The sequence below is a fragment of the Enterobacter cloacae complex sp. ECL72 genome (assembly GCF_019056635.1).
In the GTDB taxonomy this organism is placed as follows: Bacteria; Pseudomonadota; Gammaproteobacteria; order Enterobacterales; family Enterobacteriaceae; genus Enterobacter; species Enterobacter hormaechei_C.
Genome location: NZ_CP077659.1, coordinates 1,486,594 through 1,542,269, shown reverse-complemented (window position 1 = coordinate 1,542,269; position 55,676 = coordinate 1,486,594). Strand labels below are relative to the sequence as shown.

56 protein-coding genes, 2 tRNA genes and 1 other RNA gene (2 of these 59 only partly in view) are annotated in these 55,676 nt (G+C 54.9%); 24 read left to right on the top strand and 35 right to left on the bottom strand.

What is annotated here, in order from left to right:
* Together KTH07_RS07490 and KTH07_RS07485 are read right to left on the bottom strand one after the other, a co-directional pair.
* Positions 1-788 carry the 5' portion of an MFS transporter gene (locus tag KTH07_RS07490; protein WP_023303560.1) on the bottom strand. Its footprint begins 379 nt before the window's first position, so 788 of the gene's 1,167 nt are visible here — the first part of the coding sequence; the start codon lies at positions 786-788; its stop codon lies off the left edge, out of view.
* Positions 789-949: 161 nt separating this feature from the next.
* Positions 950-1,039: a YnhF family membrane protein gene (locus KTH07_RS07485; protein ID WP_003857632.1), complete on the bottom strand. Its 90-nt coding sequence runs from the start codon at positions 1,037-1,039 to the stop codon at positions 950-952.
* 297 nt (positions 1,040-1,336) lie between these two features.
* On the opposite strand from KTH07_RS07485, the gene purR reads away from it, so the two are divergent.
* The gene (purR, locus tag KTH07_RS07480; protein WP_032619790.1) at positions 1,337-2,362 is read left to right on the top strand and encodes an HTH-type transcriptional repressor PurR; all 1,026 of its coding nucleotides are present in this window, start codon (positions 1,337-1,339) and stop codon (positions 2,360-2,362) included.
* Between the two features lie 17 nt (positions 2,363-2,379).
* On the opposite strand, the gene punR is transcribed toward purR, so the two are convergent.
* Positions 2,380-3,291 carry a DNA-binding transcriptional activator PunR gene (punR, locus tag KTH07_RS07475; RefSeq protein WP_003857638.1) on the bottom strand — a complete coding sequence of 304 codons (912 nt, stop codon included), beginning with the start codon at positions 3,289-3,291 and terminating at the stop codon, positions 2,380-2,382.
* 111 nt (positions 3,292-3,402) lie between these two features.
* Between punR and punC the strand changes: the two genes are divergently transcribed.
* Both punC and cfa read left to right on the top strand, forming a co-directional pair.
* Complete coding sequence (gene punC / locus KTH07_RS07470) at positions 3,403-4,602, top strand: purine nucleoside transporter PunC (RefSeq protein WP_063161994.1); 1,200 nt, start codon at positions 3,403-3,405, stop codon at positions 4,600-4,602.
* 298 nt (positions 4,603-4,900) lie between these two features.
* Positions 4,901-6,049 carry a cyclopropane fatty acyl phospholipid synthase gene (gene cfa / locus KTH07_RS07465; RefSeq protein WP_032619791.1) on the top strand — a complete coding sequence of 383 codons (1,149 nt, stop codon included), beginning with the start codon at positions 4,901-4,903 and terminating at the stop codon, positions 6,047-6,049.
* Between the two features lie 31 nt (positions 6,050-6,080).
* Here cfa and KTH07_RS07460 read toward each other — a convergent pair whose 3' ends face one another.
* Positions 6,081-6,722 carry a riboflavin synthase gene (locus KTH07_RS07460; protein ID WP_015570688.1) on the bottom strand — a complete coding sequence of 214 codons (642 nt, stop codon included), beginning with the start codon at positions 6,720-6,722 and terminating at the stop codon, positions 6,081-6,083.
* 225 nt (positions 6,723-6,947) lie between these two features.
* Between KTH07_RS07460 and mdtK the strand changes: the two genes are divergently transcribed.
* From mdtK to KTH07_RS07445, 3 genes are all read left to right on the top strand, one after another.
* Positions 6,948-8,321, top strand: coding sequence for an MdtK family multidrug efflux MATE transporter (gene mdtK / locus KTH07_RS07455; RefSeq protein WP_017384611.1), 1,374 nt, complete (start codon positions 6,948-6,950; stop codon positions 8,319-8,321).
* Between the two features lie 153 nt (positions 8,322-8,474).
* Positions 8,475-8,551: transfer RNA gene (locus tag KTH07_RS07450), tRNA-Val, on the top strand.
* 4 nt (positions 8,552-8,555) lie between these two features.
* A tRNA-Val gene (locus KTH07_RS07445) sits at positions 8,556-8,632 on the top strand.
* Positions 8,633-8,811: 179 nt separating this feature from the next.
* Here the strand turns inward: KTH07_RS07445 and KTH07_RS07440 are convergent.
* The 3 genes from KTH07_RS07440 to KTH07_RS23525 form a co-directional block, all read right to left on the bottom strand.
* Positions 8,812-9,282 (bottom strand): Hsp20 family protein, encoded by a 471-nt coding sequence (locus KTH07_RS07440; protein ID WP_026080712.1) that lies wholly within the window; start codon positions 9,280-9,282, stop codon positions 8,812-8,814.
* Positions 9,283-9,453: 171 nt separating this feature from the next.
* The gene (glgS, locus tag KTH07_RS07435; protein WP_023303558.1) at positions 9,454-9,654 is read right to left on the bottom strand and encodes a cell surface composition regulator GlgS; all 201 of its coding nucleotides are present in this window, start codon (positions 9,652-9,654) and stop codon (positions 9,454-9,456) included.
* Between the two features lie 179 nt (positions 9,655-9,833).
* Positions 9,834-9,956 carry a hypothetical protein gene (locus KTH07_RS23525; protein ID WP_254909560.1) on the bottom strand — a complete coding sequence of 41 codons (123 nt, stop codon included), beginning with the start codon at positions 9,954-9,956 and terminating at the stop codon, positions 9,834-9,836.
* Positions 9,957-10,706: 750 nt separating this feature from the next.
* Here KTH07_RS23525 and KTH07_RS07430 point away from each other — a divergent pair.
* Entirely contained in the window at positions 10,707-12,302 is a 1,596-nt protein-coding gene (locus tag KTH07_RS07430; RefSeq protein ID WP_023303557.1) for an FAD-NAD(P)-binding protein, read from the top strand.
* A 28-nt stretch (positions 12,303-12,330) separates the two neighbouring features.
* Here KTH07_RS07430 and KTH07_RS07425 read toward each other — a convergent pair whose 3' ends face one another.
* Both KTH07_RS07425 and KTH07_RS07420 read right to left on the bottom strand, forming a co-directional pair.
* Complete coding sequence (locus KTH07_RS07425; RefSeq protein WP_015570694.1) at positions 12,331-12,966, bottom strand: carbonic anhydrase; 636 nt, start codon at positions 12,964-12,966, stop codon at positions 12,331-12,333.
* Positions 12,967-13,038: 72 nt separating this feature from the next.
* Positions 13,039-13,821, bottom strand: coding sequence for an MBL fold metallo-hydrolase (locus tag KTH07_RS07420; RefSeq protein WP_032619793.1), 783 nt, complete (start codon positions 13,819-13,821; stop codon positions 13,039-13,041).
* 125 nt (positions 13,822-13,946) lie between these two features.
* Here KTH07_RS07420 and KTH07_RS07415 point away from each other — a divergent pair, with 125 nt between their 5' ends.
* The gene (locus KTH07_RS07415) at positions 13,947-14,087 is read left to right on the top strand and encodes a hypothetical protein (RefSeq protein ID WP_003857665.1); all 141 of its coding nucleotides are present in this window, start codon (positions 13,947-13,949) and stop codon (positions 14,085-14,087) included.
* Positions 14,088-14,146: 59 nt separating this feature from the next.
* Here KTH07_RS07415 and KTH07_RS07410 read toward each other — a convergent pair whose 3' ends face one another.
* Together KTH07_RS07410 and KTH07_RS07405 are read right to left on the bottom strand one after the other, a co-directional pair.
* On the bottom strand, positions 14,147-15,553 hold the full coding sequence (locus tag KTH07_RS07410; protein ID WP_217310904.1) for a DUF1996 domain-containing protein: 1,407 nt from the start codon (positions 15,551-15,553) through the stop codon (positions 14,147-14,149).
* A 144-nt stretch (positions 15,554-15,697) separates the two neighbouring features.
* Complete coding sequence (locus tag KTH07_RS07405; RefSeq protein WP_032619795.1) at positions 15,698-15,865, bottom strand: hypothetical protein; 168 nt, start codon at positions 15,863-15,865, stop codon at positions 15,698-15,700.
* A gap of 245 nt (positions 15,866-16,110) precedes the next feature.
* Between KTH07_RS07405 and KTH07_RS07400 the strand changes: the two genes are divergently transcribed.
* The 4 genes from KTH07_RS07400 to KTH07_RS07385 are packed head-to-tail and all read left to right on the top strand — an operon-like array spanning position 16,111 to position 19,174.
* Positions 16,111-16,941 (top strand): ABC transporter substrate-binding protein, encoded by an 831-nt coding sequence (locus tag KTH07_RS07400; protein WP_044488997.1) that lies wholly within the window; start codon positions 16,111-16,113, stop codon positions 16,939-16,941.
* Between the two features lies 1 nt (position 16,942).
* Positions 16,943-17,758, top strand: a complete 816-nt coding sequence (locus tag KTH07_RS07395) for an amino acid ABC transporter ATP-binding protein (protein ID WP_015570698.1) — start codon at positions 16,943-16,945, stop codon at positions 17,756-17,758.
* Complete coding sequence (locus KTH07_RS07390; RefSeq protein ID WP_023303553.1) at positions 17,758-18,504, top strand: amino acid ABC transporter permease; 747 nt, start codon at positions 17,758-17,760, stop codon at positions 18,502-18,504. The genes KTH07_RS07395 and KTH07_RS07390 overlap by 1 nt, the downstream gene beginning before the upstream one ends.
* On the top strand, positions 18,488-19,174 hold the full coding sequence (locus KTH07_RS07385; protein ID WP_015570700.1) for an amino acid ABC transporter permease: 687 nt from the start codon (positions 18,488-18,490) through the stop codon (positions 19,172-19,174). The genes KTH07_RS07390 and KTH07_RS07385 overlap by 17 nt, the downstream gene beginning before the upstream one ends.
* Here the strand turns inward: KTH07_RS07385 and fumD are convergent.
* From fumD to KTH07_RS07365, 4 genes are all read right to left on the bottom strand, one after another.
* On the bottom strand, positions 19,155-19,364 hold the full coding sequence (fumD, locus tag KTH07_RS07380; protein WP_003857676.1) for a fumarate hydratase FumD: 210 nt from the start codon (positions 19,362-19,364) through the stop codon (positions 19,155-19,157). The two genes, KTH07_RS07385 and fumD, sit on opposite strands and share 20 nt — an antisense overlap.
* A 108-nt stretch (positions 19,365-19,472) precedes the next feature.
* Positions 19,473-20,285 (bottom strand): MetQ/NlpA family ABC transporter substrate-binding protein, encoded by an 813-nt coding sequence (locus KTH07_RS07375; RefSeq protein ID WP_003857677.1) that lies wholly within the window; start codon positions 20,283-20,285, stop codon positions 19,473-19,475.
* Positions 20,286-20,308: 23 nt separating this feature from the next.
* The gene (locus tag KTH07_RS07370) at positions 20,309-20,977 is read right to left on the bottom strand and encodes a methionine ABC transporter permease (RefSeq protein ID WP_017384621.1); all 669 of its coding nucleotides are present in this window, start codon (positions 20,975-20,977) and stop codon (positions 20,309-20,311) included.
* Complete coding sequence (locus KTH07_RS07365) at positions 20,970-21,992, bottom strand: methionine ABC transporter ATP-binding protein (protein WP_017384622.1); 1,023 nt, start codon at positions 21,990-21,992, stop codon at positions 20,970-20,972. The genes KTH07_RS07370 and KTH07_RS07365 overlap by 8 nt, the downstream gene beginning before the upstream one ends.
* 399 nt (positions 21,993-22,391) lie before the next feature.
* Here KTH07_RS07365 and KTH07_RS07360 point away from each other — a divergent pair, with 399 nt between their 5' ends.
* The 4 genes from KTH07_RS07360 to lpp all read left to right on the top strand — a co-directional run bounded on the left by KTH07_RS07360 (position 22,392) and on the right by lpp (position 27,267).
* Complete coding sequence (locus KTH07_RS07360) at positions 22,392-23,762, top strand: cystathionine beta-synthase (RefSeq protein ID WP_032619796.1); 1,371 nt, start codon at positions 22,392-22,394, stop codon at positions 23,760-23,762.
* Positions 23,763-23,774: 12 nt separating this feature from the next.
* Complete coding sequence (locus KTH07_RS07355) at positions 23,775-24,920, top strand: PLP-dependent aspartate aminotransferase family protein (RefSeq protein WP_032619797.1); 1,146 nt, start codon at positions 23,775-23,777, stop codon at positions 24,918-24,920.
* Positions 24,921-25,296: 376 nt separating this feature from the next.
* Entirely contained in the window at positions 25,297-26,718 is a 1,422-nt protein-coding gene (pykF, locus tag KTH07_RS07350; RefSeq protein ID WP_015570703.1) for a pyruvate kinase PykF, read from the top strand.
* A gap of 312 nt (positions 26,719-27,030) precedes the next feature.
* Positions 27,031-27,267 (top strand): murein lipoprotein Lpp, encoded by a 237-nt coding sequence (gene lpp, locus KTH07_RS07345; RefSeq protein WP_001082307.1) that lies wholly within the window; start codon positions 27,031-27,033, stop codon positions 27,265-27,267.
* Positions 27,268-27,327: 60 nt separating this feature from the next.
* On the opposite strand, the gene KTH07_RS07340 is transcribed toward lpp, so the two are convergent.
* The 9 genes from KTH07_RS07340 to KTH07_RS07300 form a co-directional block, all read right to left on the bottom strand.
* Positions 27,328-28,341, bottom strand: coding sequence for a L,D-transpeptidase family protein (locus KTH07_RS07340; RefSeq protein WP_023303549.1), 1,014 nt, complete (start codon positions 28,339-28,341; stop codon positions 27,328-27,330).
* 97 nt (positions 28,342-28,438) lie between these two features.
* A complete protein-coding gene (gene sufE / locus KTH07_RS07335; RefSeq protein WP_017693566.1) occupies positions 28,439-28,855 on the bottom strand; it encodes a cysteine desulfuration protein SufE in 417 nt (138 codons plus the stop codon).
* Between the two features lie 14 nt (positions 28,856-28,869).
* On the bottom strand, positions 28,870-30,090 hold the full coding sequence (sufS, locus tag KTH07_RS07330) for a cysteine desulfurase SufS (protein ID WP_032619799.1): 1,221 nt from the start codon (positions 30,088-30,090) through the stop codon (positions 28,870-28,872).
* The gene (gene sufD / locus KTH07_RS07325; RefSeq protein ID WP_023296367.1) at positions 30,087-31,358 is read right to left on the bottom strand and encodes a Fe-S cluster assembly protein SufD; all 1,272 of its coding nucleotides are present in this window, start codon (positions 31,356-31,358) and stop codon (positions 30,087-30,089) included. Before sufD ends, sufS begins: the two co-directional genes overlap by 4 nt.
* Positions 31,333-32,079: a Fe-S cluster assembly ATPase SufC gene (sufC, locus tag KTH07_RS07320; RefSeq protein WP_032103713.1), complete on the bottom strand. Its 747-nt coding sequence runs from the start codon at positions 32,077-32,079 to the stop codon at positions 31,333-31,335. The genes sufD and sufC overlap by 26 nt, the downstream gene beginning before the upstream one ends.
* Positions 32,080-32,088: 9 nt before the next feature.
* Positions 32,089-33,579 carry a Fe-S cluster assembly protein SufB gene (sufB, locus tag KTH07_RS07315; protein WP_003857739.1) on the bottom strand — a complete coding sequence of 497 codons (1,491 nt, stop codon included), beginning with the start codon at positions 33,577-33,579 and terminating at the stop codon, positions 32,089-32,091.
* Between the two features lie 8 nt (positions 33,580-33,587).
* On the bottom strand, positions 33,588-33,956 hold the full coding sequence (sufA, locus tag KTH07_RS07310) for a Fe-S cluster assembly scaffold SufA (RefSeq protein WP_032634422.1): 369 nt from the start codon (positions 33,954-33,956) through the stop codon (positions 33,588-33,590).
* A gap of 321 nt (positions 33,957-34,277) precedes the next feature.
* A complete protein-coding gene (locus KTH07_RS07305; protein WP_032103714.1) occupies positions 34,278-35,006 on the bottom strand; it encodes a MerR family transcriptional regulator in 729 nt (242 codons plus the stop codon).
* Between the two features lie 188 nt (positions 35,007-35,194).
* A complete protein-coding gene (locus tag KTH07_RS07300; RefSeq protein WP_217310903.1) occupies positions 35,195-36,415 on the bottom strand; it encodes a diguanylate phosphodiesterase in 1,221 nt (406 codons plus the stop codon).
* 339 nt (positions 36,416-36,754) lie between these two features.
* On the opposite strand from KTH07_RS07300, the gene ycgZ reads away from it, so the two are divergent.
* The 4 genes from ycgZ to fdhF all read left to right on the top strand — a co-directional run bounded on the left by ycgZ (position 36,755) and on the right by fdhF (position 39,966).
* Positions 36,755-36,994 (top strand): regulatory protein YcgZ, encoded by a 240-nt coding sequence (gene ycgZ / locus KTH07_RS07295; protein WP_017384632.1) that lies wholly within the window; start codon positions 36,755-36,757, stop codon positions 36,992-36,994.
* A 4-nt stretch (positions 36,995-36,998) separates the two neighbouring features.
* Positions 36,999-37,319 carry a hypothetical protein gene (locus tag KTH07_RS23455; protein WP_032619805.1) on the top strand — a complete coding sequence of 107 codons (321 nt, stop codon included), beginning with the start codon at positions 36,999-37,001 and terminating at the stop codon, positions 37,317-37,319.
* A 29-nt stretch (positions 37,320-37,348) separates the two neighbouring features.
* On the top strand, positions 37,349-37,627 hold the full coding sequence (locus KTH07_RS07290) for a biofilm/acid-resistance regulator YmgB/AriR (protein ID WP_003857748.1): 279 nt from the start codon (positions 37,349-37,351) through the stop codon (positions 37,625-37,627).
* Positions 37,628-37,815: 188 nt separating this feature from the next.
* Complete coding sequence (gene fdhF, locus KTH07_RS07285) at positions 37,816-39,966, top strand: formate dehydrogenase subunit alpha (protein WP_023303541.1); 2,151 nt, start codon at positions 37,816-37,818, stop codon at positions 39,964-39,966.
* Positions 39,967-40,018: 52 nt separating this feature from the next.
* Here the strand turns inward: fdhF and KTH07_RS07280 are convergent, their stop codons facing one another.
* From KTH07_RS07280 to KTH07_RS07255, 6 genes are read right to left on the bottom strand one after another with little or no spacing between them, the layout of a single operon-like run.
* Complete coding sequence (locus tag KTH07_RS07280; protein WP_015570713.1) at positions 40,019-40,672, bottom strand: LuxR C-terminal-related transcriptional regulator; 654 nt, start codon at positions 40,670-40,672, stop codon at positions 40,019-40,021.
* Between the two features lie 41 nt (positions 40,673-40,713).
* Positions 40,714-41,226, bottom strand: a complete 513-nt coding sequence (locus KTH07_RS07275; protein ID WP_026094315.1) for a fimbrial protein — start codon at positions 41,224-41,226, stop codon at positions 40,714-40,716.
* Between the two features lie 11 nt (positions 41,227-41,237).
* A complete protein-coding gene (locus KTH07_RS07270; protein WP_023296361.1) occupies positions 41,238-42,185 on the bottom strand; it encodes a fimbrial protein in 948 nt (315 codons plus the stop codon).
* A gap of 1 nt (position 42,186) precedes the next feature.
* A complete protein-coding gene (locus KTH07_RS07265) occupies positions 42,187-44,730 on the bottom strand; it encodes a fimbria/pilus outer membrane usher protein (RefSeq protein ID WP_075606908.1) in 2,544 nt (847 codons plus the stop codon).
* Between the two features lie 27 nt (positions 44,731-44,757).
* Positions 44,758-45,435: a molecular chaperone gene (locus tag KTH07_RS07260; RefSeq protein ID WP_015570716.1), complete on the bottom strand. Its 678-nt coding sequence runs from the start codon at positions 45,433-45,435 to the stop codon at positions 44,758-44,760.
* Positions 45,436-45,491: 56 nt separating this feature from the next.
* On the bottom strand, positions 45,492-46,022 hold the full coding sequence (locus KTH07_RS07255) for a fimbrial protein (protein ID WP_015570717.1): 531 nt from the start codon (positions 46,020-46,022) through the stop codon (positions 45,492-45,494).
* Positions 46,023-46,376: 354 nt separating this feature from the next.
* On the opposite strand from KTH07_RS07255, the gene KTH07_RS07250 reads away from it, so the two are divergent.
* Together KTH07_RS07250 and KTH07_RS07245 are read left to right on the top strand one after the other, a co-directional pair.
* Positions 46,377-47,036, top strand: a complete 660-nt coding sequence (locus KTH07_RS07250; RefSeq protein WP_015570718.1) for a winged helix-turn-helix transcriptional regulator — start codon at positions 46,377-46,379, stop codon at positions 47,034-47,036.
* 77 nt (positions 47,037-47,113) lie between these two features.
* On the top strand, positions 47,114-47,743 hold the full coding sequence (locus KTH07_RS07245) for a helix-turn-helix domain-containing protein (RefSeq protein ID WP_023296357.1): 630 nt from the start codon (positions 47,114-47,116) through the stop codon (positions 47,741-47,743).
* A gap of 46 nt (positions 47,744-47,789) precedes the next feature.
* Here the strand turns inward: KTH07_RS07245 and KTH07_RS07240 are convergent, their stop codons facing one another.
* From KTH07_RS07240 to KTH07_RS07230, 3 genes are all read right to left on the bottom strand, one after another.
* Positions 47,790-47,984 (bottom strand): YdiH family protein, encoded by a 195-nt coding sequence (locus tag KTH07_RS07240; protein WP_003857766.1) that lies wholly within the window; start codon positions 47,982-47,984, stop codon positions 47,790-47,792.
* Positions 47,985-48,069: 85 nt separating this feature from the next.
* The gene (gene menI / locus KTH07_RS07235) at positions 48,070-48,480 is read right to left on the bottom strand and encodes a 1,4-dihydroxy-2-naphthoyl-CoA hydrolase (RefSeq protein ID WP_023296356.1); all 411 of its coding nucleotides are present in this window, start codon (positions 48,478-48,480) and stop codon (positions 48,070-48,072) included.
* Positions 48,477-51,533: an FAD-binding and (Fe-S)-binding domain-containing protein gene (locus KTH07_RS07230; RefSeq protein ID WP_032670067.1), complete on the bottom strand. Its 3,057-nt coding sequence runs from the start codon at positions 51,531-51,533 to the stop codon at positions 48,477-48,479. Before KTH07_RS07230 ends, menI begins: the two co-directional genes overlap by 4 nt.
* 199 nt (positions 51,534-51,732) lie before the next feature.
* Between KTH07_RS07230 and ydiK the strand changes: the two genes are divergently transcribed.
* On the top strand, positions 51,733-52,848 hold the full coding sequence (ydiK, locus tag KTH07_RS07225) for an AI-2E family transporter YdiK (protein WP_032619812.1): 1,116 nt from the start codon (positions 51,733-51,735) through the stop codon (positions 52,846-52,848).
* Between the two features lie 208 nt (positions 52,849-53,056).
* An RNA gene (gene rprA / locus KTH07_RS07220) (antisense sRNA RprA) lies at positions 53,057-53,164 on the top strand.
* A 5-nt stretch (positions 53,165-53,169) separates the two neighbouring features.
* Here rprA and KTH07_RS07215 read toward each other — a convergent pair.
* Both KTH07_RS07215 and KTH07_RS07210 read right to left on the bottom strand, forming a co-directional pair.
* Complete coding sequence (locus KTH07_RS07215) at positions 53,170-55,545, bottom strand: glycoside hydrolase family 3 N-terminal domain-containing protein (RefSeq protein WP_023303533.1); 2,376 nt, start codon at positions 55,543-55,545, stop codon at positions 53,170-53,172.
* Between the two features lie 3 nt (positions 55,546-55,548).
* A protein-coding gene (locus tag KTH07_RS07210) for an MFS transporter (RefSeq protein ID WP_032634426.1) crosses the window boundary here: on the bottom strand, positions 55,549-55,676 show its final stretch. It continues 1,273 nt past the right edge of the window; the window shows 128 of its 1,401 coding nt (coding positions 1,274-1,401); the start codon falls outside the window, past its right edge — the gene reads right to left on this strand; the stop codon is at positions 55,549-55,551.

Here is a 55,676-nt window from a genome sequence, read left to right as displayed (position 1 = left end):
CGGTCGGCAAATTTCCCGCCGAGATAGTTGCCAATCGAGAACCCGACACCAATCAGCACCAGCATCGCGGTAACAAAGAGTGGCGTTGCGTGGGTAATGTCGTGCAGCACCGGGGAGATATAGGTGTAGAGCGTAAACATCGCCCCCGCCCCCAGTACCGTGGTGAGCAGCGCGGACAACACCTGAGGACGCATCAGCACCGCCAGCTCTTTACGTACTTCCGGACGTTCTCCCGCACTTCCTTTCGGCAGTGAGAAGAACAGCGCAACCATCGCGACCACGCCCAGTCCGGCGGTTACGAGGAAAGACATACGCCAGCCGATGGCTTCTCCCAGCCAGGTGGCAGCGGGAACGCCGCCGATATTAGCGATGGTGAGGCCCATAAACATAGTGGCTACCGCGCTGGCCTGCTTATGTTTTGGCACCACACTGGCGGCGACAACCGAGCCCAGTCCGAAGAAGGCGCCATGATTGAGGCTGGTCAGAATGCGCGAAAGCATCAGAGTGGTATAATCGGGCGAAATCGCGGAAAGCACATTTCCGAGGGTGAAAATCGCCATCAGGAAAATCAGCGCATTGCGGCGAGCGCGGTGCGAAAGCAGCAGCGTCATCAGCGGCGCGCCCACCATCACGCCAATCGCGTAAGCGCTAATTAACATACCAGCCGCAGGGATAGAGACGTCCACACCCCGGGCGATAACAGGCAATAACCCCATAGGGGAGAATTCAGTGGTGCCAATCCCAAAGGCGCCAATCGCCAGGGCCAGCAGGGGAAAATTGATTTTCATGAAGAGACTCCGGATACCGTGCCATAACCCGGCACAGAACTAAGAAGTCAAAAGCATGACATCAATCACAAAAAATGAGAAGTTAACATTTTGGCAAAAGATTTTTGCCGGAGAGGTAACAATAGCGGCAAGAGAGGGAGAAAGTTCTCCCTCTGCCTGAATCAGTGCAGTGCAGCGGTTAAACCACCGGCAACAATCAGAGCAAGAACAACAATGGTGGTAAACAGCGAAAACTTCAGATCGGTACTCATCAATTTTTCTCCTTTTATTCACCCTACGAAAAGTGAGCTTGCTCATTTTTACACAGTTCAGGTCAAAAATCTTCCAGGATTTAAACGGATATCCACTTTACCTCTTCCCCTTTTCATCAAGATAGGACAAAATTCCACGCTAAATTTATTAGCGTACCGGCCACTGACCCCCTCCTGACGTCCTGTGTCGTTTTCCCGGCGTGTCGCAACTCATGTTTGCGTGATAAGGGTGAGAGAAGGCAAACGTTTACCTTCAATTTTTTCAGGAGCTTAGGATATGGTCTGGAGTGACATTTAATGGCAACAATTAAAGACGTAGCAAAACGCGCAAACGTTTCCACTACAACCGTATCACATGTTATTAACAAAACGCGTTTCGTCGCTGAAGAGACGCGTAATGCCGTCTGGGCGGCAATCAAAGAGCTGCACTACTCGCCAAGTGCGGTCGCCCGCAGCCTGAAGGTTAATCACACCAAATCGATTGGTCTGCTGGCCACCAGCAGTGAAGCGGCCTACTTTGCTGAAATCATCGAAGCCGTTGAAAAAAACTGCTTCCAGAAAGGCTATACCCTGATTCTGGGCAACGCGTGGAACAACATTGAAAAACAGCGCGCTTACCTGTCAATGATGGCGCAAAAGCGCGTCGACGGCCTGCTGGTAATGTGTTCTGAATACCCCGAGTCGGTCCTTTCCATGCTGGAAGAGTATCGCCACATTCCGATGGTGGTCATGGACTGGGGCGAAGCGCGCGCAGACTTTACCGACTCCGTTATTGATAACGCCTTTGAAGGCGGCTACATGGCGGGGCGTTATCTGGTAGAACGCGGTCATCGTGAAATTGGCGTGATCCCGGGTCCGCTGGAGCGTAACACCGGGGCTGGCCGTCTGGCCGGTTTCATGAAAGCGATGGAAGAGGCGCTGATCACCGTGCCGGAAAACTGGATTGTTCAGGGCGACTTCGAGCCGGAGTCGGGCTATCGCGCCATGCAGCAGATCGTCACCCAGCCGCATCGCCCTACCGCGGTGTTCTGCGGCGGCGACATCATGGCGATGGGCGCGCTCTGCGCGGCGGATGAACTCGGCCTGCGCGTCCCGCAGGATATCTCGGTGATCGGCTATGACAACGTGCGCAACGCCCGCTTCTTTACCCCGGCGCTGACCACCATTCACCAGCCGAAAGATTCGCTGGGTGAAACGGCCTTCAATATGCTGCTGGACAGGATCGTCAACAAGCGTGAACAGTCCCAGTCCATTGAAGTTCACCCGCGCCTGATTGAACGCCGTTCCGTTGCGGACGGTCCGTTCCGCGACTACCGTCGTTAATCTCATTACGGGGCCAGCTATGCTGGTTCCCGCAACCACTCCCGGTTCAGCGTTTCGCTGTCGCCCAGATAATCCAGCAGCCAGGCCATGGCGGGCGAGACGTCGTTTTGCTGCCACGTCAGACAGCACGCGGCATCCGGGAAGGGGTTTTCCAGCGTCAGAGCCACCCACTCTCCCGCGTCGATGCGCGGGCGCGCAAAATGCACCGGCACCATGCCAACGCACAGCCCCGCGCTCAGACAGGTGGCCGACGACTCCCAGTCCGGTGCGACCACGCGGCGCTGATTATCCAGCAGCCAGGTAATGCGCTTGGGCAACGAGCGGGAGGTATCTTCCAGCACCAGCGAGGGCCAGTTGCGTAAGGTGTCATCGCTCAGCGGACCTTCCAGCGCCGCCAGCGGGTGATCGCGCGCGACCACGCAGGTCCAGCTCAGCATGCCCATGTCGCGAAACGCGTAGCGCCCCCCAACCGGGATCGCCTGGGTTGCACCAATCGCCATCTCCGCCCTGCCGTCCGCCAGCGCATCCCAGACGCCGTTGAACACTTCCTGCGAAACACGCAGTTCGACGTCGGAAAAATGACGATAGAAATCGACGATCATCTGCCGGGTCCGCTCCGGCTTAACGATGTTATCCACCGCGATAGCGAGATGCCCGCGCCAGCCGTTGGCGATCTGCTGGCACTGCTCACGGGTGATCTGCATTTTTTTGATAACAGACCGCCCTTCCTTCAAAAACCACGCTCCGGCAGGCGTGAGCTCCACGTCGCGATGGCGCCGCTCGAACAGCGGGACCGCCAGCCACGCTTCCAGCTGGCGCACCGTATAGCTGATAGCCGAGGGAACGCGATGCAGCTCCTGGGCGGCACCGGTAAAGCTGCCGTTACGCGCCACGGCATCAACCACTTCAAGGGAATAATCTGACCACATCTTTAGCCTGCAAATTTTTTGAACGCACCCGCCAAATATTAGCGTTTCACAAGCCGCTTTGCACTCCCTACACTCTGCGCCAACGTACACCTGCCTCCTCAGGAGAAAAAAGTGCAACCCAGGAAAGGATTTTTAGTCTGGCTCGGCGGCTTAAGCGTGCTGGGCTTTTTGGCGACCGATATGTATCTGCCCGCGTTCGCCGCGATGCAGGAAGATTTGCAAACCCCTGCCGCCGCCATCAGCGCCAGTTTAAGTTTGTTCCTCGCCGGCTTTGCTTTTGCGCAATTGCTGTGGGGGCCGCTCTCGGATCGTTTTGGCCGTAAGCCCGTCCTGTTGTTGGGGCTGGCGATTTTTACCGTAGGCTGTCTGGGCATGCTGTGGGTCCGCGATGCCGCCTGGTTGCTGGCGCTGCGCTTTATTCAGGCGGTCGGTGTCTGCGCCGCAGCGGTGACCTGGCAGGCGCTGGTGACCGATTACTACCCCGCCTCGCGCACTAACCGCATATTCGCCACTATTATGCCGCTGGTCGGCCTGTCGCCGGCGCTTGCCCCGTTACTGGGCAGCTGGATCCTGGCGCATTTCGACTGGCAGGCCATTTTCGCCACGCTCTTTGCTATTACGCTGGTCCTGATGCTGCCTGCTTTCGGGCTTAAACCTGCGCATAAAAAAGAGACGCATCCGGACGCAAAGCCCATCACCTTTACCTCTTTACTGCGGTCGAAAGCCTATCGCGGTAACGTGCTGATTTATGCTGCCTGCTCTGCCAGCTTCTTTGCCTGGCTAACCGGTTCGCCGTTCATTCTGCATGACATGGGCTACAGCCCGGCGGCTATCGGCCTGAGCTATGTACCACAGACCATCGCCTTCCTGGTGGGTGGCTATGGCTGTCGCGCCGCGCTGCAAAAATGGGAAGGCCAACAGATGCTGCCCTGGCTGCTGGTTTTGTATGCGCTAAGCGTGATTGCGACCTGGGCTGTCGGCTTTATTCCCGGCGCCGGGCTTGCAGAAATTTTGATTCCGTTCTGCGTCATGGCGATCGCTAACGGGGCCATCTACCCTATTGTTGTAGCCCAGGCGTTGCGTCCATTTCCGCAGGCGACAGGCCGCGCTGCCGCGCTGCAAAATACCCTGCAACTTGGCCTGTGCTTCCTGGCAAGTCTCGTGGTCTCTGCGTTGATTGCAACCCCGCTGCTCACCACTACCAGCGTGATGCTGGTCACCGTTGCGCTGTCGGGTTTGGGCTATCGCATGCAGTCCTCAGCCCATCGCGAGCAGAGTGAAAACGCGCAGACAGAAACGTCGCACGCCTGATTGCGCGGGAAACTATGTTAAATACCAGTGATTAGGTTGCTAACAATTTTCTGTTGAATCACCAAATTTTGCGGCCTATACTAAATTTGGTTCGATTAAATACGATAAATATTAAGTGTTAACGGGAGCCGGAGCGCTCCCGTTTTACCATGGAAGGCATTTCGGCAAGGGTTATCTCCCTTCCTCTGTTCTACGTCGGATATTAGCCTCGCGGGCATTTACCGTGAGATTTCTCACAAACCAAAAAAGCGTCTACGCTGTTTTAAGGTTCTGATCACAGCAAGGTGATGGAGAAGCTATGAGTTCATCGTGTATAGAAGAAGTCAGCGTTCCGGACGATAACTGGTCCCGGATCGTCAGTGAACTGTTGGGACGTGCGGGCATTACGATTAATGGCTCATCCCCCTCCGATCCCCAGATAAAGCATCCCGATTTTTTCAAACGCGTGTTACAGGAGGGGTCGTTAGGGCTGGGTGAAAGCTATATGGACGGCTGGTGGGAGTGTGAGCGGCTGGATATGTTCTTCTCCAGCGTATTACGCGCCGGTCTTGAAAAACAGCTCCCTCGTCATTTCAAAGATACCTTACGTATTGCCTCCGCCCGCCTGTTCAATCTGCAAAGTAAAAAACGGGCGTGGATCGTCGGTAAAGAGCATTACGACCTGGGCAACGATCTGTTCAGCCGTATGCTCGATCCTTTAATGCAGTACTCCTGCGGATACTGGAAAAAAGCGACGACCCTGGAAGAGGCGCAGCAGGACAAGCTGCAACTGATCTGCGATAAATTGCAGTTACAGCCCGGTATGCGTGTGCTGGACATCGGCTGTGGCTGGGGTGGTCTTGCCTGGTTTATGGCTAAAAATTACGGCGTCAACGTAGTCGGCGTCACGATTTCGGCTGAACAGCAGAAGATGGCGCAGGAACGCTGTCTGGGTCTGGATGTTGATATTCGGCTTCAGGACTACCGCGACCTGAACGAGCAGTTCGATCGCATTGTTTCCGTAGGTATGTTCGAGCACGTGGGGCCGAAGAACTACAAGACTTACTTCGAGGTCGCCGATCGTAACCTGAAGCCTGAGGGAATTTTCCTGCTACACACCATCGGCTCTAAACGCACCGACAACAATGTGGATCCCTGGATCAACAAATATATCTTCCCGAATGGCTGTTTACCCTCTGTTCGCCAGATTGCGAACGCCAGCGAACCGCATTTTATTGTGGAAGACTGGCATAACTTCGGCGCAGATTACGACACCACCCTGATGGCCTGGCATGAACGTTTCCAGGCTGCATGGCCTGAAATCGCCGACAACTATTCGGAACGATTCAAACGGATGTTTAGCTATTATCTGAATGCCTGTGCGGGCGCGTTCCGTGCGCGGGATATACAGCTTTGGCAGGTGGTGTTTAGTCGTGGGATTGAGCACGGTTTGCGTGTGGCTCGCTGAAAAAATAACCCCGGTTAACCGGGGTTATTTTTTATTCTTCTTCCATGGTTTTAATTATCGCCGCCTCTTTCGCCGCCAGTACGCGCTCAACGGTATCCACGACCGCCTGGGTCTGGGGATCAATTTCGATATTTACGCGCTGCCCCAGTTTTTTTGCGCCAAGCGTAGTACGTTGCAGCGTTTCAGGAATTAAATGCACGCAAAAACGCGTTGGCGTCACTTCACCGACGGTCAGACTAATCCCATCGATGCCAATAAATCCTTTATAAAGGATGTATTTCATTAATGACGGATCCTGCACCTTAAACCAGATTTGACGGTTATTTTCCGAGGTCACGATTTTCGCCACTTCTGCGGTGGTCATAATATGGCCCGACATCAGATGCCCGCCAATCTCATCGCTGAATTTCGCCGCGCGTTCAACGTTAACGATATCTCCCACCACCAGCTCACCCAGGTTAGTGATACGCAGCGTCTCTTTCATTAAATCAAAGCTTATCTGGTTACCGTTAATTTCGGTCACCGTCAGGCAGCAGCCGTTATGCGCTATCGACGCCCCGGTTTCAATGCCGTCGAGCATATATTCAGGCAGCTCAACTACGTGAGTGCGGAAATTCGGTTTTTCATCAATGGACACCACTTTGGCAGTGCCCTGCACAATACCAGTAAACATGCTTACAGCTCCTGTTCATTCCGAACGGCGATGACACCGTATAATCCCACCACAATAACAGTTGAAAAAACAGGTTGCCAGTGATGCGCAATTTCTGGCGATTTTTTCACTAGATAATTAGTTAAACCCCGCTACAATAGCTGGCATCCCTCTGTTTTTTCTTCTTGCTGCCAGTAACGGCGGCCTTTTTAGTCTCTCAAATAACTACAATACAAAGGTGTTCACGTGCAGAAGTATATGATCGAAGCGCGTCAGTTATTGGCACTGGCCATACCGGTGATCGTCGCGCAGGTAGCCCAAACCGCAATGGGATTTGTGGATACGGTAATGGCCGGTGGTTACAGCGCCACCGATATGGCCGCCGTGGCGATCGGAACCTCAATCTGGCTTCCGGCCATTCTTTTTGGTCACGGCCTGCTGCTGGCGCTGACGCCCGTTATCGCGCAGCTTAACGGCTCCGGTCGACGCGACCGCGTGGCCCATCAGGTGCGCCAGGGCTTCTGGCTGGCCGGGGGTGTCTCCGTCCTGATTATGATCGTCCTGTGGAACGCCGGGTATATTATTCGCGCCATGCATAATATCGACCCGGCGCTGGCGGATAAGGCGGTCGGTTATCTGCGCGCCCTGCTCTGGGGCGCGCCCGGCTATCTGTTCTTCCAGGTGGCACGTAACCAGTGTGAAGGGCTGGCAAAAACCAAGCCGGGCATGGTGATGGGCTTTATCGGCTTGCTGGTGAACATTCCCGTGAACTATATCTTCATTTACGGTCATTTTGGCATGCCGGAACTCGGCGGCGTGGGCTGCGGCGTGGCAACGGCTGCGGTGTACTGGGTGATGTTCGGCTGTATGCTCACCTACATTAAACATGCGCGATCCATGCGTGACATTCGTAACGACACCTCGTTCAGCGCACCTGACTGGACGCTCATGACCCGTCTCATTCAGCTGGGGTTACCCATTGCGCTGGCGCTGTTCTTCGAAGTGACGCTGTTTGCCGTCGTCGCCCTGCTGGTCTCGCCGTTAGGGATTATTGATGTCGCAGGACACCAGATCGCCCTGAACTTCAGCTCTTTGATGTTCGTCCTGCCGATGTCCCTGGCTGCTGCGGTGACGATTCGCGTGGGCTTCCGTCTGGGGCAAGGCTCGACGCTGGACGCGCAAACGGCAGCCCGCACCGGCCTCGGCGTCGGCGTCTGCATGGCAGTCTGTACCGCGCTCTTTACCGTGCTGTTGCGTGAGCAAATTGCCCTGCTCTATAACGACAACCCGGAGGTAGTGACCCTGGCCTCGCATCTGATGCTGCTGGCGGCCATTTATCAGATCTCTGACTCCATCCAGGTGATTGGCAGCGGCGTGCTGCGTGGGTATAAAGATACGCGTTCCATCTTCTTCATCACCTTTATCGCTTACTGGGTGCTGGGTCTGCCGTGCGGGTACATTCTGGCGCTCACGGATCTGGTGGTGGATCGCATGGGGCCAGCCGGATTCTGGATGGGCTTTATCATCGGCTTAACGTCTGCGGCCATTATGATGATGCTGCGTATGCGCTTCCTGCAACGTCAGCCGTCTGCGGTAATTTTGCAGCGCGCTGCACGTTAATGACACAGTAGCCGCCGGCTGGCGGCTACTTTCTCTTCACTTTGCGCGGTAATGAAGCAATCGCGTGAAATCAGAGAGAAAAATGCATTTTCCCTCTTGCCACCTTGGGGCTGTGCCGCTAATATTCGTCCCCGTTGTCACCGACAACACAATGCGTTCATAGCTCAGTTGGTTAGAGCACCACCTTGACATGGTGGGGGTCGTTGGTTCGAGTCCAATTGAACGCACCATTCTGCGTCTGTAGCTCAGTTGGTTAGAGCACCACCTTGACATGGTGGGGGTCGATGGTTCGAGTCCATTCAGACGCACCAATCTTTTTTCCCGCACATTTCATTCCCGTTCAGCCTCATGCAGAGGCAGCAAACCTTTTAAGCACATCAAAAGTGACCTCCAGCCCGCGCGTGCCGCGAAAGAGCGGAATGGCATAAGCCCCATCAGGTTAGCAAAACGCCCGGCGTTTGCCGGGCGTGAAAACAACGTCAATCAATGATTACGGCTTATGTTCAATCGCCGGGTTGTTGTTGATGGCGATGCGCTGCGGTTTCTCTTCTTCCGGGATATCCTGATGTAATTCAATCGCCAGCAAGCCGTTTTCCAGCGAAGCGCCGGTTACTTTCACATGCTCCGGCAGACTATAGCTGGCCCGGAAGTCGCTGCGGCTGATACCCCGATGGATCCACCCTTCTTCGCCGTTTTCGGTTTTCTCTTCTTCACGTTTACCGCTGATATTCAGCTGACCGCCAACGGTTTCAATTTCCAGTTCGCTCTCTTTCCAGCCCGGCACGCTCAGCGTCAGTTCATAGCGGTTATCACCCACCCGCCGGATATTGTAAGAAGGCGTGGAGGGCAACGGCGTACTGCCGGTTAGCTGGCTAAAAAGGCGATCGATACGGTTAAAACGGTCCGCAAACAGAGAGTCGGAGAGATCGTTCAACATGGGAAAAGCTCTCAGAGTCATCATGTACCTCCTGAACAGTAAAAAAGAATATTCAAAAAGTTCATGTCTTACGGGCAGGTATTCCTTACCCGCTTTCTATATGAGGTTACCGCACAATATTTCAACCTCAGGAGCTGCAAAATGTAGCTGGAACCTAAAAAACGCAACGGGCCGTTAAGCCCGTTATTCGTTACATCATCGCAGTTCTATCACTCTCGCCCGCTCAGCCTGCTTTCGGTAGTGGTCATATCGCTCCCGGAACCATGCCTGCTGTTCATAACTCATATTGCCGGTCACGGCATCGACATCAACTGGCTGGCCCAGGGCGTACATACGGGCAAAACTGCGTGCCAGAAAATCAAAATTCTTTAATGCGTTTATATCTTGTCGCTTCATTAGCATATCCCTCCAGTCAATGTGATTACTGTTCAAGGTCATATGCTTTTCTGATCTCAGTATCCGCCCGAAAAAGATCGTTTTTTGAGCGATGCGTGCGCATCCATCTGCCAGTGTTCACATTTCAGGAACGACAAAACTCTTCAGCCCTGGTCATAATTTTCCCTCCCTTTTATCAATCATGCAGAAAACATAAACGCCAGCCATGCAGTAAGTTCGCCATGTAGCCGGAAGGTGCGAACGGCATGCTTTAATGCCAGACGCTGTAACAGGTCGCCCAGCGCGTTCAGGTGGGTTTCCACCTGCAAGCGTCTTATCAGTTCGAATAACAGACAAAGAACGTTTACACTGGCGGATTAATACTGATTTCCTGAACAAACGGGTAAATGGGTGAATCCGGGCTTGTTGGCCATATAGAGAAGGGCGCATGTAGGTTGCCGCGGTTGTGTATCGAACTGCGCATTGTTTTCTACAACACGCTGCTCCTGGCCTTTCACGGCTGTTTTCTTTTTCGTCTGCGCTTGCCTGGCGGAGGGGAAGGGTTTTACCTGCCGGGGCAGTTCGGAGGCACCATAACCTGAACAGAATCGCTTCGAATGGCTCAGACTTCCGTCATTGCAGACAAAACGACCATCCGATGTACAGTGTGTTATGCCATCTTTTGAGCCCGAGCAGGGCTGTCTTCCACGGGCGGCATCAGCCTGCATGTTAAAAAGTACACTGACCGTAAGATGGAGAATTCTCCTGATAAAATCAGCTGGTTCTCCTCACTGACGCTGTGCAGGTCAAGCCCGCCGGCGAAGTTACCGTACTTTTTAACCCCCATCACATACAGATAATCGTTAAACCTGGGACCAAACAGTCTTTCCTTTCAGAAATCAGGCAGAATCATATCTAATCAGCCAGGGTCAATTGAATTGACCTTCCCATAAGTTCAGGAAGGGGCGCAACATCCCCTCTTCAAAACGTCTTAATTTTTTTCCTTCATTGAATGATTTAACCTTTCTCCTGCTACGCTTATTTTATGGTTCAGAAATGCAGGAACGCTTTCGATGAAAAAAATCGCCATTATCGGCTCAGGTCCAACAGGGATTTATACCTTTTACTCACTTCTTAACAACGCAGCACCGCTTTCGATCACCGTGTTCGAAAAGGCAGACCAACCCGGTGTCGGGATGCCCTACAGCGACGAGGATAATTCCCGGCTGATGCTGGCGAACATCGCCAGTATCGAAATCCCGCCCATTTTTATTACCTATCTCGACTGGCTCAAACAGCAGAGTGCGGCCCATCTTACCCGCTATCACGTCGACAGTGAGAAACTGCACGACCGGCAATTCCTGCCGCGTATTCTGTTGGGTGAATATTTTCACGATCGGTTTCTTGCCGTCGTTGCTGAGGCGAAAAAGTCGGGCTTTCATGTCGAGGTGCACCCCAACGCAGAAGTCACGGATATTAAGGCTGATGCAGACGGTGTGGCCCTTTCAGTGAACGATGCCCCTTTCTCAAGGCGGTTTGATCTTGCGGTTGTTGCCACCGGCCACGTCTGGCCTGATGAAGATGAAACCACCCGCGCATATTTCCCAAGCCCATGGTCAGGGCTGATGGACGCGGAGGTCCGAGCCTGTGAGGTGGGGATCATGGGTACTTCCCTCAGCGGCCTGGACGCTGCAATGGCGGTTGTGATGCAGCATGGCCGGTTTAGCGGGGAGCAGTTCGTTGTCAATAAAGGCAGCGAAGGGCTAAAAATCACGCTGATGTCCCGCACGGGCGTTCTGCCGGAGGCCGACTTTTACTGCCCTATCCCTTATGAACCGCTGTCCGTGTTAACGGAGTCTGTGGCGGAAAGTGAAATCGCCAAAGGCCCGGACGGGCTGCTTGACCGCATCTTTGCGCTGATGGTGAAAGAGCTCGAGCTGGCCGATCCGCGCTGGTGCCAGGCGATATCGCTCGTTACGCTGAATGCCGACACGCTTCGTGATGTCTGGTTTGAGGATCGTAAAAAGCATGGCCCTTTCACCTGGGCCGAAGCGAATCTGAAAGAAGTGGAGCGCAACAAGCGCGAAAAACGCACCGTTGCCTGGCGCTATACCGTGCTTCGTCTGCATGAAGTGGTTCAGGCCATCGTCCCTTCACTCAATGAGCGTGACAGAGAGCGGTTTAAATCCGGGCTGGAGCGTGTGTTTATCGATAATTATGCCGCCATTCCACCGCAGTCTATCCGCCGTTTACTGGCGCTGCGCGAGGCAGGGATCATTAGCGTGGTCGCACTCGGTGATAATTACGACCTGGATATCGGCAGCGATCAGACCGTCATCACCACGGCAGAAAAGCGTTACCGCTTCGACGTGTTTATTGATGCGCGCGGGCAAAAGCCACTCAGAAACAAGGACATTCCCTTCCCCACCCTGCGTAAACAGCTTGCGGAAACCGGCGATGACGTCCCGGACGTGGGGGAAGACTATACGTTGCTGGCGCCTGCATCACTGAGGGGGCGCATCGCTTTTGGGGCGATCCCCTGGCTGATGCACGATCATCCCTTTGTTCAGGGTTTGTCTGAGTGCGCTGAAATTGGTAAAGCGATGGCGAAAGCGGCTGGAAAACCTGCGTCGGGCGTGCGAAGGAAGTTACCATTCATGGAATTTTAACAGAGCTTCCCTGCCCTGCGGGGTCGGGTTACTCGAAGAAGACGTCCGGGTTTTCCGACAGCGACACGAACGATTTAGTGTTCTTGTCCAGGGCAAGGATTTTGCCGCTTTCGATGTCATATACCCAGCCGTGCAGGCGAATGGCGTTGTTGCGCAGGCCTACCGCCACCGACGGATGGGTCTTGATATTGCTCAGCTGCGCAAAGACGTTCTCCTGCACCATCGCATTCACCTTATCGATTGGCTTATCCCATGTTTTCTTCTCAACCACCGCTTTTGCCGCATCAGAATAGCGCAGCCAGTGGGAAACGGCCGGCATCGGCTCCAGATCGGCGTTGTCAGCAATCGCCTTCATTGCGCCGCAGTTGGAGTGGCCGCAAATAACGATATCGGTCACGCCCAGGGCAACAACAGCATATTCGATGGTCGCAGAGACACCGCCAGGCTCCGGCCCGAACGGTGGCACAATGTTGCCCGCGTTTCGAATGACAAAGAGCTGTCCTGGCTCCTGTTGCGTAACCAGTTCCGGAACCAGACGGCTGTCGGAGCAGGAGATGAACAGCGCTTTGGGATTCTGACTGGACGCTAAACTACGAAAAAGCTCTTTACGTTGCGGGAAAATCTCTTTTTGAAAGCTGAGAAAACCTTCAATGATATGTTGCATAGCCATTTCTCTTTTATCTGTTTTAGTTTAGGTATGATCGCGATCACACTCGTAAAATTTAACCACCGCACCTTAGCGGAGACAAGCAATATATTTCTGGCCCGACCGCTGCACGATCTCATCCGCGTTCGCCGGGATGTTCTGCCCTTCAAAGGCCCCGTACAGGCGCTGGTACGTTTTCCCTGTCAGTCGACCGATCATCGACTCAACGGTGCGGGCAGGCAGCGGCAGCATATTCGGATAACTCCACATAAACGACACGGCGTCCTGACCGGGCGTAACCTGCAAAATATCACCGGCCAGCAGCACGCCGTCGCCTGACTGCCAGTGCAGCACCGTGCCGCCTGCAAAATGCCCGCCCAGCCGCAGAAGAGTCACCAAAGGCATAATCTCCAGGGCGTCCTCCTCCCAGAAGCGTATCGCCGGGCTGTCACGCATCACCCACTGCCGATCGCTGGCGTGCAGGTAGATCGGTGCGTTAAACGCCGCGGCCCACTCCTGCATGGTGGTGTAGTAATGCGGGTGCGAAATCGCGATCGCGCTGATCCCCCCGAGCGCGTCAACTAACGCTCTGGTCGCCGGGTCAAGATTGGCGATGCAGTCCCACAGAACATTGCCCTGTGGCGTACGCAGCAGAAGCGCCCGCTGGTTGATGGCAAAAGAGGGAACAGTTTTGATGCTGAACAGCTGCGGCTCCAGCTGTTGCCATTTGTTGGTGTGCGTGGTCGTAAGGCTGTCGAAGTCCGTCCATGCCTGGCCCGTCACCGGGACATACTGGCGCTCATCGTCGCAAATCGGGCAGTTTTTGGGCTGTTCATCGTAAGCGGTACCGCAGGTTTTACAGAGTGTAATCATCGGCTTTCCTCAGCAATAAAGCACTGAGTATGGCAGGGATTATCCATATGTGCTGAGGGGTGCCTGGCCCGCTTTTTTTGACTTATACTGTGCCAGTATCAAAAACTGAATAACGCAGGTGGCACATGGAAATTGATCTCGATAACTTAGTCTTCAACGGGCTGGATGAAGCAGAAGAGCGCAACGCGGAACGTCTCGACGATGCGGATAAAAAGGCCCAGGCGATTGTCGCCGATGACGACTGCGGCGATGCCTGCAAGATCTGAAGAAAAAGCACCGGGCTCCCCGGTGCTTTTTTTTTATGAATGCCTTTTGCTACCCGCTATCAGATCTCCGGCGTTTTGCTAAACCCGGTCAGCATCAGGATCAGGCTTTGGGGAGATGACCCCGTCTCAAACTGATAGTGATTTCCCTGACGATCGCCGCCGATATACCACGAAATGTCGGTTTTCCCTTCTGCCAGCGCCTTGCGCACCGCTTTATCCACGTCCACCATCCGGTATTCGCGGGAGTGGTTCAGGTACAGCACCGCATCCGAGCGATAGTTGCAGGACGGTCGTGACTGCCAGCTCACGGTGGCCGGTTCCCAGTCGTTACTCGCCGGATAGAAGAAGATTTGATCCGCGCCGTCAGTTTCCACTTTCCCGCCATAAATTCTCACGCGGTATTTAAACTGGGCAGGATCCTGTCCGACAGGCAGCGGAGGGATATTGAACTTCACCAGCGACAATGTTTCGCTGTTTTTCGTGCGTCCACCGTTCTTCCAGTTATCCTGCACCAGTAAGACCTGGGGATCGGGCTGTGAAAGTGCCGGTTCCATGCTGCTGAGCCAGACGTTAGCCTTCGCTTTTGAATAACCATACGGCACGGTGGTGCCGCAATCCATTCCCCGGTTCATGCACAGGTCGGTCATAAATCGCGCGGCATCTTCCGTCCAGCCGTTCATGAAGTCAGCATGCGCCGTATACAGGCTCCCCCACCGCTCTTCACGCTCACTACCATGCATGATGGGGTCGAGGGAAAGCTGGACTTTACTGGTATCCAGAGAGCTAATTGTCGGGAGCACGTACGCAATATTCATGTTCACCGTCGGGATCTTCACCGGGAAGGCGGACGGACACTGTCCTTTCGTATCGTAGGTGGCGTTAGCCAGGCCGTGGGCGGGCTTCAGCTTGACCCCGTCCCAGCAGTTCGGGAACTGAATGCCGATATTAAACTGCACGGCATCCTTCGCCTTGCGTAAGCCGCAGACTTCACCCGTTCTGGTGGTGTAGCCCTTGCCATTGGCGCATAAAAAGGTGATATGCGGATTTGGCGCGGTGCCATGATGATCGCCCGCCAGCAGCGACAGCCCCGGCGGAAACGGATGAAGCGGCCAGGCGTCAACGTTCGATGCCTGAGAATAGGTTTTTTGATAGGCGGGTTTGACTACCGTTCCGTCCGGCAATTTTAGCGACGGAGCCCAGTAGGCCGAGCTGTCTGCTTTGTTATCGCAGGTGGTCTTTTCCTGGGTACGCAGAGATTCACGGCTGGAGTAAGCATCCGCGTGCACGTTACCAAAAAAATCGTGCAGCATAGCCTCATTGGGCATGCCGAACATCATAATGGCATCATCGCCGAGGGTGTGGGAATAACTGCATACAACATGCGCCTGTGGACCAGCGTGTACCGCCTGCATGGTAAGCAGAAGTGCAGAGGCAGAAAGCGCGGGGGTTAATACTGTCCGTTTCATTATTATCTCCATCTGTGAAAGGAGATAGTGGTAACAAAACGGCCATCATTTACCGAGGATTTGCCTGGGTATTTTTCCCTTCATCCTCGCTTTACAGACACCACGCACAGCTCATTCCAGTACATTTCGCGCGTCCGGCGCAGTTCAGCGTGACGTTTTATCATGGAACCACTCCGGGTCGATGTTGGCTACGTCCACGCCATACAGGCTGGCGACAGGTAGTATTGACTCAAGAACACGTTGCGCGCTGTTCTCCGCATTCATTGGTCGGGGCGCAAATAACCGCCGTAACGTGCTTATCCATTTTTTCATCGTCATTACCCTTCTCGCTTAACCTGTCCTCAGTTAAACACCCAAATTGCGCCCGGGGGAAATATCAAAATCCACTGTCGATGTGCAGGATCTGCAAATAGCGCCCCGCCGTCTGCTCTCTTCTTTAACACCTTGTTCACTCATGCTTTTTTTCTCATAGCAAAGAACGATTTCTTATTTGGCGATAGCTTTCCCTTATGGGAGCGTAACGGGGTAAAACAAAAACAACGGGATGGCGTATGACTATGGCTGCAAAAATGAAAGGGTTTAAAAAACGGGCGCAGGTTCTGGGATTAGTGGCAGCCTGGGGCCTGGTTTCAGCGCAGGCGCAGGCCGATCGGCTGGCGGATATCAAGGCAGCAGGCGTGGTGAAAGTGGCCACGTTTGATGCCAATCCACCCTTTGGCTCGATTGATGCCAAAACGCATGAGATCGTGGGTTACGACGTGGACTTCGCCAAAGCGCTGGCGAAATCGCTCGGCGTCAAGCTTGAACTGGTCGCCACTAATCCGGCTAACCGTATACCGCTGCTACAGTCCGGAAAAGCGGATCTCATCGTGGCGGATATCACGATCACTCCGGAACGCGCACAGGTCATTGATTTCTCAACGCCTTACTTTGTCACCGGCCAGCAGTTCCTGGTTCCGGCAAAATCACCGGACAAGCTTGATGACTATAGCCGGGCACGCATTGGCGCCGTAAAAGGTACGACGGGTGAACAGGCGCTGCACCAGCGTTTTCCGCAGTCCCGCGTCCTCTCTTACGATGATATCCCGCTGGCGCTGACGGCACTGCGCAATGGCAACGTGCAGGCCATTACCCAGGACAGCACCATTCTGGCCGGTCTGCTGGCGCAGGCGCCGGATAAAGCCGACTTCAAAATCCTGCCCGACCTGCTCAGTAAAGAAGAGATTGGCGTGGGGGTGAAAAAGGGTGAAACGGCGCTGCTGAAAGCCGTTAACGATGAGCTGGTAACCCTGGAGAAAAACGGCCAGGCGGCAAAAATCTATGACGTCTGGTTCGGTCCAGGCACCCCAGCTCCACAGCCTCGTAACTTTAAAATAGAAGCCCGGTAATATGCTCTCAGGTTTATTTTCACGCTCCGCGGCCAATGCCGCGGATTTTTCACGTCTGGAACAGGCCAGCGTTGAGTTTCGCCATGTGGACAAACGCTACGGCGACCATCCGGTTTTAACCGACATTAACCTCACCATCATGCCGGGTGAAGTGGTTGCCATTCTCGGCCCTTCGGGTTCCGGAAAATCGACCCTGATTCGGCTTATCAACCAGCTTGAGAGCCTGAGCGGCGGGGAGATTCTGATCGACCACAAGCCGACCGGACAGCTTTCCGGCAGCAGGCTACGTCAGTTACGCAGCCGCGTCGGGTTTGTGTTCCAGCAGTTCAATCTCTATGCCCACCTTACCGCCAGTCAGAACATCACCCTGGCACTGGAGCACGTTCACGGCTGGAAACCCCTGCCCGCCCAGGAGCGCGCGCTGGCGCTGCTGGAGAAGGTCGGCATGCTGGAGAAGGCGCACCGCTTCCCCGCTGAACTTTCCGGCGGACAGCAGCAGCGCGTGGCGATTGCCCGTGCTCTGGCCTCGTCGCCGCAAATCATTCTCTTTGACGAGCCGACGTCGGCACTCGACCCGGAAATGATTGGCGAAGTGCTGTTTGTGATGAAAACCCTCGCCCACAGCGGGATCACTATGATTGTCGTTACCCATGAGATGCAGTTCGCCCGGGAAATTGCCGATCGAATCGTCTTTATCGACGGCGGAAAAATTCTGGAAACCGCGCCCCCGGCGCAATTTTTCAATCAACCGTCGCATCCCCGTGCGAGGCGTTTCCTGCAAAAAGTGCTGGATCCGCTGCATCAGGAGCAACTGTAATGCCCGCTCTGGACTGGCAGGGGGTGCTGGCCGGACAGCCCCTGCACTGGATCCTTTCCGGATTTCTCACCACTCTGTGGGTGACGCTGGCGGGGATTATGCTGGCCAGCCTGCTCGCCTTGTTCTTTATGCTTTTGCGGCTTTCCGGGGGACGTTTCGGGACATTGATCGTCAGCTGCTGGGTATCGCTGTTTCGCAATACGCCGCTGCTGGTACAGCTGCTGTTCTGGTATTTCGCCGCCTGGAACGGGTTGCCGCAGGGGCTGCGTGACGCGGTGAACGCAGACCACAGCTGGTCCATTTTGCCCGGTGACGTCTGGTGGTTTACGCCCGAGTTTTTATGCTCCGCCTGGGGGTTAGGCGTCTTTACCTCGGCGTTTTTAATCGAAGAAGTGGAATCGGGGCTGCGTTCCGTGCCTGCCGGGCAACGGGAGGCGGCGCTCGCCCAGGGATTTTCCTCATGGCGTCTGTTTCGCTACATTCTTCTGCCTCAGGGGCTTGCTAACGCCTGGCAGCCCGTCGTTGGCCAGTACCTTAACCTGATGAAGCTCTCCTCGCTCGCGAGCGGGATTGGCTTCGCCGAACTGACCTACCAGGTCCGCCAGATAGAAAGTTACAACGCCCATGCACTGGAAGCCTTCACCTTCGGTACGGTGCTCTACTTGCTTACCGGGATGGTGACGGGAAGCGTGCTGGTGCGCCTCGGCCCCCATTCAGGGAGGAAAAATCATGATCCCCGGATTTAACGTTATTGTCGAAAACCTGGATTATCTGCTTTGGGGACGTGCGGCTGCGGGAGAACCCGGCGGCGTACTGCTCTCACTGCTGATGGCCGCAGGCGCCGCCGCGCTTGCCCTGCCCGGCGGGATTGTGCTGGCTTGCGTCGCCTGGCGCTATCCCGGCGTGGTGCGCAGTGCGCTGTTTGCATGGGCAGAGTTGATTCGCGGGATCCCCCTGATCTTCGTGATATTCTGGATGTGGTATCTGCTGCCACTGATAACCGGCAGGGATCTCCCGGGCGCGACGACCGTCACGCTGGCGCTGGCCTGGTTTACCGCGGCTGCGGTGATGCATTCGGTGTTAGCCGGACTGAGAGCCCTGCCGTCGGGCCAGAATGAGGCCGCGCTTTCTCAAGGGTTCAGTACGCAGCAAACGCTGTGGCGCGTGCTGCTGCCGCAGGCGCTGAGAAATATTCTGCCGTCGCTGGTGGGGATTTTTATCAGCCTGCTGAAGGATACGTCGCTGGCGTTTATCGTGAACGTTCCTGAACTGACCACGGTGGCGGGACAGATCAACAACCGGGTGCAAATTTACCCGGCGGCCATTTTTATCTTCACGGGTGTGATCTATTACCTGCTCTGCTGCTCGCTTGAGCTGCTCGCGAAGCGCTGGCGAGTTAGCCGGCCAGCGCTTTAACCACCGTTTCCATCGCTTTGGTGGTCAACTCACTGCGCTTAACGCGCTGGTTCGCCAGCGCGGTACGCAGAACGCCCGCAATGACAATATGTTTCGGCTCCTGCCCTAAATCACGCATTTCGAGAACGACCTTGCCTACCACCCGACACATCTCCTGGTACAGCGCTTCGTCTTTGGTCACATTGCCCATTGCCATCACTCCGTTGCCCTAAACCGTCAGCTTAAATCATTCGTCGGCTGGATACAAAAAAGAAGCCCGGCGTGTAGTTCGCCGGGCTTCGTCTGGAAAATCAGGAGATTAGTTGTTTACCGGGATGACTGCGCCTTTGTATTTGGTGCGGATCCAGTCCTGAATCTCTTTGGAGTGCAGCACGTTCACCAGCGCGACGATATCCTTCTTCTTCTCGTCACCGCGATGAACGGTAATGATGTTGGCGTACGGGTTATTCTCACCGCTTTCAACCGCAATGGGATCGTGCACCGGATCCAGACCGGCATCAATTGCGTAGTTGGCGTTGATCACCACCGCAGCACCTTCGTCGTTGTTGTACATCTGCGGTAGCAGAGATGCCTCAACGTTAGGGGTGAATTGCAGCTTTTTCGGGTTCTCCACGATATCGCTGATGCGCGCGGTCACTTTATCGATGCCTGGCTTCAGCTTGATCACGCCCTCTTTTTCGAAGATGGAGAGAATACGCCCTTCCTCGGACACCGCATCACGCATGATGATTTTGCCGCCTTCCGGCAGATCCTTCAGCGATTTGTATTTTTTCGAATAGATACCGATCGGCTCAATGTGGATTGCGCCCGCACTGACAAAATCATAATCCTTATCGCCCGCGTGATCTTTCAGGACGCTGTTCAGGTAAGGGATGTGCTGGAAATAGTTGGCGTCAATGTCATGCCCCGCCAGCGCCGTGTTTGGCAGAATGTAGTCCTGGAATGGTTTAATCTCCAGATCGATCCCCTGCTTCGCCAGAATCGGCTTAGCCTGCTCCAGAATTTCCGCGTGCGGGGTGTTGGACGCCCCCACGGTGAGCGTGTCCGCCCAGGAGGCAAAGCTCAGGGCACTCAGGGTTGCGGCGGCGATCAGTGTCAGTGTCTTTTTCATGATGTGGTTCCTGTGTGTATTTATTAGCGTTTATCTAACAGTGAAGTAATGGCATCGCCGCAGAACTGGATAATGAACACGATGATCAGAATGGTCACCGTTGCCACCAGCGTGACGTCACCATGGTTGCGCTGGAATCCTTCCAGATAAGCCAGATTTCCCAAACCGCCGGCACCTATCACCCCTGCCATTGCGCTGTAGCTCACCAGCGCAATCAGCGTCACCGTCATACCTGAAACCAGTGCGGGTGAAGATTCCGGCAATAAAACCCGAAACACTAACGTGCTCAGCCGCGCGCCCATCGAACGCGTGGCCTCAATGACTCCTTTGTCTACTTCTCGCAAGGCAATCTCGACCAGACGGGCGTAGAACGGCGCCGCGCCCACAATCAGGGCGGGCAGCGCAGCGTTAGCGCCGAGAATGGTCCCCACAACGGTCTTGGTGAACGGGATCAGCAGAACGATGAGAATGATGAACGGAATCGAGCGGAACACGTTCACCACAATCGACATCACGCTGTAGACCGTGCGGTTGTGGAATAACCCGCCGCGGGCGGTTAAAAACAGCGCCAGACCGAGCGCGATCCCCAGGACAAACGTCGCCACGCCGGAAAGCGCGGTCATGTAAAGCGTCTCCTGGGTTGCAGCCCAAAGCTGATCCCACTTCAGGTGCGGAAAGAGTTCTTCAGCCATGCTTGATTACCTCGCCTTCAATATCGCTTTGCTTCAGGTCGGCGAGGATATTGTTCAGTTGTTCGTCCGATGCCACCACGTGCACCCAGAGCTGCCCGAAAACACCGTGGGCGGTTTGCGTCATTTTGCCGTGCAGGATGTTAAACGGCAGGCCGTAGCGCAGGGTCAGTTCACCGACGATCGGCCTGTGCGTGCTGTGCCCGGTGAAGGTCAGCCTGATCACCGTGCCTTCCAGATCGTTTGCCAGTTCGGTATTGAAGGTCTCTTCCTCCGCGTACTGGCTCACCTGGCGGACAAACTGCCGGGTGATCGGCTGCTGCGGATGCGTAAACACGCTCAGCACGTCCCCCTCTTCCACCACCTTGCCGTTTTCCATCACCGCCACGCGGTCGCAGATTTTGCGCACCACGTGCATCTCATGCGTAATGAGTACGATGGTCAGGTTAAAGCGACGGTTAATGTCCAGGAGCAGATCGAGGATCTGATCGGTGGTCTGCGGATCCAGCGCCGAGGTGGCTTCGTCACACAGCAGTACGTCCGGATGATTGGCCAGCGCGCGGGCAATGCCCACACGTTGTTTTTGCCCGCCGCTCAGCTGGGATGGGTAGGCATTCTCGCGCCCCTTCAGGCCGACCAGCTCCACCAGCTCGGCAACGCGAGCCTGAATTTGCGCTTTTGGCACACCGGCAATTTGCATTGAAAAGGCGATATTTTCCTTCACCGTGCGCGACCAAAGCAGGTTAAAGTGCTGGAACACCATGCTGATTTTCAGGCGTGCCTGACGCAGCGCTTCTCCCTTCGCGGCGGAGATATCCTGACCGTTAATGGTGACGCTGCCGGCGCTGGGCTTTTCCAGACCGTTCAGCAGACGGATCAGCGTACTTTTCCCGGCCCCGCTGTAACCGATGATCCCGTAAATCTGTCCCTGTTCTATCGTCAGGTTGACGTTATCTACGGCTGTCAGCGCCTGTTTCCCGTTGTCAAAAACCTTCGAAATATTGCTGAGTACAATCATTCTTATTCGTTATCCGTTTCGCATATAGCGGTTTAGCAGTATGGATGTCCAAAAGATAGTAAACAGCCGTTATCAGCTTTTAAATGACCAAAAAAGAATTTCTTATAATGCTCAGGAATAAGCAGCGAACTGGCGGGTGAAAAGCATTTAGATGAATATCAGCAATAATTATCTGCCATTTGCATATCAGGTCTTACTCACCCGACGAAATCGGCTAATTTTGCAGCACTTTATGCGGATATAGCCATCCTCACATCCGGACAACTTTACGTCTTGCTGTCTTTCCATCTGAAAACACAAGGATTATTCCTTTCCGTTCTAAAACTCAGTGAAAGGTTCTTTATTGAGAAAATTTCATGGTTCTATCATCCGGTCATCACCCCTTCACAGGACATGACCATGACGCTTTACCACTCCGTCACCGAACTGATTGGCCGTACGCCGCTCATCCAGCTGCACAAGCTGGACACCGGCCCCTGCTCGCTGTTTCTGAAGCTGGAAAACCAGAATCCCGGCGGCTCGATTAAAGACCGCGTCGCGCTGTCGATGATTAATGAAGCCGAGCGTACGGGCCAGCTACGGCCCGGCGGCACCATTATTGAAGCCACGGCGGGGAACACCGGCCTGGGGCTGGCGTTGATTGCGGCGCAGAAGGGCTACTCGCTGATCCTGGTGGTGCCGGACAAAATGAGCCGCGAGAAGATTTTCCACCTGCGCGCGTTAGGGGCGCAGGTCGTGCTGACCCGTTCAGATGTGAATAAAGGGCATCCGGCCTACTACCAGGATTATGCCCGGCGGCTGGCGAACGAACTGCCAGGCGCGTTTTATATTGATCAGTTCAATAACGCGGCCAATCCGCTGGCGCACCGCACCACTACCGCACCGGAACTGTTTGAACAGCTTGACGGCCAGATCGATGCCATCGTCGTCGGCGTGGGGTCCGGCGGTACGCTGGGTGGCTTACAGGCGTGGTTTGCAGAACATTCGCCGCAGACGGAATTTGTGCTTGCCGATCCGGCCGGGTCGGTGCTGGCGGACCAGGTTGAAAACGGACGCCATCACGATGCCGGATCGTGGCTGGTTGAAGGGATTGGCGAAGACTTTATCCCTCCGCTGGCGCACATCGAAGGGGTTAACCGCGCCTGGCGCATTACCGATCGCGAGGCGTTCACCACCGCCCGCGATCTGCTAAAAACGGAAGGGATCCTGGCAGGCTCCTCCACCGGCACGCTGCTGGCGGCGGCGCTGAAATATTGCCAGGCGCAGACTACGCCAAAACGTGTGGTCACCTTCGCCTGCGACAGCGGCAATAAATACCTCTCGAAGATGTTCAACGACGACTGGATGCGCCAGCAGGGGCTGATTTCGCGTCCGCAGGCAGGCGATCTCTCGGACTATATTGCCCTGCGCCACGATGAAGGCGCGACGGTGACTACCGCCCCGGACGACACGCTTTCCACCGTGCTGGCCCGCATGCGCCTGTACGACATCTCCCAGCTGCCGGTGCTCGATAACGACAAGGTCGTCGGCATCATCGACGAGTGGGACCTGCTGCGACACATCGGGGGAGATGCCGATCGCTTCTCTCTCCCCGTGACGGCGGCCATGACGCGTCAGGTCGAATATCTGGATAAGCAGGCCCCGGAGAGCGCCCTGTACGCCATCTTTGACCGTGGCCTGGTGGCGATTATTTATGACGAAGATCGCTTTCTGGGTCTGATCACACGCAGTGACGTACTCACCGCCTGGCGTAACCGCCTGACAAAATAAAAGGAGCAAAAGATGAAAAACCTGGCCACCCTCAGCGTTCACAGCGGTGAGTATCACGACCCGCACGGCGCCGTGATGCCGCCAATTTACGCCACCTCGACGTTTGCGCAACCGGCACCGGGTGAACATACCGGCTACGAATACTCCCGGAGCGGCAATCCAACCCGCCACGCGCTGGAGACCGCCATCGCCGAACTGGAAGGCGGCACGCGCGGGTACGCTTTCGCGTCAGGGCTGGCAGCCATTTCCACCGTGCTCGAACTGCTGGATAAAGACAGCCATATCGTCGCCATTGACGACGTGTATGGCGGTACGTATCGCCTGATCGAAAACGTGCGCAAGCACAGCAGCGGGTTACAGGTGAGCTGGGTTAAGCCGGACGATGTAGCCGGGCTTGAGGCCGCCATTCGCCCGGACACCCGCATGATCTGGGTGGAAACGCCAACGAACCCGCTGCTGAAACTGGCCGACCTGGAGGCCATCGCGGACATTGCCCGGCGCCATAATGCGATCAGCGTGGCGGATAATACCTTCGCCTCCCCGGTCATTCACCGGCCGCTGGAGGCGGGGTTCGATATAGTGGTCCACTCCGCCACTAAATATCTAAACGGTCATTCAGACGTGGTTGCCGGGCTGGCTGTTGTCGGGGCAAATAAGGATCTCGCGGAGCGTCTGGGCTATCTGCAAAACGCGGTTGGCGGCGTTCTGGATCCGTTCAGCAGTTTCCTGACGCTGCGGGGGATTCGCACCCTCTCTCTGCGCGTTGAGAAGCACAGCGCCAACGCGCTGGCAATTGCGCAATGGCTGGAGCAGCATCCGCAGGTAGACCGCGTGTTCTATCCCGGGCTGGCGTCACATCCCCAGTATGCGCTGGCCCGCAGACAAATGGCGCTGGCGGGCGGCATGATCTCCGTTGTGATTAAAGGCGATGCGCAACGCGCGACAGAGGTGATCCGTCATCTTACGCTCTTTACCCTGGCGGAAAGTCTGGGCGGTGTGGAGAGTCTGGTGAGCCAGCCCTACAGCATGACCCACGCCTCCATACCACTGGCGCAGCGTCTTGCAAACGGCATTGTGCCGCAGCTTATCCGCCTGTCGGTGGGGATTGAGGATGCGAAGGATCTGATCGCCGACCTTCAGCAGGCGCTGGAAAAGTGAGCAAAAAACGGCGGGCGTTGCGCCTGCCGTCATAAGATGACATTAGACCTTAACGCCTTGATAACAAACTTATGTGAATCTGCACAGATTGTTTTGAAACGCTGTTTCCATTTTCCTTTTTACTGTAAATCAGCGTATAATGCGCGCCAAATCCCTGGTGAATGGTTTCAGCGCTTGGAATACAAAAAACAACGTACAACTTCTCCTCTCCTTCGTTGGGCTGGCACTCAGGCACACTTTCTTCTGCACGCTCATTTGATGTCACCTATTCTTAGTGCGTGTCATATACTCTTTCGCAACACAGGTTTGACTCCGCGGCGGTGCGCCCCCGGAGCGAGATTTCCATATCCTTCCCAACTTAAAGACTAAGACTGTCATGAAAAAGACGAAAATTGTTTGTACTATCGGCCCGAAAACCGAATCCGAAGAGATGCTGAGCAAAATGCTGGATGCCGGCATGAACGTGATGCGTCTGAACTTCTCCCACGGCGACTATGCTGAACACGGTCAGCGTATCCAGAACTTGCGCAACGTGATGAGCAAGACCGGGAAAAAAGCGGCAATCCTGCTCGACACCAAAGGTCCTGAAATCCGCACCATCAAACTGGAAGGCGGTAACGACGTTTCCCTGAAAGCGGGCCAGACCTTCACCTTCACCACCGACAAATCCGTTGTGGGTAACAACGAAATCGTTGCCGTGACCTACGAAGGCTTCACCAGCGATCTGTCTGTTGGCAACACCGTGCTGGTAGATGACGGCCTGATCGGCATGGAAGTGACGGCGATCGAAGGTAACAAGGTTATCTGTAAAGTGCTGAACAACGGCGATCTGGGCGAAAACAAAGGCGTTAACCTGCCGGGTGTGTCCATTGCTCTGCCAGCGCTGGCTGAAAAAGACAAACAAGACCTGATCTTCGGCTGCGAACAAGGCGTGGACTTCGTTGCTGCCTCCTTTATCCGTAAACGTTCTGACGTGGTTGAGATCCGTGAGCACCTGAAAGCGCACGGCGGCGAGAACATTCAGATCATCTCCAAGATCGAAAACCAGGAAGGCCTGAACAACTTCGACGAAATCCTCGAAGCGTCTGACGGTATCATGGTAGCGCGTGGCGACCTGGGCGTAGAAATCCCGGTTGAAGAAGTGATCTTCGCGCAGAAGATGATGATCGAGAAATGTGTTCGCGCGCGTAAAGTGGTTATCACCGCAACGCAGATGCTGGACTCCATGATCAAAAACCCACGCCCTACCCGCGCTGAAGCAGGCGACGTAGCAAACGCCATCCTCGACGGTACCGATGCCGTTATGCTGTCTGGCGAATCTGCAAAAGGGAAATACCCTCTGGAAGCGGTCGGTATCATGGCGACCATCTGTGAGCGTACCGACCGCGTGATGAAAAGCCGTCTGGATTACAACAACGACAGCCGTAAACTGCGCATCACCGAAGCCGTGTGCCGTGGTGCGGTAGAAACCGCTGAGAAACTGGAAGCCCCACTGATTGTCGTGGCGACCCAGGGCGGTAAATCTGCGCGTGCCGTGCGTAAATACTTCCCGGATGCGACCATTCTGGCGCTGACCACCAACGAAACTACCGCGCGTCAGCTGGTGCTGAGCAAAGGTGTGATCCCACACCTGGTGAAAGAGATTGCCTCTACCGATGATTTCTATCGTCTGGGTAAAGAAGTGGCGCTGGAACTGGTTGATTGTGGCCTGGCTCAGAAAGGCGACGTGGTGGTTATGGTTTCTGGTGCACTGGTTCCAAGCGGCACCACCAACACGGCATCTGTCCACGTGCTGTAATATTTCACGAACAAATTATTGTTTTGTTAAAAAGCGTCCTTCGGGGCGCTTTTTTTATTCCCGCCTTTAACCAGAACTATTCAAAAAGCAAATCGGGTTTTTCTATTTAATCGCGATTTATCTAAGATGAATCCGATGAAAAATGCCTTTTTTAACATAGCTTTTTCGTCAAAATTGCCGATTTCGTTGCTTCTTTGAGCGAACGATCAAAAATAGGCGTAATCCCATCAAAAAAATATTCTCAACCCAAAAAACTTTGTGTAATACTTGTAACGCTACATGGAGATTAACTCAATCTAGAGGGTATTAATAATGAATCGTACTAAACTGGTACTGGGCGCGGTAATCCTGGGTTCTACTCTGCTGGCAGGTTGCTCCAGCAACGCTAAAATCGATCAGCTGTCTTCTGACGTTCAGACTCTGAACGCTAAAGTTGACCAGCTGAGCAACGACGTGAACGCAATGCGTTCCGACGTTCAGGCTGCTAAAGACGACGCAGCTCGCGCTAACCAGCGTCTGGACAACCAGGCTACTAAATACCGTAAGTAATAGTACCTGTTAATAAAATGGCGCACATTGTGCGCCATTTTTTTTGCCTTCGTCAAACCTCTACTGAAGCGCTTTCTCTCCCTCGCCTTCCGCCACCGCCGCTGAGACACGACTGTTCTGCACCGACAGGACAGAATTGCTGGCTGACGAACCATTGCCTGCTGAAACGGCCACCGGGATCCCCGCTCTGCGCGCCAGGGCTTTATCGATAAGCGTTTTATCGCTACCTGACTCCGCTGCAAAGGCGGTAAACGCCGCCGAGTGCGTGAACGGCACCGTCTGTGGGTTTTCGCCCTCAGCCTGCGCCAGCGGCCTGTGCACCTCGATATAACGTTTGCCGTCCGGCTCGACGGAGAACTTCACCGGCTCATTGATGATCTGCACCCGCGTGCCGACGCGCACTTGCTCAAACAGCGCTTTGATATCCGGCGCGTTCATTCGCATACAACCCGAGCTGACCCGCAGCCCTACGCTGTCCGGCGCGCTGGTGCCGTGAATAAGATATTCCCCATTCCCGATGCCCAGACGCAGCGCAAAGCGCCCCAGCGGGTTATTTGGCCCTGCGGGTACCACAGGCGGCAGTTTAATGCCCTGGGCCAGTGAGCGCGCTCTGATGCCCGCTGTGGGGGTCCAGGTAGGGTTAGGGATTTTCTGACTCACACGGGTGGTGCTGACCGGTGTTTCCAGCCCAAGCTGACCAATACCCAGCGGATAGACCTGCACGATATTTTCGCCTGGCGGATAGAAGTAAAGACGCAGCTCCGCCAGATTCACCACAATGCCCTCGCGCTCGGTGTCTGGCAGTAGCATCTGGGAAGGGATCGTAATGACCGTTCCTGGCGCAGGGTTCACCGGTGCAATGGTATTATTGGTTTCAAGGATGAGCTGTGCGGCGGTATTAAAGCGACGAGCGATAGACTGAAGTTTATTGTCACCTTCCTGAATGGTGTATGTCTGGTTTTGCCCAATCAGACGGCTGCCTGCGGGCGGTAAAGGATAATCAACCGCCCAGGCTGAATTAACAGCACTGAGCGAACCAAGGAGTAATAGAGTTATTAGAGACGCGCGCTTCATGCTGAGATTCCTTATTCACTGACCAAACGTCAGAAAGCTGAAAAACCAGCGAGGTGGAAACCACCCCGCGAAACAGAATGAATGCTGTTCTGTCAGTTTAGCTAAGGATTGCGGCTTTGGCGCGTATGGCGCGGATCATCGCTTCCAGTCCCTGGGATCGGGACGGGGTGAGGTGCTGGGTTAAGGCCATTTTTTCAAACCACGGGCGAACGTCAAAGGCGACAATATCCTGCGCCGACATCTGGTGATAAAGAATAAATACGACGGCAATAAGCCCCTTCACAATGGCGGCATCGCTGTCACCCTGTAATTCAATTACGCCTTCATCCGTCTGCTGCATCAGGATCCAGACCTGGCTCTGGCAGCCCTGAATGATGTTGTCCGGGTTATGCGCCTCTTCGCTGAGCGGCGGCAGGCGCTGGCCCAGCTCGATAATATAAAGGTATTTCTCTTCCCAGTTCGCGCAACGCCCAAAGTTGCGCAGCAATTTATCTCTGTCCGGCAAATCTGCCATCTCTCGCCTCTCCGTTAGCCAAGCAGCTGGTGAATACGTTTTAGTCCCGCCACCAGTCTGTCGACCTCTTCCGTTGTGTTGTACATCACCAGCGATGCGCGGCACATAGCCGGTACCTGATAATACGCCATCAGCGGCATCGCGCAGTGATGCCCGGTACGCACGGCGACGCCGTAATTATCAAGGAAACTGCCCACATCATAGGCGTGATGCTTGCCGAGGTTGAAGGCTATCACACCCAGACGGTCAGCAGGGCCATATAAGGTCAGTTCCGGGACGCTGGCCAGCTCCTGCAAGGCATAATGCATCAGCTGCTGTTCGTACTCCTGAATCGCCGCCAGCCCCGTTTCAGTGACGTAGCTAATGGCCGCGCCCAGCCCGATGATCCCGCCCGTGTTGGGCGTACCCGCCTCGAAGCGCCAGGGCGCACGGGCGTAGGTTGTGCCGTCCGTCAGGCTGACGGTGGCGATCATTGACCCGCCCCCTTCCCACGGCGGCATGGCCTGGAGAATGTCCTCTTTCACATACAACACGCCGATGCCCGTCGGGCCATACAGCTTGTGCCCGGAGAAGACGTAGAAATCGCAGTCCAGAGCCTGAACGTCAACCGCATGGTGCATCACCGCCTGGGCGCCATCAATCAACACTTTCGCACCAACCTGATGGGCTTTGTCGACGATCAGCGCCACCGGATTTTCCGTCCCCAGCACGTTTGAAACGTGGGTCACCGCCACCAGCCGCGTTCTGTCGTCCAGCAGGGCGTCCAGCTTTTCCAGCTGGAGCGTGCCGTCTTCATTCAGGGGGATCACCCGCAGTTGCGCCCCCACACGCTCACAGAGCATCTGCCAGGGCACGATGTTGGCGTGGTGCTCCATCTGGGTGATGATGATGTTATCCCCCGCGTGCACCTGCGCATTGCCCCAGCTGTTAGCCACCAGGTTGATCCCTTCGGTGGTGCCACGCACAAACACCAGCTCTTCCGGCGAACGCGCGTTGAGGAAGGCCGCAACCTGCGTGCGCACGTTTTCCATGCGCTGGGTCGCCTCGGCGCTCAGGGTGTGGATCCCGCGATGTACCGCCGCATAACCGTGGCGATAAAACTCGGCTTCCGCATCCACCACCTGATTTGGTTTTTGCGCGCTGGCCGCACTGTCGAGATAGGCCAGCGGCAGACCGTTCACTTCACGGGTCAGTACCGGAAAATCTGCCCGGACTTTCTCTACGGGAAATGTCATGCTTCGCCTCCAGGCAGCCGCTGACCGATACGGGCCAGCACCTGCTGTTTAAGTCCGCCATCGGGCAGCGCTTCCGTCAGCTCAGCCGCAAAGGCGTAAATAATCATCTTTTGCGCGGCCTGCTGGTCTATCCCGCGCGAGCGCAGGTAGAACATCTGCTCATCGTCAATACGCCCGACCGTCGCCCCGTGGCTGCATTTCACGTCGTCCGCATAAATTTCCAGCTGTGGTTTGGTGTCCACCTCTGCCAGACGTCCCAGCAAGAGGTTGTTGTTGGTCATCTGCCCGTCAGTTTTGATGGCGTGCTGCGCCACGTTTATCAGGCCGTTAAACACCGCACGTCCTTTGTCGCTGACGATGGTTTTGTGCAGCTGACGGCTGTTGCAGTAGCCTTTGTTATGCTCAAGCCAGGTGCGCGTGTCGCACACTTCTGACTTCACTGGCATCGCCAGGCTGTTAATACGTAGCGTAGTGTTTTCACCGTTCAGCTGGGTGCTGGTATTGTGGCGCAGCACCGCGCCGCCAAGCAGGAAGCTGTGGCTGTACGCCGCGGCATCCTGGCCCAGCAGAATATCGTTGTGGGCGAAGTGGTGACTGAGCGGATTCTCAAACGCCAGCTTGATGTGGTGCAGCTGAGCATTGGCCGCCACGTTCATCGTCAGACGCGAACCGGTAAAATGACGGGTGTCGTTAAGGCTGACGTAATGCTCGATCACCGTCGCCTCTGCCCCTTCTGCCAGCTCAAGATGGTGGCGATAGTGGGCGGTGTTAATCTCATCACCCTCAACGCCCTGGGTGATATGCATCAGCAGCAGCGGTTTCGCCGGACGCTGGTTACGCTTAACGCGAATATGGGTGACAGATTGCGACAGGCTCTCTGTCAGGTGCAGGAAGACTTCAGGCTGAACGGGCGCGTTCAGCGACTGACGTTCATCGTTAATGACGATATCGAACCCGCTCTCCTGCACGCTGTCGCTCAGCTCCGCACGGAACAGACCGTCGACAAATACCAGACGCACGGCATCCACGCTCAGCGCCAGCATGTCGCGCTGATCGGGGCTGACCTGCGCCAGACGGGTGACAAACTCGCCGTTCAGCAGGCCATCCAGCGGGGTATATTTCCAGTTCTCATGTTTACGCGTCGGTAAACCGAGACGCAGCATCTGCTGGAGATGGTGCTGAGCCTGTTCAGAGCGCGCTCGACCCTGCGCTTCAAACAGCCGGTGCCACTGCTGAAGTGCATTACTGCTGTTCGGTAAGCCAGCCATAACCCTGCTCCTCCAGTTGTTTAACCAGCGTAAAGTCACCGGATTTCACAATGCGTCCCTGGTAAAGCACGTGGACATAGTCCGGTTTGATGTAATCCAGAATTCGCTGATAGTGAGTCACGATGATAAATGAGCGGTTGCCGTCACGCAGGGAGTTCACCCCGTCGGCAACGATCTTCAGGGCATCGATATCCAGCCCTGAATCGGTCTCATCGAGAATGCACAGCGCCGGTTCCAGAACCGCCATTTGCAGAATATCGTTACGTTTCTTCTCACCGCCGGAGAAACCCACGTTTACCGAGCGGGTCAACAGATTTTCCGGCATTTTCAGCAGCTTAATCTTTTCTTCCATCAGATCCTGGAAGTCAAAGCGATCCAGCGCCTCAAGGCCGCGATACTTGCGCACCGCGTTCAGCGCGGTTTGCAGGAAGAACTGGTTGCTGACGCCCGGAATTTCCACCGGATACTGGAAGGCCATAAAGATGCCCTCGCCGGCACGCTCTTCCGGCGACATCTCCAGCAGATCTTTGCCGTTAAACTCAACGGAGCCGCTGGTAACTTCATAATCTTCGCGTCCTGCCAGCGTCGCTGAAAGCGTACTTTTCCCGGAGCCGTTTGGCCCCATGATGGCGTGAACTTCACCCGGTTTGACGTCAAAATTGAGGCCACGCAGGATCTCTTTCTCTTCCACGCTAACCTGTAAATCTTTAATGCTTAACATGTGCTTTCCTTAACCGACGCTGTGTTCAAGACTAATGGCGAGGAGTTTCTGGGCTTCAACGGCAAATTCCAGCGGCAGTTCAGAGAACACGTCCTTACAGAAGCCGTTAACGATCATTGAAATCGCATCTTCTTCACTGATCCCGCGTTGCAGGCAGTAGAAAAGCTGATCTTCACCAATACGTGACGTAGTTGCCTCATGCTCAAGCTGGGCGCTGTTATTGCGGCATTCGACATACGGGAAGGTATGCGCCCCGCAGTCCGCGCCAATCAGCATGGAGTCACACTGGGTGAAGTTACGCGCGTTGGTTGCCGTCGGCATGATTTTCACCAGCCCGCGATAGCTGTTCTGGCTGTGACCGGCAGAGATCCCTTTGGAGATGATGGTCGATTTGGTGTTTTTACCGATGTGGATCATCTTGGTGCCGGTATCGGCCTGCTGATGACCGCTGGTCAGCGCCACGGAGTAAAACTCACCGATGGAGTTGTCGCCGCGCAGAATACAGCTCGGGTATTTCCAGGTAATGGCGGAGCCGGTTTCTGACTGCGTCCAGGACATTTTGCTGTTTTCGCCTTCGCACAGCGCGCGTTTGGTGACGAAGTTCAGAATACCACCGGTGTTGCCGTCGCCCGGGAACCAGTTCTGTACCGTAGAGTACTTCACTTCCGCATCTTTATGGATGATCACCTCTACCACCGCCGCGTGCAGCTGGTAGCTGTCGCGCACAGGAGCGGAGCACCCTTCGATGTAGCTTACGTAGCTGCCTTCATCGGCCACCAGGATGGTGCGTTCAAACTGGCCGGTTTTTTCCGCGTTGATGCGGAAATAGGTCGAGAGCTCCATCGGGCAGCGCACGCCTTTCGGCACGTAGATAAAAGTACCGTCTGACGCCACCGCCGCATTCAGTGCCGCGAAGAAGTTATCGTTACTCGGCACCACGGTACCAATATACTTTTTCACCAGCTCGGGGTGATCGTGAATGGCTTCACCAAAGGAACAGAAAATGATCCCCTGCTCCGCCAGTTTTTCACGGTAGGTGGTTGCCACCGAGACGGAGTCAAAAATGGCGTCTACCGCCACCTCTTTGCCTTCGCGCACGGGCACGCCGAGCTGATTAAACGCTTCTTCAACTTCTTTGCTCAGGAAACTGTTCTCCGCGCCGGTTTGCTGAACCGCGCCGGGTTGCGAGGCGCAGGTGTCATCACAGCTGCCGCAGGAGGGCGCAGAGTAGTAGCTATAATCCTGATAGTTCAGCTTATCGTAATGCGCTTTCAGCCAGTGGGGTTCTTCCATCTCCAGCCACGCGCGGAATGCGCTCAGGCGAAACTCCAGCATCCACTCCGGCTCGTTACGTTTCGCCGAAATGGCGCGCACGACCTCTTCGTTGATGCCTTTCGCCAGCTCATCGGTTTGCAGCTGCGTAAAGAAACCCTCTTTATAGTTGAGGTGTCCGCCGCTCCAGGTGTTTACATCACTCGTTGCTTCAGTATTACGAGACATAGTACCGCCTATACCCCAAAGCTTTCGCCGCAGCCGCATTCGTTCTGGGCTTTCGGGTTATGAAATTTGAATAACTGGTTTAAACCTTCCCGAACGTAGTCGACTTCGGTTCCATCGATAAACGGCATCGCCTGTAGCGCGACGTATAACTTTGCACCGTCGGTTTCAAAGACCAGATCGTCCTTTTCAGGTTCGGTTACGGTATCCAGCACGTAGCCAAATCCCGCGCAGCCAGTCTGCTTTACGCCTAAGCGTACGCCAAGGATGTCGGGATTTTTTGCCACCAGCTCATGAATATGCTCCGCCGCCGCGGGCGTCAGCGTTAAGCCACGCCAGGCAAAATCGGCCGGATTGAAGGTTTCTGAATGCAGTTCCATAGGTCCACCTCATCTGATAAGCCACCAGGGCATAACACCATGTTAGTGATAACGATTATCACTTCAACCCCCTGCGAGCAGGGGCTTTGGGCTAAACCGCCCTTTTTGGCTACTTTCATTAAGCATAGACGCTGTGACGGGATGCGGATGGGATGGTTAGATTTGTTCAATGCATTGATAAATAATGCATTTCATAAGAAAGGCGGTAAGGTGACGGGCAATGATAAAAATTGTATTGGAAATACCTATTTTTGAGATAGCTATCTTCCAATAAGAAAGCTGACTCGAAAGGACAAAAAGGCCCTGACGGACCCCTTAACATCAGTGATGGAACGAAACGGCGAAACCCTGTTCACGCCAGTGGTCGAGCTGCTCCTGTTGACGAGGCGTAGGCGCTTTACCGGTCCAGACGAAGATTTTTTGCCCGGGGAAGAGTTCAGGACGTGGAGAATCAATCGGCTCAGCCAGCACGTCGATATGCCAGCCTTTATAGGCAAGACGGGCCGCTTCCAGCCACAAATGCGTACGGTCGTCGCAATCCCACCCAATCAGCAGCGCATCCTTACCTGCTTTTTTTCGCGACTCACCCAGGCTTGCAACGGCAAACTCAATCAGGACACCGTCCAGCAGGCTCGCCATGTGGCGCACCGTATTCTGGTCCTGGTTCATTCGCTGCCGCACAGGGGTGATGATGTTATCTATCAGAACATCCATCGCATGGTCACGGCGGAACTCGCCGATTTTGGCGCGCAGTTTTGCCGGACTGGCATAGCGCAGAACGGTTAACATCTCTTCCTGAAAAGATGCCCAGTTCCCCTGAGTCATTACTTCTGTATTTTCAAGAAGCGCTTTTACTTTACCGACCGAAACACCCGTTTTCATCAGGCGTTTGATCTCTTCGATACGCAGGATATCTTCATCGTCAAACTGACGATGACCCCCTTCGCTTCGCTGCGGCTTCAACAATCCATAACGGCGCTGCCAGGCACGCAGCGTAACGGGGTTGATACCGCATCGTTCGGCCACTTCGCCGATACTGTAATAGGCCATTAACTCCCTCACGCACAATACTTCCATACCTAACCAAACCAACCTTATCAGATTGTACAAATCATTTGTATAACTAACTCCTCGTTCTGAGACAAGTGAATGGCTCAACGAACCACTCACTCGTTAATGTATTGTTGTATAAATTTAGCCGTACGTACAGGTCACTTTTAAGAGTTACGTACAGGTTTTTATAAATCGTACTTTTTCTCGGGCCAGGCAATCGCCGGTATGCCCCCCAGGCGCGGGCTGGCGAAAAGGTGTCCCTGGAACTGAGAAATCCCGGCAGATTCCAGCCACATCCACTCTTCAGCCAGCTCTACGCCTACCGCACAGAACAGAATTTCCAGGGAGGCGCAGCATTTAATAATTGACTGAATGATCGCCTGACGAGGGCCGCTCTTGTGCACGTTGGCAATCAAGTCACGGTTAATCTTGATTCTGTCCGGCTGAAACTGGGCCAGCAGTTGCAGACCGGCGAATCCCGCGCCAAAGTGATCGATGGCCACGCTGATCCCGGCGCTTTTAAGCTGTCTGACCGCGCTGGTGAACTCTTCGAAGCGCGAGATCGCCTCGCTCTCGGTGAACTCGACCACAATTTGCTCCGGCACAAAACCGTTCGCCTCAATTGCCGTCAGTAAAAAATCGACGGCGCCAGGAACATTGACCAGCGTCATCGGCAGCAGATTAATGGACAACGTTTGAGTCTGTAGGCCCACTGCGCTGGCCATCGACAAAGCCACCTGTTTACTCTTCAGATCCGATTCGTACAGCGCCTCACGCGACAGGTTGGCAAAATAGCTTTCCGGGGACTCACCGGACGGCGTGCGGATCAGGGCTTCCAAGGAAACTACCTGCTGCATAAACGGATCGACGATAGGTTGAAATGCGAAACTACAGTCCGCGCCCTTTGCCACTACTGTCGGCTGGGAGGATAACGGCGTATTTTCGGTGACAAACTCCCAGGCGTCAGCCGGAGGCAGCTCAAAGTAGTTGGCTTTTTCAGTGGCCTCAACGAAGGTGCGGAAAAATTGCAGGGCGCGATCGTTATAGGTCAGCTGATAGCGCGTTGTGCCTTTATCGAGTACCTGTTGCAGCACTTCGTCGGTATCGTACTGACGAAGGTCAAAGAGCTCCATACCCACGTTGCCAAAACGTCTTGAAGGCCCGTGATCGCTTAACAATTCGACCACGTTGTGATGCCGTGGGTCACGGCAGATGAGCTCATAGATCTCCTTAACGTTATCAGCGGGCCCTTCAAGTAACTGAAAAAAGTGTGTGCCGTTAAACAGCAAAATCCCCGTCACATCGAACTGGCGATTTCTACAATTTGCAGCAGCGACCATGTCTTCCAGCGCTTTCACTGGAACGTCCTCGCAGATATGACTGCGGTAAATGATGGTTGTGAGCATGCTAATCCTGAAGATTGAGGGGGTGACCACGAAAACACGTGGGGAAAACTCTGTTATAGCACATTAATTGCCCAACAAATAATTTACATCTCAACGATTTACACGGCTTTTTTGCGTCATTTACGGGCTTGTACAACTCTGCGACGCCGCTTCGGATTGTACAATATATCTTGTGAATACCGCAGTAAATCGTATAAGAATAAGCAACTGATAAATAATGATTTTATAAAATATATTATAAAATGTTTAAAAAATTGTACATTTTAAATGTACAGATTTGAAAATTATGTATACCTTAAATGTAACGTTACTGATTACGAAAATTTACAGGAGCGAAACATGCAGCAGAACGGACACCTCGCAGACTCGGCAACAGCGATTGCGCAGTATTTCGAAAAAGCCGCGCTTCCAACCCAACAGGAAACATTGGGTCAGGTTGTTGTTGAAATCCTTAGCGACGGGCGAAATCTGAATCGCAAATCGCTCTGCACAAAACTGTTGAGTCGCCTTGAAAAGGCCAATGGCCCGGAAGAGGAACATCATTATCACATGCTTCTTGGCCTGCTCTTCGAACGTTAATGTCATGAACAGCAGTGATGCGGACAGACTGATCGACAAGCTTATTGGAGAAGCCGCTCTTTCACTTTTGAAGGAGCGCGGTCCCGTGACGACCGAGGGATTGGTTCAGCGTCTGCGTAACATGCAAGCATATGAAACGGATCCCCAGCGGCGGGAGACATTAGCGCGAGTGATAGCTGACATCAGCTCTGGCACGGTCGCTTTTAAAGGTCGCAGAACCGCACAAGGACGAATACAGAGAGAGGGATCTCTCAAAAATAACCGAGACAATGTAGTGCCGTTATATGGAAATGGAAAACCGTCCGATCCTAAAAAGATACATTGACTACAACTTTACAGCTACGGTGAGAACAAATGAGACAAAATATTCAGCTTCAACCCGAATACCACTCCGCCTTTTTAGATAGCGCGTTGTCGGAGTATTTCCGTCACGCAGGCGATCGCTTTGCTGAAGAGTCTGCCATTTTTTCGACTGCGGTTCGTTGTGTTCTTGCTTCCGAAGGTCATTTGACCAACAAAGCGATCATTCTCTGGTTAATCCAGACGTTGGAATCCACCGACGATGTCGTTAAGGCGGATGTGATCCGCAAGACGCTGGAAATTGTCGTCGGTTACACCATGGACGATCTTTAACGCCTCCCCCATCCCTACGGATAGCGTGTCATCGTCAATTCTGACGAACAGACTGACGATGACACACCCTCTCTCCACAAACGCCCTGTTAATCAAGAACGCTGAATGTGGCATGGATCCTGCTTAGTCCGCTAAGGGACTGGGCTTTCCAGTAAACATTGCTTCATTTCTTAACAGGTCTGTTATTGATGAAAAAAATCGCCAGCGTCTGCCCCTACTGCGGTGCAGGCTGCAAACTAAACCTCGTCGTAAAAAATAACCGCATTATCCGTGCCGAAGCCGCTGATGGCGTAACCAATCAGGGCACGCTTTGCCTGAAAGGTTTCTACGGCTGGGACTTTCTTAACGACACACGGCTGCTTACCCCCCGTCTGACGCAGCCCATGATCCGCTACAGCAAAGGCGAGGCCTTTACCCCTGTTACCTGGGAAGAGGCCATTCGTTATACCGCTCACAGGCTTAAAAGCATCAAAGAACAGTATGGCCCTCGGTCCATTATGACCACGGGTTCCTCACGGGGAACGGGCAATGAGACCAACTATGTGATGCAAAAATTTGCCCGTGCGGTGCTGAATACTAACAACGTCGACTGCTGCGCCCGCGTATGTCACGGTCCGTCCGTTGCCGGTTTACAGGAGACCCTCGGCAACGGCGCCATGAGCAATTCCATTAACGATATTGAAAACTCAAAATGCCTGCTGGTATTCGGCTATAACTGCGCCGACTCTCACCCCATCGTCGCCCGACGCGTGCTTAAAGCACGTGAAAATGGCGCTAAAATCATCGTCTGCGATCCGCGTCATATTGAAACGGCACGCATTGCCGATCTTCATCTTCAGCTAAAAAATGGCAGTAACATGGCGCTGGTCAATGCCTTTGGCTATGTCCTGCTGGAAGAGGAACTGTACGACAAAAACTACGTTGCCCGCTTTACAGAAGGGCTTGAGGCGTACCGGCTGACGGTAAAAGATTACGCCCCCGAGCAGGTTGAACATCTGACGGGGATCCGCGCGCGGGATGTTCGTCAGGCAATGCGCATGTTCGCAGCGGCGCCTTCAGCAACGGTGATGTGGGGGATGGGCGTCACGCAGTTTGGTCAGGCGGTCGATGTGGTGAAAGGTCTCTCCAGCCTGGCGCTGCTGACCGGCAACCTGGGCCGCCCTGCCGTCGGCGTGGGTCCGGTTCGCGGGCAAAATAACGTTCAGGGTGCCTGCGATATGGGCGTTCTGCCCAATATGTTCCCCGGCTACCAGGACGTCACTGACCCGGCGGTCAGACTGAAATTTGCCGATGCGTGGAAAATCAATGTCAACCGGATGGACGATCGCGTCGGGACGCGTATCACCGAAGTGCCACATCTCGCGCTGGAAGGAAAGATTAAAGCGTATTACATCATGGGGGAAGATCCGCTTCAGACAGAAGCCGATCTGGGACTGGTCCGCCGCGGCTTTGAGGCGCTCGATTTTGTGGTGGTTCAGGACATCTTTATGACCAAAACGGCAGAGGTGGCTGACGTGCTGCTCCCTGCCACCTCATGGGGAGAACACGCCGGCGTGTTCACCTGTGCCGATCGCGGCTTCCAGCGTTTCGGCAAAGCCATTGAGGCCAGCGGCAACGTGAAGCGCGACTGGGAGATCATCAGCCTGCTGGCCACGGAGATGGGCTATCCCATGCATTACGAGGATAACCAGCAGATCTGGGACGAAATGCGCGAGCTGTGCCCCCTCTTCTACGGCGTGACCTACGAAAAAATGGGCGAGATGGGCCATGTGCAGTGGCCTTGCCCATCCCTCGATCATCCCGGCACCCCCTACCTGTACAAGGATAATCAGTTCGACACCCCTACTGGCAAAGGACAGCTATTTGCCGCCCCCTGGCGCGCCCCGGCGGAGACACCGGATGCGGATTACCCGCTGGTACTGTGCACGGTGCGCGAAGTGGGTCACTACTCCTGTCGCTCAATGACCGGGAACTGCGCGGCGCTGCAAAGCCTGGCCGACGAGCCGGGCCGGGTGCAAATGAACCCGGCCGATGCGGATGAACGGGGGATTGCCGAGGGCCAGCTGGTCTGGGTACGTTCACGCCGGGGTAAAGTGATCACGCGCGCCAGCATCAGCGAGCGCATCAATGCGGGAGCAATCTATATGACCTACCAGTGGTGGATTGGCGCCTGTAATGAGCTGACGCAGGATAATCTCGACCCGATCTCCAGAACGCCGGAAACGAAATATTGCGCCGTGCAGCTGGAGGCGATCGAGGACCAGCGCTGGGCGGAGGATTTTGCGGCTTCCGCGTACCAGACCATGAAGACGCGTTTGATCGCTGCGGTTAACGTTTAAATGCATTGCCGGGTGGCGGCTATCGCTGCCCGGCCCGCTATCCGCTGCTGTTTTACGTTATCTGTTGTGCATAATTATTTTCCAGGTAATCGCGAAGCAGGTTCGGACGGCTCTTTTTCTCCATCAGCCTTCTCAACAGTACGATCAGCTCGTAATCGCTTCGCAGATTAAATTTCTGCATCATCATATATTTATGGGTAAAGACCGTTTTTTCGCTCATCTTCAACGCGTTCGCGGTCTGCACCACCGACAGCCCCCGGTAAAAATTGACCATAATACGAATCTGTTGCCGGGATAAACCTTTATGCTGGCAGTCGAAACAGGTCTTTTTATTCAACGTGTAACCTGGTAATTGCGTCCTGAACCACGCGATAAACAGAACGCCGCTAATACGGTCAAGCGACGCCCGGCGCGGGAGAAAAATGATGTCCTGAAAGCAGGAAGGCAGCGCCGAAAAGCGCAGCTCATCGTCGACGAGACCTATCACAATTCCTTTTTGCCGGGCCAGTAACTCCGGAAAACAGGTCAGCGTTTCCCCCTGACATAATGAAAGAACAATAATATCAGCCTGGCTGACGTTTTCATTGGTCAGCGCCAGGTGAAATGTGATGGAGCGATGAAAGTTATGCTTAAAAAAATCGTCGAAAAAGCTCTGTAGCCCAGCCTGAAAAAACAGATCCGTTTCCTGAATCAGAATATTTAACATAGTTCACACCAACGTCTTTAAAAAAGGCTTATCACCGGCATTTAGTTGTACTGCATCGTCATTACCACAACCGCGCTGATGCTTCCCGGCGTGGCGCCTCCCGGCATGGATTTTACCGAGGCCAGCATAGCCAATGTCGCGGTTCTGTCCGCGGCAATGGTCTGGGTCATACTGGTGCCTGTTCCTTTAAGCGCGCCGGTTTGGGCATCGCGCATGGCTATCGCCACGTGCGTGGCCGAACCGCTGTTCATGAAATAGTCCGCTCCCGCCTCGGGATCGGGGCTGCCGGTGAAAGCGACGGTCACACTCTGCGTTCCCGTTGGGCACTGGGTAAACAGCAGACTGAAAGGCACCGGATCCGATGTTGAGCCCGGCGTCGCCATATTGGTTGCCTGAATATTGCCCAGGTTGACATCGAGGCTGTTACTGCCGCCATTAAATATGCACGGCGACGCCACGATATTTCCCGTCACACCGATGTTGACGCTATCAGCGGAGCATACCTTCCCGCTGAGTAAGGCAAGTAAAAGCAGTGTCCTGCATCTTATTTTCATCTTCTTACCTGCTACTGGTAGGTCAAATTAAGGGTGGCGGAGGCATTCGCTGAACCTGACTCCACGCGGGTTAACGTCTGGTAATACCGGGCCGTTAATGGCAACGTCTCTTGCCCCCCGGCAGACTGCCGCAAGAATAGTCGGCTGTTCATCACCAGCGGTGCACCGTTATAGATAAGCTGCACCCCAACCCCTTTCGCAGTGCCGGCATTTCCCTGCCCGGTTAAGGCCATCACGCTGGTATTGGCGCTGTCCGGGTTCTGTATTCCACTGAGCGAGACCGTAATATTGGTTCCGGCGGCGCAGGTCAGGCCCAGGTTTTGCGTGTTCTGTGCTCCCGCTGGCGTGGTGCCCACCGTGGAGCCGAACGCCGAGGCGGGAATATCCCCTATCGGAAACGTCAGCTGGGCCGTATTCACCGTGCACGCCAGCGCATTGATGGTGCCGGAGGTGAGCTGCGTGGTCAGACCGTCACGGTAGAGGCCATCGCTTCCCTGTAGCGTCACGACGCCGATCGTCCCCGGCGTTAATGCCCCCGATGAGACCGGCCCCGTCACCACCAGCTCAATCCTCCCGCCGTACCAGTCCACATAGGAGGTCTGCGCATTGTAGGAAAATGTATTGCTCGGGTTTTCAAAATAGCCGTTGGAAGAAAAGCGTATCCCTATCCCGCTGACGTTCGTGTTGTAAACATGGTTGCCGTAGCTGCTCAACGTGGCGCCGTTGTAGCGCAGGCTGAATCCCAGCATCAGCGGATTAGTACACCCGGTAAGATAGGAGCCTGTGGCTGACGCCGCGCCGGAAAATACCACCGTGCCGACAGGCGCATCGCGCTGCACGTTGATCGTCCCCACGGACAGGGTGGAAAGCTGCGGGGTGATGGTGGTGCAGGTACCGGCACGAGCCATATTTGCCGCCGCGAGCAAACAGAGCAGCAGCATCGCGTTAAGACATTTCATGTTAGCGTTCCTGACGGCAGGTGGCGTGCATATCAGCGATCCCACCGTACGTTGAGTGATTCGGCAGCGTGAAATCAGCGCGGCATTGCTGACTGGATTGACTTCCCCATGTAGCGACTAACGTTCCCTGCTCGCGCATCCCGGTTAAATAGACCTGACCGCGATCGCCGACAATAAAACTGCCGCTGTCATCACCCACAAGGGTGACCACCGCCCCAAACGGAACGGCGCGGTCGCTGTCGGTCAAGGTCATCAGCACCCGGCGACCTGACTTCGGCAGATAATCGGCTCTCACCACCGCTCCCCGCGTCGGCGTCACCGTGCGGGTGTTGATCTCCAGCTCGACATCGTCCGGCATCGTTTCCGGGTCGAGGGTGAGATCATTTTTCCGGTAGACAGAAAGGTTGCTCACGACCGTATATCCGCGAAAATCTGTCCGTACACCGGGCTGATTGCGGATATCCACGTCGTGGGCGCCAGGGGCTTTGATTAAGACGCTGGTCTTCCCCAGCGGCTGGGAAAGCGTGATGCCATCAGCATGGGCGAGAATGCCGCCTTGCAGCCCGTAATTCAGGCGTTCACTGTTTTTGTCATAACCATAACCTGCCGTGACTTCGCCATAGGCGCCTTTGTAGTCCGCGTTAACATTGCCGGTATAGCCCACGCCCTCTGTGCCGTATCCCTGCTGTACGTTCCAGCTCAGGGCACGGTTCTCGAGCGCTACCCCGTTCAGGCCGAAGTTATGCGTCGTCCCGTTATTCCCGCTGGCGTTCATGCCATAGTTAGCCCATGTCTGCGGCAAAAATTTATCCAGCGGAATGCTGACGTTGAACGCCAGAAGCTGGTCGTGATCAGCGTTTTTTTGGCTGTCACGGGTTTCTGACGCTGAGCGGACATTTTTGCTGTAAGTCCATGTCAGGCCATAGCTGATGTTGTGCCAGTAGTTGCTATAGCCGACGCTCCACGAAGCCATCGACTTACCGTCATTCCAGTAATCTTCCCGCGCCGCACTGAGGGTAAGCGCGCCCAGGTTGTCCCCCAGCGTCTGGCTCATCGTCAGCTCGGCACGGTTACGTCGCCTGTCCTGAAGCGCGCGGCTGTCGCCGTACGAATCGAGGACGTCCTGCATCCCGTAATAGCCGCGGGTCGAGTAGCGATACCCGGCAATTGAAAAGTTGGTCCCGGTATTGATAAAATTCTTGCTGTATCGGGCCCGCCACGACTGACCGTTTGTTTTCGCGGCATGCTCCGGCGTTGACCAGCCCTGAGTGACGTCTGCGGATACAGCCCCGAGATCGCCCATATTCTTGCCCACCCCCAGAGCCGCCGACTGGTACTTATCTGCCCCCTGGACGCCGCCATAGAGCGTAATACCGTGAGGGAGGCCGTAAATTCCGGTCAGTTGCCCGAAGGGGGTTTTCTCCACGCTACGGTTATACGAGCGATACTGCCCGGCGGTAAGGGCATATTTCAGGCGCCCCTCCCGTTGCAGGACCGGCAGCGAAGCGTACGGCAGGGAGAAATGTTGCTCACTACCATCAGCTTCGACGATCGTGACATCAAGGTCTCCCGCGCCGCCGGTGGGATACATATCCGCGATCTCAAACGCGCCCGGTGCCACATAGCTTTGGTAGATTTGATAGCCATTCTGACGCACCACGACCTGCGCGTTAGTTCGCGCAATACCGCGCACCACCGGCGCATAGCCTTTCAGGGAATCCGGCAGCATATCGTCGTCGGACGCCAGCTGGACGCCGCGAAACGGCATGCTGTCAAAGACATCGGCAGACGCGGAACTGTCTCCGAGCGTAAGCTGGGCTTGCAGGGGAATAATCGCGCGCTGCATCAAGGTATAGACGTTGTCCCACTTATCCTGGCCGGACGCATCGCGGGACCAGGTGGTGTAGTTGCGTAACCGCCAGGGACCGACGTTGATCCCCGGCCGCAGGTTTGCATACTGGCTGTCGCTGCGGGTGCCTGCCCCGCTTCTTGCCCGGCTGTTTGCCCCGCTCAGGCTGTAGTTGAGCATGGCCGCGGTAATGCCTTCATCCCACATATCCGGCGGAACGTAACCTCTCGCTGGCAGGTCTATAGCCGTCTGTGGAATGCTAATCGCCAGACGCTGGGCGCCAAACTGGAAATCCGCGCTGGCCTGTGGAATCGCCCTGAGATCGGCGCATTCACCTTCCCCGGCGGCAAGCTGTGGGAAAAGCGCCGTTTTCACGCCCCACGCTTTTAACTGCCCGATACTCAGGCAAGGCTGCAACGTTTCACTGCCGTTAGCATCCTTCACTGCCATAAAACGAATATCCCGCGTTTCCAGCAGCCGATCGTCAAGAATAATATCAACGTGGTATATCCCGGGCGCCTGCGAGCCGGATTCAAAGGCAGATAAATCCGCTTTTCCCATTCCGGGATTATCCAGCTCTACCAGTTCCCTATTAAACGTCTCACTGGCATACAGTGTGGGAGAGACACCAGCAAGCGCGAGGGCAATAAATATTACCAGGCGCGCAGGCTGCATTGTATTCAATGCCGTTGTCATGACGAACACCTGATTAACGCGTAAGGATCACAAACTGGCCCGGTGTAATTCGCCAGGGCTGCCATAATCGTTAATGACTTTAAACGTCAGCGTATTGCCACTGGTTCCGTTCGGTAACGGAAAACGGGCTGTGCCTGAAGGCATCACGTACGTGACATCGTCAAGTTTCTTATTACCCAACGTAATTTCATTGAAATTGATAACGTACGGCGTAGGGTTATTAACCTGAAGGGTATTTCCCGCACGACGCCAGGTTAATTTATTGGCTTGCTCCTCGGGGGTAGACGCACGAAGAGTCTCTGGTCGATAAATTAATTTGATGCGCGTTTTGACGGCAATTTGCAGCGAGTTCATCTGCTTTGAGGCTGAAGGAATAGCTTTAATGTTCAGCCAGAATAAACTCTCCCGCCCCTGAGGCAGTGAGCCGGTCATGACAATACGCTCAAGGTTCTTTTGCCCGCCGTCCAGCCGATACAGTGGTGGCGTAATAATAAAAGGCGCTTTACCCGATTGTTCATCCTGAACATCTATCCACGACTGGATTAAATAAGGAACATTATCAGGATTAGTAATACCTATTGACGCCTCTTTTTTAGTCCCATCAAAAATAATACGGGTGCCGCCAATAATTACTCCCGCACTGACGGATGTTAACGTCAGCGGTAACAGCGCCATAGCCAGGCCCATTGTCGTGATAAAACGCATTTTAATACCTCATAAAACAAGGGGCCGGGCGGCCCCCTGCTGATTACTGCAATGACTTAGTTGTATACCACTGAGAAGTTTGCGACCGAGTTAGCCGGGCCCGCGGTCACGGATGCCGCGGTGGAGATATACTGCGCGTAGAAGTTCAGTGTATTATCAGCCGTACTGCTGAGCGGGTAAATATAGCTGTTGCTGCCGTGCAGCGGCAGATCGGCTTTATCTGCCGTCATCAGGTTAATCGCCACCCCGGTGGCCGCCCCCGCCACGGACGTATCAATCGCCAGCAGGCTGGCGTTGGTTAAATCCGGCGTGCCGTCAAAACGGACTTTTGCATTGGTGACCGTTACCGGACAGTTTTTCAAAATAATATTGAATTGCGTCGCAGCCGTTCTCGCCCCGGTTGTCGGGAATTCCGTTTTATAATAATCGCCTAATACCACCACCTGATTCTGGGATGCCACATCAACGTCGCAGGCAGAATCCAGAATATTCCCGTTAAAATTAACGGTACCGGCCGCTGCGAATGCATTGGTCATGGTGAGTACAGAACCTGCCGCTAACATTGCCATCATCAATTTTGTATTCATAATTTTATATCCCGTATTACTTTATTTATTACCGACATTCAGTTGCAGAAACAAAAGCCCTTCCGACGAGTCAAAATTTATACAACTCTTTTTCCGCATACAATCAATTTTGAGGTCTAGCTGTAGACCCTCTTTTAACAATTACAAAACATATTCACTCGGAAACACCTTAAGAATAATGGCCAAAGTCTACTTTTAGACCTGAATAAAAAAGGTTTCAATTTCAATTAATTAAGACTCAAAAAAAAGCGAGTCTATAATTAGACTCGCCGCAAACATTCCCTGGCCTGCTGGTTTTTAAGATAATTCTTTATGCCGATCAAAAAATGATCGCATCAGTCAGTGAGGTTTCACATGAATACCCGTTTCGCGCCTGAGTCAGATATTGATAAGTCAACAGTGCTCGGCGCTAAGCCTTTTAAGCACATTGAAAAAATAATCGATAATGTTTTGCCGCATGCGGAGAGAAGCATTATTGCCAGAGGAGAAATTATCCATTATTGCTCCGGCGATACCCGTCAATGCTTTTTACTGTTGCATGGCAGCGTGGCGTTGCACCGTCGCGGGGACGGTATCGTCTTAAATTCTGAATCCGCGCCATTTATACTCGGCGTGAGCAGCCAGTTATCGTCTGAACACCTGTACGTCAGAGCGCTGGAAACCTCAGAGGTGGCCAGCGTTTCGCTGGCGTGTTTCAATCATGTTGTCGCACAACAGAATTTATGGGAGCACTTCTCAAACCTGCTGATCTATACCGCATCGCGCGTCTACGAACATTGTGCCCAGATATCGCAAATGTCGGCTTATGACATTATCCGCTTTCAACTGGTTGAGTTGATGCAGGAGCCGGAAGCCATAAGACAAAACATTACCGCCGCGGCCTATATCAAAAGCCGCACCTATCTTTCACGCAGCGGCATTATGCGGATCCTCGCGGAGTTGCGGACGGGGAAATACATCACCATGGAGCGTGGCGTACTAGTAGAGATCCATCACTTACCCCGTAAGTACTGAGGCTGTATTTATCTCTGGAGAAGGTGGAAAAGAAGAGCGACACTATAGAGAGTACAGTCTCTTTCCAGGTTAACGCTATGTCTTCTGACAAACCATCGCATCGCGGCTCTCCCTATGCTCAGGAACTGATTTCTCATTTACAGCCGCACTGCGCCACGCATAAAACCGATCCCGGCGAGCAACTTGATCTCCAGGTTGACGGGCAGAGCATGTGTTATTTAATTCTTGATGGCACGGTCGCCATATACAGAAGAAGCGACGACATGATGCTTTCAACGGCGCGCAGTCCCGCCCTGTTTGGCCTCGCTAACCTGACGGACATTTATTTTAATGACTACCTCCGAACGGTAACGCCTTGCCTGATTGGTGTGCTCACGACCGATCGGGTGGCTCAAATTATCAAAGAGAAGGCGCTGTGGGGGCTGCTTTCTAATCATCTGATGTTTGTCTATAACCGCCTCTATCACAACGTCATGCCGAAAGGCGCGCCAACCGCGTACGAGATGATTCGCCAGCAGCTCGTGCTGCTGATGCAGGAAGATGACAGCTACCGACGCAGCGTGACGGCGGAAAGGTATATCAGGGATAAAACCCATCTTTCCCGTAGTGGCGTAATGCGGATCCTGGCTGATCTGAAAACGGGTGGGTTCATCGAAATGGAAGAAGGCCGGCTGATTAAAATTAACAAACTGCCTGCCAGATACTGAATGTCAAACACAAAAAAGGCCGCGCTTGCGGCCTTTTCTTCACTGCTTAATGGACGTGAACGCCCAACCGCCAGGCAAAGTAGATCTCTTCTTTCAGTTCGTTTGAAGAGAGCGCCAGCAAATCCGTAAATTCCAGCTCAAGCTGTTTCAGCTTTTTCAGGTACTGGGCGGGAGACAGATTGCTTTTATCGCGACGTAAATATTCAATTGCCAGCTGTGTTGGGGTTATTTCAGTATCCATGATGTCCTCGCTTATGTTCAAAACGTGACCAGTATATCACAATCAGGCGGCTAATTTTTGACCAAAAACAAGACATCCGGAAACTTTACACAACGGCCGTCGTCAGCCTGGATGAACAACACAGGCGATCCTGCTCGTCCAGAATATCAATCTGCCACACCTGATGACGGCTTCCGGCATGCAGCGCCCGGCAGACGCCGCGCACGCGCCCGCTGCGAACGGAGCGGATGTGGTTGGCATTGACCTCCAGACCCACCACCTTCTGCTCTCCTTCCGTACACAGGTAGCCCGCCACCGACCCCAGCGTTTCGGCCAGCACGACGGACGCGCCGCCGTGCAACAGGCCAAACGGTTGATGAGTACGGTTGTCTACCGGCATCGTCGCTTCCAGTTCGTTGTCGCCAATGCGCGTGAACTGGATATCCAGCAAACCGACCATGTTCTCCGCGCCCATGGCATTTAAGGCCTCCAGCGTGACCGCACGTTTCCAGATCATCCGATAATCTCCAGTAAAGCCTGCAATGGATGGCGGACGCCGTTACCTTCCACCCGTTTCACCTGGCTGCGGCAGGAGTAGCCCGTCGCCAGACAGCGGTTGCGTGGCAGGCGCTGCATCGCCTGATGCCATGACAGCTCGTAAATGCCGAGCGAATTAGCGTGGTTTTTGACTTCATGGCCGTAGGTTCCGGCCATACCGCAGCAGCCCACGTTAACGCTTTCCAGCTTCGCGCCAAACCGGGCAAAGATAGAAGCCCACTGGGCAGGCGCCGTCGGCAGCGCCGTCACTTCGGTGCAGTGCCCAAACAGATACCAGGCTTCTCCACTCACCTCCTGAGTGGGCGTTTGCGTCAGCACCGCAGGCAGCCACTCGTGCACCAGTAAGACCTGAAAATCACCGCGCTTATCGCCGAGCGTCTGCTTATATTCATCCCGGTAACAGAGCACCAGCGCCGGATCGACGCCCACCATCGGCATGCCGAGCTGCGCCACGCGATTCAGGAAATCTGAAGTTTTCTGCGCGGTTTTCGCAAAGCGGGTGAGGAAACCTTTTATGTGCTGCGCCTTGCCGTTCGGGGAGAACGGCAGCACCACCGGCTGGTAGCCGATTTTCTCGGCCAGTCGGACAAAATCGGCCACCACCTGCGCATCGTAATAGCTGGTAAACGGATCCTGCACTACCAGCACCACCTTCGCTTTCTGCTCAGGGCTTAATGCTTCCAGTTGTTCCAGGGTCATGTTCGCCGAGCGGTGCCCCACCAGCCGACGCTGGAGTGATGGCACCGACAGCAGCGGCAGATCCACCATGCCGATATGTTTTTCTGACAGTTTGCGCACCAGCGGCTGGTTGATAAAGAAGTTAAAGGTTTTTGGCGCACGGGCCATCAGCGGCGCGTAACTCTCCACCGTCGCCACCAGATGATCGCGCATCGGGCGCAGATAACGCGTGTGGTACAGCTGGAGGAAGCGGGAACGGAATTCCGGTACGTCAATTTTAATCGGGCACTGGGTTGAACACGCCTTGCACGCCAGGCAGCCGGACATCGCCTCTTTCACCTCATGCGAGAAATCGTATTCACCTTTGTTCGCATGCCAGCTGTTGCGGGTGCGTTCGATAAGCCCGCGCAGGCTGGCGCGTTTTTCCGGCAGTTCCTGTTCCAGCTTGAGCGGGTCAACGCCGCGGTCGGCCAGCAGGCGCAGCCATTCGCGCACCAGCGTGGCACGCCCTTTCGGGGAATGAATGCGGTTGCTGGTGATTTTCATCGACGGACACATCGGGCTTTTCACATCGAAGTTGAAGCACAGCCCGTTGCCGTTGCACTCCATCGCGCCGCGCCATGAAGCGCGTACCGCAATCGGAATTTGTCGGTCATAGGTACCGCGCTTGACGGCGTCCACCTGCAACATCGGCGCATCAACGCCCTCCGGCGGGCAGATTTTTCCCGGGTTAAGGCGGTTATCGGGATCAAAAGCGGCTTTCACCTTACGCAGCTCGGCGTAAAGTTGTTCGCCAAAAAACGCCGGGCTGTACTCGGCGCGGAATCCTTTGCCGTGCTCGCCCCATAACAAGCCGCCGTATTTGGCCGTGAGGGCCACGACCTCGTCGGAGATCTCCTTCATCAGGATCTCCTGCTGCGGGTCGCACATGTCCAGCGCCGGGCGCACGTGCAGCACACCCGCGTCCACGTGCCCGAACATGCCATAGCTCAGACCATGGCTGTCGAGCAGCGCGCGAAACTCCACAATATAATCAGCAAGGTGTTCCGGCGGCACGCAGGTATCTTCCGCAAACGGAATAGGCTTCGCCGCCCCTTTCGCGTTGCCGAGCAGCCCCACCGCTTTTTTACGCATCGCGTAGATTCGCTCGATGCCGGAGAGATCGTTACACAGCTGCCAGCCAATGACGCCGCCTTCCCCCTGGGCAATCAGCTCGTCCAGACGCTGGCAGAGCGTGCTTACCTGGCTCTCAATCAGCTCTGCGTCATCCCCGGCGAACTCGACGATGTTCAGGCCGAGCATCTCTTTATCCGGCACGTCGGTAATCAGTTCGCTCACCGAATGCCAGACGATATCTTCCCGGGCCAGGTTCAGAACTTTTGAATCGACGGTTTCCACCGACAGCGCCCGCGCCTCCACCATAAACGGTGCATTACGCAGCGCGGAGTCAAAGGAGTTGTATTTGACATTCACCAGACGGCGCACCTTTGGCAACCGGGTGATATCCAGACGCGCTTCGGTGATGAAGGCCAGCGTCCCTTCTGACCCGGTCAGTACGCGGGTAAGATCGAACTGGCTCAGATCGTCATTAAAGACATGGCGCAGATCGTAGCCCGTCAGGAAGCGGTTAAGCTTCGGGAATTTGTTGAGGATCAGTTCGCGATTTTCGCGGCAGCGCTCCAGCACGGTACGATAAATCCGTCCGCTGGTGGTGCTCTCTTTTGCCAGCGTTTCGGCCAGCTCGATCGGCATCGGTTGGGTATCGAGGATATCGCCCCCCAGCAGCACCGCCCGCACACCCATAACGTGATCGGAGGTTTTGCCGTAGACCAGCGAGCCCTGCCCCGAGGCATCGGTGTTGATCATCCCGCCAATGGTCGCGCGGTTACTGGTGGAAAGCTCTGGCGCAAAAAAATAGCCGTAAGGTTTCAAAAACTGATTCAGCTGATCTTTGATCACCCCCGCTTCCACTCGCACCCACCCCTCTTCCGGGTTGATCTCAATGATGCGGTTCATATAGCGGGACATATCAATGATGATGCCCTGGTTCAGCGCCTGCCCGTTGGTACCCGTCCCGCCGCCGCGTGGGGTAAAGACCAGGGTGCTGAAACGCTCCTGCGACGCCAGACGGGCGATGAGCGCCACATCGGCGGTAGAGCGCGGGAAAACGACGGCATCGGGAAGAAGCTGGTAAATACTGTTATCGGTCGCCATCGTCAGCCTGTCGGCATAATCGGTGGCGGTGTCACCTGTAAAACCCTGTTGCTCCAGTGCCTGCAAAAAATTAAGCACCAGCTGAACGACGCCCGGTGCCTGAGAAATCTGTGGGATCATTGCTGTCGACCCTAATGAGAATAGTGTGAAATCGTTTGCGTTGTGTCTGGAAAGTTTTATCACATTTTTTTCTTATGTGCTTCGTAGAATTACGGGCAAAATCCGCCTTTCAAAAATCGCTGAAATCACTAATGATTAGAGAGATGCGGTTTATATTCCCATCAGCCTTGCTGGTGTTCATTTAAGGAAAGTTTCGTTTATGGTCAATCTTCGTCAGCCCAGGGATGTCGCGCAGATACTGCTGTCGGTGCTGTTCTTAGCCATTATGATTATTGCGTGTCTGTGGATTGTTCGTCCTTTCGTGCTCGGATTTGCCTGGGCCGCGACCGTCGTCGTCGCCACCTGGCCTTTACTCTTACGTTTGCAGAAACTGCTGTTTGGTCGCCGCGGCCTGGCCGTGCTGGTGATGACGCTGCTGTTGTTCCTGCTGTTTATTATTCCCATTGCACTGCTGGTTAACAGCCTGGTTGACAGTAGCGGCCCGGTTATTCGCGCGGTCACCAGCGGTGATATGACGCTGCCGGATCTCGCGTGGCTGAACAGCATTCCTGTTGTGGGCGCAAAACTGTACAGCGGCTGGCACAGCCTGCTGGAGATGGGCGGTAGCGCGCTGATGGCCAAAGTGCGTCCGTACATCGGCACAACCACCACCTGGTTTGTGGGGCAGGCTGCGCACATTGGTCGCTTCATGATGCACTGTACGTTGATGCTGGTCTTCAGCGCCCTGCTGTACTGGCGCGGTGAGCAGGTTGCGCTGGGGGTACGTCATTTCGCCACCCGACTGGCAGGTAAACGCGGCGATGCGGCCGTGCTGCTGGCAGCCCAGGCCGTCCGCGCGGTAGCGCTCGGCGTGGTGGTCACAGCGCTGGTGCAGGCTGTACTTGGCGGAATCGGGCTGGCAATTTCCGGCGTACCTTATGCCACCATTTTCACCGTCGTCATGCTGATGACCTGTCTGGCTCAGCTCGGTCCGCTGCTGGTGCTGGTTCCCTGCATTATCTGGCTTTACTGGACGGGGAACACGACCTGGGGCACGGTGCTACTGGTCTGGAGTTGCGTGGTGGGCACCATGGATAACGTGATCCGTCCCCTCCTCATCCGCATGGGCGCTGACCTGCCGCTGATTCTGATCCTGTCCGGGGTGATCGGGGGGTTAATTGCCTTCGGCATGATTGGCCTGTTCATCGGTCCGGTGCTGCTTGCGGTAACCTGGCGTCTCTTCTCCGCCTGGGTGCATGAAGTGCCGCCGCCGGGAACCGACCCTGACGTCATCTTAAGCGAACTTGAAGAACTGGAAGATAAGAACGCGCAGTAAGAACGTAGGCCGGGTGGCGCTAACGCTTACCCGGCTACACTCTCCACAGCAATACTTAAACGTTGCTAAACTATTTATTCTCTGCACACTGGTCAGACCCGCCTTTTTCTGCCTAAAACCGTCATTCTCTTCAAGAAATCTTTACCTGCCTTTAACTATTGAGACGAATCCGATCGACTCAAAATCCTGGCATGCCTACTATTAAGACACGGTTATAAATCAACACCTTGATTTATAAGCATGGAAATCCCCTGAGTGAAACAACGAATTGCTGTGTGTAGTCTTTGCCCATCTCCCACGATGGGCTTTTTTTTATCCTTTTTACGCCCGTGTAATGTCACAGCGGCTGAGCATGCGCCATTCCCCCGCCAGCTCCTGCGTCTCCCCGGTTACCAGCACGTTCACCACCTCGCGTATATCCGCCGAGGACGCGCCAACCTGTAGCTCAAATTCCCCTGGCTCGACAATCCGCTTCCCGTCCCGGCGGGTGAAATTAAACATCTCCACCGGCAGGGTAAAGGTCAGCGTGGCGGTTTCTCCCGGTGAAAGCGTAACGCGCTGGAACGCTTTCAGCTCCTGAAGCGGACGCACCTGCGTGGCGACCTTATCGCGTACGTACACCTGTACCACTTCGCTGCCGCTGCGCTCGCCGGTGTTGGTGATATCGACGCTTAACGCCACCTCTCCGTCGATCGGGACGCGGCTTTCCGCCAGGCGGGCCGCGCCCCAGCGAAACTGCGTCCAGCCGAGACCGTAACCGAACGGGTAAAGTGCGCCGAAATGGAACGCAAACGGCGTGCCGCCGCTTTTCAGCTTGTGGTTATAGTAGTACGGCATCGCCCCGGCGTTTTTCGGCACGCTCACTACCAGCCTGCCCTGCGGCTCCGCGCGGCCGGTTAAGACATCGGCAATCGCCCAGCCCCCTTCCTGCCCCGGCGCCCAGGCCATCATCAGCGCGGCCACCTTCTCTTCCAGCCCCTGAAGGTTATAAGGACGCCCACCCGTCATGACGACAATCACCGGCTTACCGGTTGCCACCAGCGCCTCCAGCAGCTGTTGCTGCACGCCCGGCAGATCCAGCGAATCGGTATCCGAACCTTCCCCCACGGTGCCGCTCTGGAATAGTCCGGCGAGGTCGCCCACGCAGGCCACCACCACGTGACTCTCTTTTGCCGCGCTCACGGCGTCGGGGATCAGATCCGTGCGTTGTGAAACCGGCGATTGCTGCATCGGTTTACCGCCGCTGTCGCCCGGGAACACCGGCGCGCCCGCCATCCGTTTTTCGATAATGTGGCACCCTTTGGCGTAACGTATCTGCGATGCACCAAGGTACTGTTCCAGCGCCGCGCGCGGGGTGGTCACCTGCGAAGTCTCTTCAACCATATCGCTGATAATCAGGTGAACCGGGAAGCTGTAGCCGCTCAGTAACGCCAGTGGATCGTCCGCCGTCGGCCCCACTACCGCTACACGGGGTTTTCCGCCGAGGGGCAAAATGCCGTTATTTTCCAGCAGCGTGATCGATTTTGTTGCCACCTCGCGCGCCACCTGCCGGGTCGCCTCATTCTGCAAATCGATACCGTCTTCGTCGGCGTACGGTTTTTCAAACAGCCCGAGACGGAATTTTTCACTTAGCACGCGCGCCACAATCTCATCCACTTTCGCCATTGAGATGAGCCCACGCTCTACCGCTTCAGCCAGATGACGCGCGCAGTCATCCTTCGGCAATTCCACGTCCAGCCCGGCGTTAAACGCCAGCGCCGCCGATTGTGCTGGATCGTGAGAAATCCCGTGGTGCTGGTGCAGCAGGCTGACGCCGCCGTAATCCGCCACGATAATGCCGTCGAAGCCCCACTGTTCACGCAGCACGGTGGTGAGCAGAAAATGGTCGCTGTGCCCTGGCTGATTATCAATGTCGTGATAGGCTGGCATCACCGAACCGGCGTTGGCCAGCTTTACCGCCATCTCAAACGGCAGCAGGAAGGTATCGTTAAGCTCGCTGAAACCGAGATGGACCGGCGCATGGTTGCGCGCCCCTTCGCTGAAGGAGTGGCCGACGTAATGTTTCAGGGTCGCCAGCAGATCGCGCTTATCGCCCTGCAACCCCTTCACGTACGCCGTCGCCATCACCCCTACCAGCCACGGATCTTCCCCAAAGGTCTCTTCCGTCCGTCCCCAGCGCATATCGCGCGAGACATCCAGCACCGGGGCCAGCCCCTGCTGGCACCCGACGGATCGGGCCTCTTTGCCAATCTGCTCCGCCGCGCGCTGCACCAGCGCCGGGTCCCAGGTAGAACCGTAGTTCAGCGACGACGGGAACAGCGTTGCATCTTTGCACAGCAGCCCTACCAGACACTCTTCATGAAACAGCGCCGGAATGCCGAGCCGGGTCTCCTCCATCATCATGCGTTGCAGGCGGTTGGCGGCACGCACGCCGGTTTTTGCATCAACAATGTGCGTGCCGAGCGGGCGGGTGATCTGCCCGACGCCGAGCTTCAGTCTTTCGCTGAGGGACGCTTGTTCGCTCACGCCGGCGAATTCATCGCTCAGATCGCTGCGCTCGCGGTGGTTGCCGTGTTCATCAAGGATCAGCCAGTACGCGTGCATCTGGGCAAATTTCTCTTCCGGCGTCATACGCGCCAGTAAATCAGCGACACGCTCGTGTACGGAACGTCCCGCGTCCTTGTAGATCGCAGTCATGGTTTACTCCTGTAGTGCGGATTGGGTTGCCGGGCTGAGCTGCCCCGCATCGTTTCGACTATCGCGTTTGCTGGCCAGCTCGCGGGCGATGTTGTCCACCAGCCGGCTGTTAAGTTTGTAGATGGCAAGGA

Coding starts and splice junctions, on each gene's coding strand:
- KTH07_RS07485 (WP_003857632.1), bottom strand. CDS start 1,039: ATGAGTACCGATCTGAAGTTTTCGCTGTTTACCACCATTGTTGTTCTT.
- purR (WP_032619790.1), top strand. CDS start 1,337: ATGGCAACAATTAAAGACGTAGCAAAACGCGCAAACGTTTCCACTACA.
- punR (WP_003857638.1), bottom strand. CDS start 3,291: ATGTGGTCAGATTATTCCCTTGAAGTGGTTGATGCCGTGGCGCGTAAC.
- cfa (WP_032619791.1), top strand. CDS start 4,901: ATGAGTTCATCGTGTATAGAAGAAGTCAGCGTTCCGGACGATAACTGG.
- KTH07_RS07460 (WP_015570688.1), bottom strand. CDS start 6,722: ATGTTTACTGGTATTGTGCAGGGCACTGCCAAAGTGGTGTCCATTGAT.
- KTH07_RS07440 (WP_026080712.1), bottom strand. CDS start 9,282: ATGATGACTCTGAGAGCTTTTCCCATGTTGAACGATCTCTCCGACTCT.
- glgS (WP_023303558.1), bottom strand. CDS start 9,654: ATGAAGCGACAAGATATAAACGCATTAAAGAATTTTGATTTTCTGGCA.
- KTH07_RS07430 (WP_023303557.1), top strand. CDS start 10,707: ATGAAAAAAATCGCCATTATCGGCTCAGGTCCAACAGGGATTTATACC.
- KTH07_RS07425 (WP_015570694.1), bottom strand. CDS start 12,966: ATGCAACATATCATTGAAGGTTTTCTCAGCTTTCAAAAAGAGATTTTC.
- KTH07_RS07420 (WP_032619793.1), bottom strand. CDS start 13,821: ATGATTACACTCTGTAAAACCTGCGGTACCGCTTACGATGAACAGCCC.
- KTH07_RS07415 (WP_003857665.1), top strand. CDS start 13,947: ATGGAAATTGATCTCGATAACTTAGTCTTCAACGGGCTGGATGAAGCA.
- KTH07_RS07410 (WP_217310904.1), bottom strand. CDS start 15,553: ATGAAACGGACAGTATTAACCCCCGCGCTTTCTGCCTCTGCACTTCTG.
- KTH07_RS07405 (WP_032619795.1), bottom strand. CDS start 15,865: ATGAAAAAATGGATAAGCACGTTACGGCGGTTATTTGCGCCCCGACCA.
- KTH07_RS07400 (WP_044488997.1), top strand. CDS start 16,111: ATGGCTGCAAAAATGAAAGGGTTTAAAAAACGGGCGCAGGTTCTGGGA.
- KTH07_RS07395 (WP_015570698.1), top strand. CDS start 16,943: ATGCTCTCAGGTTTATTTTCACGCTCCGCGGCCAATGCCGCGGATTTT.
- KTH07_RS07390 (WP_023303553.1), top strand. CDS start 17,758: ATGCCCGCTCTGGACTGGCAGGGGGTGCTGGCCGGACAGCCCCTGCAC.
- KTH07_RS07385 (WP_015570700.1), top strand. CDS start 18,488: ATGATCCCCGGATTTAACGTTATTGTCGAAAACCTGGATTATCTGCTT.
- fumD (WP_003857676.1), bottom strand. CDS start 19,364: ATGGGCAATGTGACCAAAGACGAAGCGCTGTACCAGGAGATGTGTCGG.
- KTH07_RS07375 (WP_003857677.1), bottom strand. CDS start 20,285: ATGAAAAAGACACTGACACTGATCGCCGCCGCAACCCTGAGTGCCCTG.
- KTH07_RS07370 (WP_017384621.1), bottom strand. CDS start 20,977: ATGGCTGAAGAACTCTTTCCGCACCTGAAGTGGGATCAGCTTTGGGCT.
- KTH07_RS07365 (WP_017384622.1), bottom strand. CDS start 21,992: ATGATTGTACTCAGCAATATTTCGAAGGTTTTTGACAACGGGAAACAG.
- KTH07_RS07360 (WP_032619796.1), top strand. CDS start 22,392: ATGACGCTTTACCACTCCGTCACCGAACTGATTGGCCGTACGCCGCTC.
- KTH07_RS07355 (WP_032619797.1), top strand. CDS start 23,775: ATGAAAAACCTGGCCACCCTCAGCGTTCACAGCGGTGAGTATCACGAC.
- pykF (WP_015570703.1), top strand. CDS start 25,297: ATGAAAAAGACGAAAATTGTTTGTACTATCGGCCCGAAAACCGAATCC.
- lpp (WP_001082307.1), top strand. CDS start 27,031: ATGAATCGTACTAAACTGGTACTGGGCGCGGTAATCCTGGGTTCTACT.
- KTH07_RS07340 (WP_023303549.1), bottom strand. CDS start 28,341: ATGAAGCGCGCGTCTCTAATAACTCTATTACTCCTTGGTTCGCTCAGT.
- sufE (WP_017693566.1), bottom strand. CDS start 28,855: ATGGCAGATTTGCCGGACAGAGATAAATTGCTGCGCAACTTTGGGCGT.
- sufS (WP_032619799.1), bottom strand. CDS start 30,090: ATGACATTTCCCGTAGAGAAAGTCCGGGCAGATTTTCCGGTACTGACC.
- sufD (WP_023296367.1), bottom strand. CDS start 31,358: ATGGCTGGCTTACCGAACAGCAGTAATGCACTTCAGCAGTGGCACCGG.
- sufC (WP_032103713.1), bottom strand. CDS start 32,079: ATGTTAAGCATTAAAGATTTACAGGTTAGCGTGGAAGAGAAAGAGATC.
- sufB (WP_003857739.1), bottom strand. CDS start 33,579: ATGTCTCGTAATACTGAAGCAACGAGTGATGTAAACACCTGGAGCGGC.
- sufA (WP_032634422.1), bottom strand. CDS start 33,956: ATGGAACTGCATTCAGAAACCTTCAATCCGGCCGATTTTGCCTGGCGT.
- KTH07_RS07305 (WP_032103714.1), bottom strand. CDS start 35,006: ATGGCCTATTACAGTATCGGCGAAGTGGCCGAACGATGCGGTATCAAC.
- KTH07_RS07300 (WP_217310903.1), bottom strand. CDS start 36,415: ATGCTCACAACCATCATTTACCGCAGTCATATCTGCGAGGACGTTCCA.
- ycgZ (WP_017384632.1), top strand. CDS start 36,755: ATGCAGCAGAACGGACACCTCGCAGACTCGGCAACAGCGATTGCGCAG.
- KTH07_RS23455 (WP_032619805.1), top strand. CDS start 36,999: ATGAACAGCAGTGATGCGGACAGACTGATCGACAAGCTTATTGGAGAA.
- KTH07_RS07290 (WP_003857748.1), top strand. CDS start 37,349: ATGAGACAAAATATTCAGCTTCAACCCGAATACCACTCCGCCTTTTTA.
- fdhF (WP_023303541.1), top strand. CDS start 37,816: ATGAAAAAAATCGCCAGCGTCTGCCCCTACTGCGGTGCAGGCTGCAAA.
- KTH07_RS07280 (WP_015570713.1), bottom strand. CDS start 40,672: ATGTTAAATATTCTGATTCAGGAAACGGATCTGTTTTTTCAGGCTGGG.
- KTH07_RS07275 (WP_026094315.1), bottom strand. CDS start 41,226: ATGAAAATAAGATGCAGGACACTGCTTTTACTTGCCTTACTCAGCGGG.
- KTH07_RS07270 (WP_023296361.1), bottom strand. CDS start 42,185: ATGAAATGTCTTAACGCGATGCTGCTGCTCTGTTTGCTCGCGGCGGCA.
- KTH07_RS07265 (WP_075606908.1), bottom strand. CDS start 44,730: ATGACAACGGCATTGAATACAATGCAGCCTGCGCGCCTGGTAATATTT.
- KTH07_RS07260 (WP_015570716.1), bottom strand. CDS start 45,435: ATGCGTTTTATCACGACAATGGGCCTGGCTATGGCGCTGTTACCGCTG.
- KTH07_RS07255 (WP_015570717.1), bottom strand. CDS start 46,022: ATGAATACAAAATTGATGATGGCAATGTTAGCGGCAGGTTCTGTACTC.
- KTH07_RS07250 (WP_015570718.1), top strand. CDS start 46,377: ATGAATACCCGTTTCGCGCCTGAGTCAGATATTGATAAGTCAACAGTG.
- KTH07_RS07245 (WP_023296357.1), top strand. CDS start 47,114: ATGTCTTCTGACAAACCATCGCATCGCGGCTCTCCCTATGCTCAGGAA.
- KTH07_RS07240 (WP_003857766.1), bottom strand. CDS start 47,984: ATGGATACTGAAATAACCCCAACACAGCTGGCAATTGAATATTTACGT.
- menI (WP_023296356.1), bottom strand. CDS start 48,480: ATGATCTGGAAACGTGCGGTCACGCTGGAGGCCTTAAATGCCATGGGC.
- KTH07_RS07230 (WP_032670067.1), bottom strand. CDS start 51,533: ATGATCCCACAGATTTCTCAGGCACCGGGCGTCGTTCAGCTGGTGCTT.
- ydiK (WP_032619812.1), top strand. CDS start 51,733: ATGGTCAATCTTCGTCAGCCCAGGGATGTCGCGCAGATACTGCTGTCG.
- KTH07_RS07215 (WP_023303533.1), bottom strand. CDS start 55,545: ATGACTGCGATCTACAAGGACGCGGGACGTTCCGTACACGAGCGTGTC.